The sequence below is a fragment of the Arthrobacter sp. B1I2 genome, assembly GCF_030816485.1.
Lineage (GTDB): Bacteria > Actinomycetota > Actinomycetes > Actinomycetales > Micrococcaceae > Arthrobacter.
In genome coordinates this window covers 229,525-287,195 of record NZ_JAUSYC010000002.1, presented here as the reverse complement: position 1 = coordinate 287,195, position 57,671 = coordinate 229,525, and the positions used below count along the sequence as shown (strand labels likewise).

General features: G+C 60.3%; 53 protein-coding genes and 1 pseudogene (1 of these 54 running past the window's edge). 40 read left to right on the top strand and 14 right to left on the bottom strand.

Going from position 1 to position 57,671, the window contains the following annotated elements; translation table 11 throughout:
- Window positions 1-54: 54 nt before the first annotated feature.
- From QFZ57_RS21215 to QFZ57_RS21185, 7 genes are all read left to right on the top strand, one after another.
- Window positions 55-981 carry an ABC transporter substrate-binding protein gene (locus QFZ57_RS21215; RefSeq protein ID WP_306901890.1) on the top strand — a complete coding sequence of 309 codons (927 nt, stop codon included), beginning with the start codon at window positions 55-57 and terminating at the stop codon, window positions 979-981.
- 142 nt (window positions 982-1,123) lie between these two features.
- Window positions 1,124-2,158, top strand: a complete 1,035-nt coding sequence (locus tag QFZ57_RS21210) for an amino acid ABC transporter permease (protein ID WP_306901889.1) — start codon at window positions 1,124-1,126, stop codon at window positions 2,156-2,158.
- Between the two features lie 2 nt (window positions 2,159-2,160).
- A complete protein-coding gene (locus QFZ57_RS21205) occupies window positions 2,161-2,925 on the top strand; it encodes an amino acid ABC transporter ATP-binding protein (RefSeq protein WP_306901888.1) in 765 nt (254 codons plus the stop codon).
- 10 nt (window positions 2,926-2,935) lie between these two features.
- Window positions 2,936-3,832 carry an SDR family NAD(P)-dependent oxidoreductase gene (locus QFZ57_RS21200; protein WP_306901887.1) on the top strand — a complete coding sequence of 299 codons (897 nt, stop codon included), beginning with the start codon at window positions 2,936-2,938 and terminating at the stop codon, window positions 3,830-3,832.
- 151 nt (window positions 3,833-3,983) lie between these two features.
- Window positions 3,984-4,397 (top strand): nuclear transport factor 2 family protein, encoded by a 414-nt coding sequence (locus QFZ57_RS21195; RefSeq protein WP_306901886.1) that lies wholly within the window; start codon window positions 3,984-3,986, stop codon window positions 4,395-4,397.
- A gap of 20 nt (window positions 4,398-4,417) precedes the next feature.
- Window positions 4,418-5,392, top strand: coding sequence for an NAD-dependent epimerase/dehydratase family protein (locus QFZ57_RS21190; RefSeq protein ID WP_306901885.1), 975 nt, complete (start codon window positions 4,418-4,420; stop codon window positions 5,390-5,392).
- A gap of 42 nt (window positions 5,393-5,434) precedes the next feature.
- Window positions 5,435-5,560 (top strand): hypothetical protein, encoded by a 126-nt coding sequence (locus tag QFZ57_RS21185; RefSeq protein ID WP_306901884.1) that lies wholly within the window; start codon window positions 5,435-5,437, stop codon window positions 5,558-5,560.
- Between the two features lie 373 nt (window positions 5,561-5,933).
- Here QFZ57_RS21185 and QFZ57_RS21180 read toward each other — a convergent pair whose 3' ends face one another.
- Both QFZ57_RS21180 and QFZ57_RS21175 read right to left on the bottom strand, forming a co-directional pair.
- Window positions 5,934-7,121, bottom strand: a complete 1,188-nt coding sequence (locus QFZ57_RS21180) for an MFS transporter (protein ID WP_306901883.1) — start codon at window positions 7,119-7,121, stop codon at window positions 5,934-5,936.
- 21 nt (window positions 7,122-7,142) lie between these two features.
- Window positions 7,143-8,390 carry a CoA transferase gene (locus tag QFZ57_RS21175; RefSeq protein WP_306901882.1) on the bottom strand — a complete coding sequence of 416 codons (1,248 nt, stop codon included), beginning with the start codon at window positions 8,388-8,390 and terminating at the stop codon, window positions 7,143-7,145.
- A gap of 141 nt (window positions 8,391-8,531) precedes the next feature.
- Between QFZ57_RS21175 and QFZ57_RS21170 the strand changes: the two genes are divergently transcribed.
- The 12 genes from QFZ57_RS21170 to QFZ57_RS21115 all read left to right on the top strand — a co-directional run bounded on the left by QFZ57_RS21170 (window position 8,532) and on the right by QFZ57_RS21115 (window position 20,631).
- Window positions 8,532-9,266, top strand: a complete 735-nt coding sequence (locus tag QFZ57_RS21170) for a GntR family transcriptional regulator (protein ID WP_306901881.1) — start codon at window positions 8,532-8,534, stop codon at window positions 9,264-9,266.
- Between the two features lie 33 nt (window positions 9,267-9,299).
- The gene (locus QFZ57_RS21165; protein WP_306901880.1) at window positions 9,300-10,175 is read left to right on the top strand and encodes an HpcH/HpaI aldolase/citrate lyase family protein; all 876 of its coding nucleotides are present in this window, start codon (window positions 9,300-9,302) and stop codon (window positions 10,173-10,175) included.
- Window positions 10,172-11,413, top strand: a complete 1,242-nt coding sequence (locus tag QFZ57_RS21160) for a CaiB/BaiF CoA transferase family protein (RefSeq protein ID WP_306901879.1) — start codon at window positions 10,172-10,174, stop codon at window positions 11,411-11,413. Before QFZ57_RS21165 ends, QFZ57_RS21160 begins: the two co-directional genes overlap by 4 nt.
- A 36-nt stretch (window positions 11,414-11,449) precedes the next feature.
- Window positions 11,450-13,099, top strand: a complete 1,650-nt coding sequence (locus QFZ57_RS21155) for an amidase (protein WP_306901877.1) — start codon at window positions 11,450-11,452, stop codon at window positions 13,097-13,099.
- Window positions 13,077-13,622: a MaoC family dehydratase gene (locus QFZ57_RS21150; RefSeq protein ID WP_306901876.1), complete on the top strand. Its 546-nt coding sequence runs from the start codon at window positions 13,077-13,079 to the stop codon at window positions 13,620-13,622. Before QFZ57_RS21155 ends, QFZ57_RS21150 begins: the two co-directional genes overlap by 23 nt.
- Before the next feature lie 108 nt (window positions 13,623-13,730).
- On the top strand, window positions 13,731-14,660 hold the full coding sequence (locus tag QFZ57_RS21145) for a polysaccharide deacetylase family protein (RefSeq protein WP_306901875.1): 930 nt from the start codon (window positions 13,731-13,733) through the stop codon (window positions 14,658-14,660).
- Window positions 14,661-14,744: 84 nt separating this feature from the next.
- Window positions 14,745-15,689: an ABC transporter permease gene (locus tag QFZ57_RS21140; RefSeq protein WP_306901874.1), complete on the top strand. Its 945-nt coding sequence runs from the start codon at window positions 14,745-14,747 to the stop codon at window positions 15,687-15,689.
- Between the two features lie 80 nt (window positions 15,690-15,769).
- The gene (locus tag QFZ57_RS21135; RefSeq protein WP_306901872.1) at window positions 15,770-16,948 is read left to right on the top strand and encodes a sugar ABC transporter substrate-binding protein; all 1,179 of its coding nucleotides are present in this window, start codon (window positions 15,770-15,772) and stop codon (window positions 16,946-16,948) included.
- 66 nt (window positions 16,949-17,014) lie between these two features.
- On the top strand, window positions 17,015-18,547 hold the full coding sequence (locus QFZ57_RS21130; protein ID WP_306901870.1) for a sugar ABC transporter ATP-binding protein: 1,533 nt from the start codon (window positions 17,015-17,017) through the stop codon (window positions 18,545-18,547).
- Window positions 18,544-19,368 carry an HpcH/HpaI aldolase/citrate lyase family protein gene (locus tag QFZ57_RS21125; protein ID WP_306901869.1) on the top strand — a complete coding sequence of 275 codons (825 nt, stop codon included), beginning with the start codon at window positions 18,544-18,546 and terminating at the stop codon, window positions 19,366-19,368. Before QFZ57_RS21130 ends, QFZ57_RS21125 begins: the two co-directional genes overlap by 4 nt.
- A complete protein-coding gene (locus QFZ57_RS21120) occupies window positions 19,365-20,183 on the top strand; it encodes a mesaconyl-C4 CoA hydratase (protein WP_306901867.1) in 819 nt (272 codons plus the stop codon). The genes QFZ57_RS21125 and QFZ57_RS21120 overlap by 4 nt, the downstream gene beginning before the upstream one ends.
- Before the next feature lie 229 nt (window positions 20,184-20,412).
- Window positions 20,413-20,631, top strand: coding sequence for a hypothetical protein (locus tag QFZ57_RS21115; protein WP_306901866.1), 219 nt, complete (start codon window positions 20,413-20,415; stop codon window positions 20,629-20,631).
- A gap of 431 nt (window positions 20,632-21,062) precedes the next feature.
- Here the strand turns inward: QFZ57_RS21115 and QFZ57_RS21110 are convergent, their stop codons facing one another.
- From QFZ57_RS21110 to QFZ57_RS21085, 6 genes are all read right to left on the bottom strand, one after another.
- Window positions 21,063-21,485, bottom strand: coding sequence for a FadR/GntR family transcriptional regulator (locus QFZ57_RS21110; RefSeq protein WP_306901865.1), 423 nt, complete (start codon window positions 21,483-21,485; stop codon window positions 21,063-21,065).
- The gene (locus QFZ57_RS21105) at window positions 21,418-21,759 is read right to left on the bottom strand and encodes a FadR/GntR family transcriptional regulator (RefSeq protein WP_306901913.1); all 342 of its coding nucleotides are present in this window, start codon (window positions 21,757-21,759) and stop codon (window positions 21,418-21,420) included. Before QFZ57_RS21105 ends, QFZ57_RS21110 begins: the two co-directional genes overlap by 68 nt.
- Window positions 21,760-21,965: 206 nt before the next feature.
- The gene (locus QFZ57_RS21100; RefSeq protein ID WP_306901864.1) at window positions 21,966-22,712 is read right to left on the bottom strand and encodes an SDR family NAD(P)-dependent oxidoreductase; all 747 of its coding nucleotides are present in this window, start codon (window positions 22,710-22,712) and stop codon (window positions 21,966-21,968) included.
- Window positions 22,709-23,494, bottom strand: coding sequence for an SDR family NAD(P)-dependent oxidoreductase (locus QFZ57_RS21095; protein WP_306901863.1), 786 nt, complete (start codon window positions 23,492-23,494; stop codon window positions 22,709-22,711). The genes QFZ57_RS21100 and QFZ57_RS21095 overlap by 4 nt, the downstream gene beginning before the upstream one ends.
- 118 nt (window positions 23,495-23,612) lie before the next feature.
- Window positions 23,613-24,641, bottom strand: coding sequence for a zinc-binding dehydrogenase (locus tag QFZ57_RS21090; protein ID WP_306901862.1), 1,029 nt, complete (start codon window positions 24,639-24,641; stop codon window positions 23,613-23,615).
- A 276-nt stretch (window positions 24,642-24,917) separates the two neighbouring features.
- Window positions 24,918-26,258: a purine-cytosine permease family protein gene (locus QFZ57_RS21085; protein WP_306901861.1), complete on the bottom strand. Its 1,341-nt coding sequence runs from the start codon at window positions 26,256-26,258 to the stop codon at window positions 24,918-24,920.
- Between the two features lie 644 nt (window positions 26,259-26,902).
- Here QFZ57_RS21085 and QFZ57_RS21080 point away from each other — a divergent pair.
- The 8 genes from QFZ57_RS21080 (at window position 26,903) to QFZ57_RS21045 (ending at window position 34,827) form a co-directional block, all read left to right on the top strand.
- Window positions 26,903-28,381, top strand: coding sequence for a sugar ABC transporter ATP-binding protein (locus tag QFZ57_RS21080; protein ID WP_306901860.1), 1,479 nt, complete (start codon window positions 26,903-26,905; stop codon window positions 28,379-28,381).
- Entirely contained in the window at window positions 28,381-29,403 is a 1,023-nt protein-coding gene (locus QFZ57_RS21075) for an ABC transporter permease (protein WP_306901859.1), read from the top strand. Before QFZ57_RS21080 ends, QFZ57_RS21075 begins: the two co-directional genes overlap by 1 nt.
- Window positions 29,400-30,422: an ABC transporter permease gene (locus tag QFZ57_RS21070; protein WP_306901858.1), complete on the top strand. Its 1,023-nt coding sequence runs from the start codon at window positions 29,400-29,402 to the stop codon at window positions 30,420-30,422. The genes QFZ57_RS21075 and QFZ57_RS21070 overlap by 4 nt, the downstream gene beginning before the upstream one ends.
- Before the next feature lie 191 nt (window positions 30,423-30,613).
- Complete coding sequence (locus QFZ57_RS21065) at window positions 30,614-31,819, top strand: sugar ABC transporter substrate-binding protein (protein WP_306901857.1); 1,206 nt, start codon at window positions 30,614-30,616, stop codon at window positions 31,817-31,819.
- A gap of 287 nt (window positions 31,820-32,106) precedes the next feature.
- Entirely contained in the window at window positions 32,107-32,535 is a 429-nt protein-coding gene (locus QFZ57_RS21060; protein WP_306901856.1) for a universal stress protein, read from the top strand.
- A gap of 48 nt (window positions 32,536-32,583) precedes the next feature.
- Window positions 32,584-32,862 carry a hypothetical protein gene (locus QFZ57_RS21055; protein WP_306901855.1) on the top strand — a complete coding sequence of 93 codons (279 nt, stop codon included), beginning with the start codon at window positions 32,584-32,586 and terminating at the stop codon, window positions 32,860-32,862.
- Window positions 32,863-33,722: 860 nt separating this feature from the next.
- Window positions 33,723-34,415: a membrane protein YczE gene (gene yczE, locus QFZ57_RS21050; RefSeq protein ID WP_441296751.1), complete on the top strand. Its 693-nt coding sequence runs from the start codon at window positions 33,723-33,725 to the stop codon at window positions 34,413-34,415.
- A 124-nt stretch (window positions 34,416-34,539) separates the two neighbouring features.
- The gene (locus QFZ57_RS21045) at window positions 34,540-34,827 is read left to right on the top strand and encodes a hypothetical protein (RefSeq protein ID WP_306901853.1); all 288 of its coding nucleotides are present in this window, start codon (window positions 34,540-34,542) and stop codon (window positions 34,825-34,827) included.
- Window positions 34,828-35,017: 190 nt separating this feature from the next.
- Here the strand turns inward: QFZ57_RS21045 and QFZ57_RS21040 are convergent.
- The 6 genes and pseudogenes from QFZ57_RS21040 to QFZ57_RS21015 all read right to left on the bottom strand — a co-directional run bounded on the left by QFZ57_RS21040 (window position 35,018) and on the right by QFZ57_RS21015 (window position 40,559).
- Window positions 35,018-35,583: pseudogene (locus QFZ57_RS21040) on the bottom strand (recombinase family protein).
- Window positions 35,584-35,676: 93 nt separating this feature from the next.
- Window positions 35,677-36,225, bottom strand: a complete 549-nt coding sequence (locus QFZ57_RS21035) for a DUF6036 family nucleotidyltransferase (protein WP_306901852.1) — start codon at window positions 36,223-36,225, stop codon at window positions 35,677-35,679.
- Window positions 36,222-36,836 carry a helix-turn-helix transcriptional regulator gene (locus QFZ57_RS21030; protein WP_306901851.1) on the bottom strand — a complete coding sequence of 205 codons (615 nt, stop codon included), beginning with the start codon at window positions 36,834-36,836 and terminating at the stop codon, window positions 36,222-36,224. The genes QFZ57_RS21035 and QFZ57_RS21030 overlap by 4 nt, the downstream gene beginning before the upstream one ends.
- Before the next feature lie 112 nt (window positions 36,837-36,948).
- Window positions 36,949-38,082, bottom strand: a complete 1,134-nt coding sequence (locus QFZ57_RS21025; RefSeq protein WP_306901849.1) for a tyrosine-type recombinase/integrase — start codon at window positions 38,080-38,082, stop codon at window positions 36,949-36,951.
- Between the two features lie 823 nt (window positions 38,083-38,905).
- Window positions 38,906-39,934, bottom strand: coding sequence for a LacI family DNA-binding transcriptional regulator (locus tag QFZ57_RS21020; protein ID WP_306901848.1), 1,029 nt, complete (start codon window positions 39,932-39,934; stop codon window positions 38,906-38,908).
- Between the two features lie 40 nt (window positions 39,935-39,974).
- Window positions 39,975-40,559 (bottom strand): DUF624 domain-containing protein, encoded by a 585-nt coding sequence (locus QFZ57_RS21015; protein WP_306901847.1) that lies wholly within the window; start codon window positions 40,557-40,559, stop codon window positions 39,975-39,977.
- Window positions 40,560-40,760: 201 nt separating this feature from the next.
- On the opposite strand from QFZ57_RS21015, the gene QFZ57_RS21010 reads away from it, so the two are divergent.
- The 13 genes from QFZ57_RS21010 to QFZ57_RS20950 all read left to right on the top strand — a co-directional run.
- A complete protein-coding gene (locus QFZ57_RS21010) occupies window positions 40,761-42,038 on the top strand; it encodes an extracellular solute-binding protein (protein ID WP_306901846.1) in 1,278 nt (425 codons plus the stop codon).
- A complete protein-coding gene (locus QFZ57_RS21005) occupies window positions 42,035-42,991 on the top strand; it encodes a carbohydrate ABC transporter permease (RefSeq protein WP_306901845.1) in 957 nt (318 codons plus the stop codon). The genes QFZ57_RS21010 and QFZ57_RS21005 overlap by 4 nt, the downstream gene beginning before the upstream one ends.
- Entirely contained in the window at window positions 42,984-43,853 is an 870-nt protein-coding gene (locus tag QFZ57_RS21000; protein WP_306901844.1) for a carbohydrate ABC transporter permease, read from the top strand. The genes QFZ57_RS21005 and QFZ57_RS21000 overlap by 8 nt, the downstream gene beginning before the upstream one ends.
- A gap of 23 nt (window positions 43,854-43,876) precedes the next feature.
- Complete coding sequence (locus QFZ57_RS20995; protein WP_306901843.1) at window positions 43,877-44,725, top strand: sugar phosphate isomerase/epimerase family protein; 849 nt, start codon at window positions 43,877-43,879, stop codon at window positions 44,723-44,725.
- Between the two features lie 65 nt (window positions 44,726-44,790).
- Entirely contained in the window at window positions 44,791-45,771 is a 981-nt protein-coding gene (locus tag QFZ57_RS20990) for a hydroxyacid dehydrogenase (protein WP_306901842.1), read from the top strand.
- A 2-nt stretch (window positions 45,772-45,773) separates the two neighbouring features.
- A complete protein-coding gene (locus QFZ57_RS20985) occupies window positions 45,774-47,870 on the top strand; it encodes a glycoside hydrolase family 36 protein (protein WP_306901841.1) in 2,097 nt (698 codons plus the stop codon).
- A gap of 105 nt (window positions 47,871-47,975) precedes the next feature.
- Entirely contained in the window at window positions 47,976-49,277 is a 1,302-nt protein-coding gene (gene manA / locus QFZ57_RS20980; protein ID WP_306901840.1) for a mannose-6-phosphate isomerase, class I, read from the top strand.
- 1 nt (window position 49,278) lies between these two features.
- On the top strand, window positions 49,279-50,235 hold the full coding sequence (locus QFZ57_RS20975; protein ID WP_306901839.1) for an N-acetylglucosamine kinase: 957 nt from the start codon (window positions 49,279-49,281) through the stop codon (window positions 50,233-50,235).
- Window positions 50,236-50,307: 72 nt separating this feature from the next.
- Complete coding sequence (locus QFZ57_RS20970; protein WP_306901838.1) at window positions 50,308-52,239, top strand: glycoside hydrolase family 127 protein; 1,932 nt, start codon at window positions 50,308-50,310, stop codon at window positions 52,237-52,239.
- Window positions 52,240-52,390: 151 nt separating this feature from the next.
- A complete protein-coding gene (locus tag QFZ57_RS20965; protein WP_306901837.1) occupies window positions 52,391-53,404 on the top strand; it encodes an ABC transporter permease in 1,014 nt (337 codons plus the stop codon).
- Window positions 53,401-54,339, top strand: a complete 939-nt coding sequence (locus QFZ57_RS20960; RefSeq protein ID WP_306901836.1) for a carbohydrate ABC transporter permease — start codon at window positions 53,401-53,403, stop codon at window positions 54,337-54,339. The genes QFZ57_RS20965 and QFZ57_RS20960 overlap by 4 nt, the downstream gene beginning before the upstream one ends.
- Window positions 54,340-54,382: 43 nt before the next feature.
- The gene (locus QFZ57_RS20955) at window positions 54,383-56,011 is read left to right on the top strand and encodes a hypothetical protein (RefSeq protein WP_306901835.1); all 1,629 of its coding nucleotides are present in this window, start codon (window positions 54,383-54,385) and stop codon (window positions 56,009-56,011) included.
- Between the two features lie 135 nt (window positions 56,012-56,146).
- Window positions 56,147-57,671: the beginning of a hypothetical protein gene (locus QFZ57_RS20950; protein WP_306901834.1), read on the top strand. The gene runs 2,429 nt beyond the window's last position; only the first 1,525 of its 3,954 coding nucleotides appear in the window; it begins with the start codon at window positions 56,147-56,149; the stop codon falls past the right edge of the window.

Genomic DNA, 57,671 nt, shown 5'->3' with positions numbered 1-57,671 from the left:
CGCATGGCCGGCCAGGTAAAGAAGGGAATAACTATGAAGAGGCGACCTAGGCTCTTGTTCGTCACCGTGATGGTTGCGGCCTCCGCCATGCTTGCTGCCTGCGGTTCGTCCGCAGGGAGTCTGCCCCCTGCCTCAAGCTCGACCAGCGGCCCCGACGAGGGGAAGTTCGCCAATCTGCTTCCTCAGGAGCTGCGAGACAAGGGCACACTGAACATTGCAATGCCGAACTACCCCGCCGCCGTTATCAAGACCGGTCCGGAAGAACCGACGGGTTTCGAAGTGGACTTGGCGAAGAAGCTCGGATCCCTCCTCGGCATGAAGGTCAAACTGGAGGTTCCTCAGTTCGACACCATCATTCCAGGGCTTCAGTCGGGGCGATACGACCTCGCGATGGGCCTCATCGGCATCAACCCCACGCGTCAGAAGCAATTGGCTTTCGTTTCCACAACCAATGCTCCCGACGGGTTCCTTGCCCGCAAGGGAAGCGGCCTAAGCATCAATAGCTTGAAGGATGCCTGTGGGCACTCCGTAGCGTCGGTAACAGGGTCCCAAGAGGCGAATGCACTCCAGTCTGTTGAAGCGGAGTGCGCAGCGGCAGGCAACCCGATAACTGTCAGCCTGTTTCAGGACACCGGACAGACTCAGCTCGCCTTGCAGTCTTCACGCGTCGATCTGGTCCTCAGCGGGACCAGCCCGCTTGTATACGTGATTAGGCAGTTCCCCGACAAGTTCGAACTCGCCGGGACGCTGCCGGCGGACGTCATCCCGAGCCTCTGCGGCATCGCAATCCCGCCCCAGCCATCCTGGCAACAGGAGGCGGAAGCGCTGCAGACCGCCGTCAACTATCTGCTGGACAGCGGCTGGCAGAAGCAGAGCCTTCAGCAGTGGCAGTTTGACGTTGGTCTTATCGAAAAGTCAGATATTTATCCGTTCACTGGTTCCAGTGCGAGCGGGACTGACAGCGCCAGCCCTGCCCCTTAGCCGAATATGCCGGGGGTACCGGCTCGTCCGAGCGATACCCGCGCCGTCGCGAATGGAGGAACTGACCTTCAAGCGCCCAGCGAAAACTGATCTTAGCTCTACTGAGCGAGGCCTCTACCTCGCTAAACCAAGGAATCATGCCATGAGCAATACGGACCCATCCCTTGTCTCGTCCCACGTGCCTACTGCGCTAACTGCGGGAGGCCCGGAAGCAACGATGCGGGATTCTGAATCATCAACGCCAACCGACGCTGCCAGCGACGTGCGTCTGCCGCACAGGCAGCATCCTGGGTGGTGGCTGGCCATCATTGCCGTTTTGGGATTGGCCGCGGCTGGCGTGAATGTCGCAGCCACAAACCCCAACATGCAGTGGGATGTATTTGCCCGCTACTTCTTCTCGGGAGCCATCCTGCAGGGCTTGGGTATGACCCTCTGGCTGACACTCATCGCCATGGTCGCGGGGACAGCAATCGGCGTTATCACCGCCGTGATGCGGCAATCTCCGGTCAAGGTGCTCGCATCCGCAGCCTGGCTCTACACCTGGTTCTTCCGGGGCACTCCGCTTTTGGTCCAGATCATCTTCTGGTACAACCTCGCCATCCTGTTTCCCACGCTCGAACTCGGAATACCCTTCACCGGGCTAACGCTTTGGAGCGGAGCAACGAACTCCCTTATAACGCCCTTCGTTGCGGCATCGCTCGCACTGTCGCTGAACGAGGGAGCCTACATGGCGGAAATTGTTCGCGGAGGCCTCCAATCTGTCGACCAGGGGCAGGAGGAGGCCGCGACGGCACTTGGCATGACTCGCATGAAAATGCTGCGTCGCATCGTCATTCCGCAGGCCATGCGCGTAATCGTTCCACCGTTCGGCAATGAAGTAATCAGCATGCTGAAGTCATCGTCGCTGGTGAGCGTGATCGCGATGGCCGAGCTCCTCTACAGCGCGCAGCTCATTTATCAACAGTCTTACGAAACAATCCCGCTGCTCATGGTGGCAAGCCTCTGGTACCTGGTACTGGTCACGGTGTTGAGCGCCATACAGTACTACGTCGAGCGTCGCTTCTCACGCGGGTCAAAGCGCGCGCTGCCACCAACGCCCGCACAGAGGCTCACGACGTGGGTCCGAAACACTTCGCTGGCGGGACGACGCGCCGGCGCACTTGGAAGAGGTGTGTAAGCATGTCAGAAGTCCTTCTTGAGGCAACAAATATCCATAAGTCCTTCGGCAGCTTGCAGGTGCTGAAAGGCGTGAGTCTGCAGGTGCAACGCGGAGGTGTGACGTGCATTATCGGCCCGTCAGGTTCCGGGAAAAGCACATTCCTCCGTAGCCTGAACCACCTTGAATCGATTGACACCGGAACCGTGCACGTCGACGGCGAGCTTATAGGGTTTCGCCGCAACGGGTCGAAGTTCACAACACTTCCGGAGAAGACACTGGCCAAGCAGCGCGCCCGCATCGGAATGGTATTCCAGTCCTTTAACCTGTTCCCTCACATGACAGTTCTGGAAAACGTCATCGAGGCACCGTGCCAGGTCCTCGGGATGTCGCGAAAGGACGCCATCGCCGTAGCCGAGCCACTGCTGGTCCGGGTGAGCCTGGCAGACAAGATGAAAGCATATCCGCGGCAGCTTTCCGGCGGACAGCAGCAGCGGGTGGCAATCGCTCGTGCCCTTGCCATGCGACCGAAGGTCATGTTGTTTGATGAGCCAACATCAGCGCTGGACCCCGAGCTTGTCGGAGAGGTTCTCGACGTCATGCGCGACCTGGCCGACGAGGGGCTGACGATGATCGTTGTCACGCACGAAATCGGCTTCGCCCGCGAAGTCGCGGACACTTTGGTTTTCATGGACAACGGATGCATCGTCGAGCAGGGAAACCCGAAAGAGGTCCTGTCCCGGCCTCAGCACCCACGCACAAAGGACTTCCTTTCCAGGGTTCTTTAGCACCGGACCGATGCCGGCTCGCACCACGGATCACCAAAATGACGAACCATGGCTTCCCAGAAGTCCCGGGTCCACGGAGGAAAATGACTTGGCCAGATTGAAAGGCAAAATCGCACTTGTTTCGGGTGGCTCATCCGGTCTAGGACGGGCAATCGCTCTGAGATTCGGTCAGGAGGGAGCGACCGTCATAGTGAGCGACCAACGGGAACAGCCGATATGGGCCTCGGGCTCTCCTCCGCCTGGGGACGCCCTGCCCACGGCTGATGCGATCCGAGCAACGGGAGGCACTGCGGACTTCGTCGAGTGCGACGTAACTGATGTAGACGCCGTTGATGCTGTACTCGGTGATGCTGGAGGCATCACCGGCCGCGTAGACATCGTCGTCAATGCCGCCGCCATGTTCAACCGGCTTCCCATCGCCGACACCACTGACGAGGACTGGGAACAGCTGATAGGAGTGAATCTGACCGGCTCGTTTTACCTTTGCCGGGCGACAATCAGGCAGTTCCTCAAGCAAGACCTGGTGAACGAAGTCCGTGGGCGGCTCATCAATCTTTCCTCGCAACATGGAATTGTTGCCCCTCCAGGCAACTTTAGCTATGCCGTTTCAAAGGCCGGGGTAGCACAAATGACGCGCCAACTCGCCCTGGACTACGCAACCGAGGGAATTTTGGTCAATGCCGTCGCCCCAGGGTTCGTCGTCACAGGATCCCACGAAGGGGGACCGGAATACCTGGAAAACGGCCAGGAGGCGCCCGCCTACGCGCTGGGCTCCAGCCGCACTCCATACCCTCGGCTGGGCCGCCCGGATGACATCGCCGGGGCTGCGCTATATCTCGCGTCCGATGATTGCACATTCATGTCCGGGCACAACATGCTCGTCGATGGGGGTTGGACCATCTGGTGATTCCGCTCCCAATTGAGGTTAGCCGGGGCGGATCGGCTAGTAGCTAGCAGGCGTTTTGTCACACCAAGAGCATCCGGTGGTTCCACCGCTGCCGCGCCTACGAAATGTCAATAAATTCAGCATCATTGCTCAATAGAAGTGGAAAGTCTTAATGAAGAACTCAGAAACGAAGCTCAATGCCGAGCAGCTTGCTGCCGTCGCTCACAGCTATTTCGCTGCTGCCGACGCTCGGGACCTCGATGCCGTGTTTGCGCATTTCGACCCGAATATCGTCCACCGCACTCTGGGCCAGCCTGGCGAGTTGGATCACCGGCTTTCCCGCGGCATCGAGGAGCTACGGCCGGGCTGGGAGGACTATTTCGCCCGTGGAGTCGAAACCCACGAGATCATAAATCTTGTCGTCGACGAGGGTTCCAGCAAAGTCAGCACCGAGCAGGTTATTTGGGATGTCCGTGGTGATGGTCCGGTTCCCGTGCAGTACAACTGCAACTTTTTCGACATTGGACCGGACGGAAGGATTACTAGGATGGTCGTCTGGATGTCACGACACGAGTCCCAGAAGTAGAAAGGTCAGGTGACTTGTGCATGACAACCATAGTCTTTGGGGCAGCCGGCTTCGTCGGAGTCAACATCGTTCGTCAGCTTCTGCTTGACGGCGAAGAGGTCATCATGGCCGATGTTTTCGAACCAGACAAACTCGTGTGGGACTTCCTGCCCAATCAGGGTCAGGGCGCCAAGTTCGTTTTCGTCGACACACGTAACCGTACTCAGGTTCGGGATGCGGTTGGCGCGCTGGACATTGACCGTGCAGTTATCGCGGCCGCTCTGACGCCGTTGACCCTTGATACCGAACGGGACCGCTTCCTGGAGGCCGTCGACGTCAATCTTGTCGGCACCGTCAACGCTCTTGACGCCGTTCGCGCAGCGGGAGTCGGCCGTATCGTCTTCATTTCCAGCGAGACCGTTTACGGCCATCATGACGAAATGACACCGGTAACCGAAGACATCTCACGGGGAAAATCGTTTTCTCTGTACGACATAACGAAATACGCAGGAGAGGCGCTCTGTCTTCGGTACGCAGAGATTCATGGCCTGGATCTGGTGTCGGCGCGCCTTTGCGCTCCCTATGGGCCGATGGAGCGGGACAATGGCTCACGGCCAGTCACATCGTTGCCCGCTCTGCTCGTGCGGGAAGCACGCGAGGGGCGTCCACTTCGGCTTCCCGCACAGGAAATCCCTGACAGGGCGCACGTATTTGACGTGGCGGCAGCGGTATCGGCGTTGCTCTTCGCGCAGGAGCTTTCGCACCGCACTTACAACGTTGGTGCCGGGCGTCCCGTTACGGGCGACGATATAGCGGCAGCGGTCCAGAAGATCTACGGCGAACGTCCGGTTGAGCGACTCCCGGTCGATCCACAGTCGCGGTTACTCCACGGTGTGCTGGTGACAGATCGGCTAGAGGCGGACACCGGCTGGCGTCCGCAGTTCGACATCGACTCCGGCGTCGCACAATATGCTGACTGGGTAGAGGCTTGCCAGCATCGCATAAACCGCCCCTAGACCTGATTTTGAGCCCTTCCTGCGCTACAGACAAGGACGTGGATGGAACCCGCAATTGTGGGCCAACAGCTGAAAGACATGCTGACCGAACTGAGCCTTGAGGAAAAGGTTCGGCTTTTGACCGGCCGTGATTTTTGGACAACCTGGCCCATGGAGAAGAACGCATGACCGTATAGGAGTTTCGCTCGGCTCCGACAACTACATTCCCGGAGTTCACCCGACCGTTCCTTCCACAGTCGCCTCGTAGCTCCCGGCCTGCTTGGCCTGAGCAATGCCCTCTATCGGGCGCAAACTCCACGCGGCCTTGTCCCTGAAGACCCTCGTGAACCTGGTTCGTTGAGCTGGCCTGCCTCGTTCTGGGCGGTGTGCTCGCGCGCCCACCTGATTCGCCAGTCTACTGGCAGGTCACAAAGCGGACCTGGCAGCACTCGTGTCCCCACGCTTTTGGATCGAGCAGTCAGTCGAAAAGTGTGCATAGTGGGGTTCACACGTCAACACATTCGAACCCCTCCCCACGCCAACCTTCAGCGCGCCCGGTAATTTACCCGGGCCTTGTAGCAGGAGCGATGATTGTGGCGAGGACAGCGCATAATCCAATGCCAGCCAGTGCAAGCCAAGCCACCTGCTGACCGAAACCTGTCATTATGGTCCCGACGACAAGAGGGCCTACAGCGTTGCCGGCGAAAGCGCCAACTTGAACGATGCCCGTTCCGGCAGCCGTGGCTTCCTTGGCTGCTCGGGCAACGACCAAGTGTGAGAGCCCGGACCACCCCCAACCGATACCTACGGCCAGCAAAAACCCCAAGACGTACGGCAAGGTACCGGGGACTGCCATCAACAAGAGCCCGATGACCGCTGCGCCGAGCGTTAGACCCATGGTGCCAAGTCCACCTCCTATGCCACGGTCCGCTGCGATTCCGAGGAATATCCGGGTCAGCCCTGCAAGGATGCTGCCAGCACCCAAGAGCAGGCCAGCGCTGTCCGTGGCGATGCCGCGCTCATTGGCTCCCACGACTGCAAATACGGGCAACGTGTTAGCCGCGGTTGCAGCAAAGAACGCTGCCAAGGCCACCACGACAAAGTGCCTGCGCAATTCAAGAGTCAGTGATGCTTCGGCTGCGCGTTCACGTGCCGCCGTCTCCTGTGGCAGTTTGATGAGTAGAAGCATAAGGAACAGCCCAGCAATGGTGGCCGCGAGCATAAAGGCGCCCCTCCACCCGGTCAGAGGCTCGAGGATGGGCAGGGAAAGGCCGGCGATCATGCCAGCGGCGGGTATGGCCGCCTGTTTCGCCCCCAATCCCATTCCGATCCGTGACCCTGGCAGTCCCCTAGCGATGATCGCGTTGGTCGCCGGGTGGCCGAGACCATTGGCCGCGCCCCCCAGAACCGCCCAAGCTGCAATCCATTGCCAATGCCCCGCTGACATGCCGATACCGGCCAAGGAGGTGGCGGCAAGGGCCATGCTGAAGATGGGCATTCTCCCGGCCGAAGCAATGCGCGTGAAAGCAGACACAGTCAGTGAAGTCGCTGCCGATGAAACCCAGAAGCCGGCTACGGCCACGCTCACGGCGGCGGCTGGGAAGCTCACCTCACGTCCTATATCGGTCGCAAGGGCTCCAACTAGGTAAATGGGCAGATTGGACAGAACCGTTATGCCAATTGCAGCCAATAACCAAGTGGCCGAGCGGCCTTTCAACGCCTGCCCCAGTTGGTGACCCTGGGTGGCCACCGTGCATGGTCGGCTAGCATGCTAAGCCTCGTGCGGTCGTAGTGCGGGTCCGTCGGCAGACATTTCCTGCTCACGGGCAAGCTCGCGGATCCGGGCAGTGTCCTGGCCCAACCTAGGGGCGGGCAGGGGCGGGGACCCAGGGCTCACCGAAAAGGCCAATGGCGAGGAGGGTGTTAGATAGGACCCCGTGCCGGGATGCTGAACACGGGCAAATATCGGATTGTCTTCAGAGCACCAGGGGTCTTCTCCAACCAATTGTCCGAAGTCCTGGTAAACACCAAAAAGGACCCCGTTCTCCCTGAATGCTTGGACGATGCCGATCAATGGCCTGGCGGCGAACCAAGGTTCCAACACGGCCTCAAGCGCGCGGCGCGAGTGCCATCGCCCGCGGTCATGTGCGACCTCTTGGCCCATCGCCTGCCCGGCGAGCGTCAGTTCATGCTCGAGGCCTGTAGCTGCTGTGAGTGACTTCCATTGCCTATCGGTTAGTGCCGCCACCATGACTCTACGGTCATCGGCAGTTACGAAATCCTTGCCAAAGGTCCCGTATATTTCGTTGCCCAGGGGAGGGCGCACGTGGCCGTTGATTTGGACGTCGGCCACGTAGCCCAGGTTGGCAACCGTTGCCAACATCACGTCCGTCAACGACAAGCGGACTTCTTGTCCTTCGCCAGTGCGTTCGCGGTGCTGAAGGGCTGCCAAAAGACCAGTGCACAAGTAAAGGCCCGCGGCCACATCCCAGGCTGGAAGCACATGATTTATGGGCTCGTCTGAGGGGCCTGTTGCGCAGGGAAAACCACTGGAGGGATTGACAGTGAAGTCAACTGCCGGGGCACCGTCCGGTTGCCCGACGAGACGAATGCAGATCAAGTCCTCCCGCATCCGCTTCAGGTTGGACCATGCCAACCATCCCCTGTCAGGGAGGTTGGTGAGAACGATGCCGGCCCTCTCGACGAGCGCTTGGGCCACGCGCTGGTCTTCCTGATCTTTGAGGTTGAGCTCGACGCTTTGCTTGCCCTTGTTCAACCCTGCCCAGTACAGACTGCGTCCATCATCGTCCACTGGCATCCGGAACTGATCGGGTCCGCCACCGGGCGGATCTATCCGGGTGACACTTGCGCCGAGTTGCGCCAGTGTCATTCCGGCCAGCGGTGCAGCGACGAACGCGGAAAACTCTGCTATTTCCACTCCCGCCAAGGGGCCCACCCCTGGGACTGTTGCATTGGCGGCAGGAGTCTTGTCCCTGACGTCCGAAATCTTGGCGACCATGTTGCACCTTTCGTGTTTTCAAGGCCAGGAAATTTGGCCTGAAGTGAAGACAATTTCGAGGGGCTTGCGGATGTGGCGACCCTCACGTAATCTGATTTCGGATAATGGATCCAAAAAACACTATACCGCTATACTGAAGGAGTGAGCAGCCTTGACACTAGAACTCTTGTAGATCGCATCGCCGACGCATTGCGTCTGGAGGTGATGACAGGGCAGCTCGAACCTGGCAGCCGCGTCCGTCAGGAGGACGTAGCCAGCAGGCTGGGCGTTAGCCGGACTCCTCTGAGGGAAGCGCTGAGGCGCTTGCAAGCCGAGGGGTGGTTTGAAAGCCACGCCCGACAAGGGATTGTTGTAGCCGGCGTCTCTGTGGAGGAAGTCGCCGCATTGGGGACGGCACGGCTGGCTCTCGAACCGGTGGCCGCCCGTATCGCGGCCGCCACCCACAGTGAAGAAGCAGCCAACCGGCTCAGGACCCTGGTGCTGGAACGACACTCGAAAGATGTGTATCTCCACCCCACCGATTTCCAACAGCTGAACACCGACTACCATCTCGAAATTTATGGGGCGGGACCAGAATGGCCTGCCACCGAACTGACGAAACTGACAGTGAGCGTATGGGAGAAGTTTTCCCGCTACCGCTTCAGCTACGGGAGAGATGAGCAGCACGTACTGCTCTCATCCGAAGAACACCAGGACATCGCGCGTCTGTGGCTGGCACGGGACGCCGAAGGAACTGAAAAAGCGATGGCAGGACACATCCTGTCATCGATCACCAACCAGATTTACTCAATCGCACCCGATTACGAACCAACCGGGCCGCTGCGCGCTATCTGCGAACGCTACGGACTGGCAGACCAACTTACTCGAAGGCCGTAGATAGTCCTGCGGCCGACCTAGAAAGGCCGCACTGTGACTGTACTCAGGTCCCTTCTCTTCTGCCCGGCAACCGAACCAGAGAAGGTTCGAAAGATCCCCAAATACGGTGCTGACGCCGCAGCCATCGACCTCGAGGACGCGGTCAGCGACGACCAGAAGACCTACGCTCGGGAAGTCGCCTACGACCTCGTATCATCCGAGTTGTTTGCGACCAACAACGTGTATGTCCGCGTCAACAGCATGGGCACCGACCGGACGCTCGACGACGTTGCCGCGGTCGTCCACCCGAACCTCAACGGGATTGTCTTGCCCAAGACTGACGACCCCGAGTCAGTAGCGGCGGTCGACGAAGCCCTGACCAAGGCCGAGGCGCAGGCAGGCATCGACCAAGGAAGCATCAAGATCCTGCCTCTTATTGAAACCGGGATGGGTGTCCACCGCGCCGTCGACATTTTTAGCGCCTCCCACCGGGTCGAAGCAGGTATCTTCGGCTTCGTGGACTACATGCTCGACGTCGGAATCAACATGATCGACCACACTCCCGACGCCCAGGAGCTGCTGTACGCTCGGAGCTCTCTCGTCAACGCCAGCCGGGTCGCCGGCATTACGCCTCCCCTTGACGGTCCGTTCCTCGGTATCAAGAGCCCCGAGGCTTTCCTGGCGCAGTGCCGTCAGGCACGAACCCTGGGTTACCGGGGCAAAATGCTGATTCACCCCACCCAGGTCAAACTGTCCCACCAGGGCTTTGCGCCCTCTCCCGAGGAGGTCGCCCAGGCGGAAAACATCGTGCATGCTTTCGCCGAGGGCGAGAACCGGGGCGTCGCAGCCCTCATGGTCGATGGCAGGCTCGTGGACTACCCGATTGTCTACCGCGCCCAGAACATCATCAAGGCAGCGCAAGAACAGTGAAGACGACAACCTCACAGACACTGACACCCAACGAAGGCGCGGCCCGCCCAGGGGCGCTTTCGGGCATACGCGTCATCGACGCGGCTACGCTCGTCGCCGGCCCCCTGGCTGCCACATACCTGGCGGAATACGGCGCCGAAGTCATTAAGGTTGAACAACCCGGCAGCGGCGACCCGATCCGGCAATGGGGTGCGCGTAAAGACGACGTCAACCTCATGTCGAAAAGCCTCGGCAGGAACAAACGCACTGCCTCCTTGAACCTCCGGGATCCGGAAGGGCAGGAACTCTTCAGGAAGCTCGCCTCTCAGGCTGATGTCGTCATCCTCAACACCCGGCCCTCGACGCTCAAGAAGTGGGGGATCGGGTGGGAAGAACTCCACGCGGTCAATGACCAACTGATTGTCATGCACGTCACCGGATATGGTGCAGGCGGCCCCCTGAGCGATCGGCCGGGGTTCGGCACAATCGGTGAGGCCATGAGCGGGTTTGCCTTCGTCACCGGGGAAGCCGATGGGCCTCCCACGCTGCCGGGATTCATGCTGGCCGACTGCGTTGCCGGCGTCAATGGCGCTTTCGCCATCCTTGCCGCCATCAGGGCGCGCGAACTAACCGGTAAAGGTCAGCTGATCGATCTCAGCCTCGTAGAGCCCTTGGCGCGTTTCGTTGAACAGGCAACTATGGTCTTCGACCAGCTGGGAGAGATCCAGACCCGCGTAGGCAACAAGTGGAACATCTCCGTGCCACGCAACACCTACCAGACGCGGGACGGGCGCTGGATCGCCCTGTCCGGCAGTGCCCAGACGATTGCGCTTCGTGTCTACGATGCCATCGGGCGTCCTGAACTGAAGGAGGACCCGGAGTTCGCGGACCCGGTCCGGCGTCTGGCCAACCGTGACACGGTGGATAATCTCGTGGCCTCCTGGGTATTGGAGCGCGATTTGGAGACCGTGTTGGGGGCATTCGAAGCCGCTGGCGTCGCCGCCGGGCCGGTTTACGATGCCGCGCAAATCATGGCAGACCCCCACTTTATCGCCCGTAAAACGTTTGTTTCGGTCAAGGACGATGAACTGGAAAAGCCACTGACGGTCCAGGCCCCCGTTGCGCGGCTTTCCGAAACACCCGGAGAGGTGTTCCACCTCGGACGGGCTGTGGGGGCTGACAACGACTACGTGTACAAGTCCCTGCTGGGCCTTTCAAACACGGAAGTCGAGCACCTCAAAACCGGCAACATCATTTGAGGATGCGGGTCAGTGATGCAGGCGATGGAGGACGACATGTCAACGGAAACTACCCCTTCGGTCTGGACGGACGAAGCGCTCCGCAGCGTTTCGTCGGCCTTGGGACTAAAAAGTGAGGGACGTTTGCCGTTATGGCGGGAGGCTCTCGCACAGGAGTCCAGGCTGCTTGCACAACTGGCCAAGGCCCCGTTGCCTGAGATTTCGGCCGTGTCCGAGGTCTCAGGCCCTCCGCCCGTTATCCATCCACGGACCGAAGAACACCTCTCCAGCGTTCAGGAACACGCACCCGGAGCCCTCCGAGAAAAGGTTGAAATGAGCCTGAGGGAGGCAGAAAGGCAGAAAGAACTCAACGCTTTCACGTCGTTGCTTCCAGACCAGGCGCGGACTGCGGCGATAGACGTGGAAGGCCGCCTAAACCGAGGAGAGCAACTGCCATTGGCGGGTTGGACGTTTGCAGTGAAGGACCTCACTGTGGTCAAGGGTTACGCCACTACCGGCGGCACACGCGCGCTTCGACGGTCTCCAAGCAAGGAAGATGCTGTTGCGGTCAACCGACTGCGCGAGGCAGGCGGGCTCCTGATAGGGATGACGAACCTGCACGCTCTTGCCTATGGCGCTTTGAGCACCAGCAGCGACGCCGGCCGCGTCGGAAATCCGCGTGCGGCCGGCCGTCTGGCCGGTGGATCCAGCGGCGGCTCAGCAGCGGCCGTTGCCGCCGGAATTGTGGATTTGGCCTTGGGAACGGACACCGGAGGATCAATCCGCGTCCCGGCCGCCCTGTGCGGTGTCGTGGGCCTGAAACCAACTCAGGGCCGTATTCCAAGCCACGACACCTACCCGCTGGCGCCGAGCCTTGACCACGTCGGCCCGATTACCCGGACTGTGCGGGAAGCTGCAGCGGCCTTGGAGGTGCTGTCTACTGAACCGTTCAAAGCCTCCGAAACGGCTTGGACGTCACTGAAGGGCGTGGTCGTCGGCATCCCCCGCCAGTTCGTTTTGGACGACCTGGCTCATGAGGTGCGGCAGGCCATGGATCAAGCCATCGCAGCGGTGCGGGATCTGGGTGGAACATGCGTGTCCGTTGACCTGCCGTCATTGGAGTACGCAGCAGCGGCCCAACTCGTCACGATCTCTTCGGAGGCTTTCGCTTCAAACTATGAGCTCATTTCCCAACGGCCGGAGGAACTTCCTTCTGATGTCCGACTACGCCTTGAGCTTGGTGCCTTCAGGCTTGCTTCGGATTACGTCCGCGCACAGCACATACGGGCTTGGATGCGTCAGCAAATGAGCGGCGCGCTCGACGACTGTCACGTGCTCATTTGGCCAACAGTTGCTGTTACCGCGCCGGCACATGACGCCGCAAGCGTCAGGCTCGGGAAGCACGAAGTGCCGGTTCAATCTGCCATGACCCGCTTGGCCGTACCGTACAACCTCACCGGGTTCCCTGCGGTTTCGCTTCCTTGGGGCTCTGACAGCCACGGTGCAGGAATAGGCATCCAGCTCGGTGCTGCCCCAATGCAGGAGCGGATACTCCTCGGCGCAGCCAACGCCTTGGAAAGTCATCGCAAGGCCATGGATACCGGTGGAGGGTCCCGGACGGGCGCAGCAAACCCGGCCCCAAATGCCGACAACAAACGTTCGAAATCAGAGAAAGGAGAGGCACATGCAGTTCGGCCGCAGTTATGAGGAGTTCACAGTCGGCGAGACCTACGCCCACTGGCCAGGCAAGACAATCACTGAGTACGACGACCACTTGTTTTGCCTGCTCACCATGAACCATCACCCGTTACACATCAATGCGCACTACGCCGGGGAGACAACCGACTTCGGCCAGAACGTAGTAGTGGGCAACTACGTTTACTCGCTGCTTCTCGGCATGTCAGTACCGGACATCTCAGGCAAAGCCATTGCCAACCTTGAAATTGAGTCCCTTCGCCACGTGGCACCAACGTTCCATGGAGACACCCTCTATGGCGAAACCACGGTTCTGGATAAGCGGGAATCGAAGAGCAAGAACGACCGTGGTGTAGTTCACGTTGAGACCATCGGTTACAAACAGGATGGCCAGATTGTCTGCATCTTTAGACGCAAAGTGATGGTCCCCAAAGAGAGTTACTTGGAAACCAGAGGCGGGGAGCAGCCCGCTCGTCCCGTTCCACGTCCTGACAAAAACTGGTCCGGACGTCCGCAGGCCAGCGTCAGCGCCTGACTATTCCACTACGCGCCTGGGGCGGCTGATCATGCCGGCCGCGCAGGCATCCCTTCAGAAATCCCCTGCCGCCACGGCGTGCAGCTTAGCCCAAGATAGAGGCTCGAAATGGCAGAATTCCGCATCCATGATGTCCCAGGCCCGCGACGGGACATGATCGGCTACGGCCGGAACACCCCGAAAGTCTTCTGGCCGGACGGGGCCCGTGTCGCAGTCAGCTTCGTCCTGAACTGGGAGGAAGGCTCCGAATACTCCTTCGCCCACGGGGATGGACGTAATGAAGGCTTGGGAGAATTTCCCTACAATATCGATCCGCAATACCGTGACCTGTGCACTGAATCGGTCTACGAATACGGCAGCCGAGCGGGCATCTGGCGCCTGCAGCGTCTCTTTGACTCCTACGACGTCAAGACAACCTTTTACGCCGCTGCTGTAGCCTTCCAAACCAATCCAGAAGTCGCCCAGTGGCTCAAGGAAGCCGGACACGAACCGTGCAGCCATGGATATCGTTGGGAAGAGCACTGGCTCTTGGACCGTGAAGAGGAACGCGACCGCATCGCGTCCGCCATCAAAGTGATTGAGGAGACTACGGGACAGCGGCCTCAAGGCTGGTATTGCCGTTATGGAGCAAGCGTCAACACCCGCGAACTCCTCGTCGAAGAAGGTGGCTTCCGCTACGACTCCGACGCCTACAACGATGACCTGCCCTACTTCACAGAAGTAAAGGGCAAGCAGCACCTCATCGTGCCCTACTCCCTCGTCTACAACGACGTCCAGTTCGCCCTTGGCAATTCAGGCAGCCCCAATGAATGGTTCAACCTTCTGAAGTCAGGTTTCGATTACCTGTGGGACGAAGGCGCGACCCACCCCAAGATGATGTCCATTGGGCTGCACCCGCGCTGGATCGGCCAGGCCGGTCGCACCGCCGCGCTGCGTGACTTCATCGACTACGTCCAAAACAAGGGCGACGCCTGGATTGCGCGACGCATCGATATTGCAGACCACTGGTGGGCAAATCACGACCAGTTCACCCGATAAGCAGGACAAAAGACAATGACAGCAGTAGAGCAAACCACGGCTGATCCGACCCTCGCAGGTCATTCCCGACCCAGATGGAGCGGCATGTCAGCGGGCCTGAACCGCTACGCGCTGGTTCTCATATGGGTTCTTCTCGCACTTGCCCTGGCGGTAGCCGTGCCCGACAAGTTCTTGCAGCCGATCACCTTCTACACCATTTTCGGAACGCAATCAGTACTTGTCGTCCTGACTTTGGCACTGTTGATGCCCTTGGCCGTTGGAGACTTTGACTTGAGCGTCGCCAACACCATGGGTATGGGTGCAACCCTGATGGTCGTCCTAAACGGCGACAAATACGGGCTCCCTTTGCCTGTTGCTCTAGTGATCACACTCATCGTCGGACTGGCCATTGGTTGGGTAAACGCCCTCCTGGTCGTCAAGGTCGGTGTTAACGCAATCGTTGCAACGCTCGGAATGGGAACACTTCTGCTGGGTCTGGCCAACTGGCTCAGCGACTCGATCATTCAGACGGGCATCGACCGGGTGATGTCCAAAGCGGTCAACGACCGGTTTATCGGGCTTCCATTGTCGTTCTGGTACGGGATCGTGCTCGCAGCGGCCCTATGGTACGTCCTTGCCTTCCGCCCCTTGGGGCGCCGAATCCGCTTTGTCGGGGAAAATCCCGACATGGCACGGCTCACCGGTGTCAGGGTCGAACGGTTGAGGTCCATGGCCTTCGTGGGCTCCTCACTCATGTCCACGCTTGCAGGAATCCTGCTGGCCGGCCAACTGGGCGCCTTCCAGGCCAGCTCCGCAACGTCCTACCTGCTGCCGACCTTCGCCGCAGCCTTCCTGGGCACCACTGTCGTCAATCCCGGACGCTTCAACCCATGGGGATGCATCATTGCCATCTACTTCCTAATCACCGGCGTCACGGGGCTGAACCTCCTCGGACTTACCGGATGGGTCCAGGACGCCTTCTACGGGGGCGCGCTGATTGTTGCCGTCACCCTGTCCACGATCGTTCGAAAGAGAATCCGGCGTCCCTGACCGGCCGCCGACAGGCCCACGCATATTCACATCACATTTCCCCACAACACCCCCCATTCAAATAGCATTTGGAGTTCCCCATGACCTCAAAAGTTCCGCTTCGTGCGGCCTTTGCCAGTCTTGCCGCGGCGTCGCTGCTTGCTCTGGCAGCCTGCAGCTCCGGCGACGCAACAACTGATTCGGCCGCCAACGGACCGGCCTCCGCCGCCGCAGCCGATGTTGACCTGGCAGGTGCGCAGAAGCAACTCGATCAGTATTCCCAACCCTTCACTTGGCAGAGCCCCGGCGCGGCGTTTGACGCCTCCGCAGCCAAGGGCAAACGCGTCGTCTACATTCCCGTTGACAACTCCATCCCATTTTTCGCGCCTATCAGCAACCAGATGAAGGAAGCGTTCGCCAGCGTGGGCGTCGATTTCGACGTTTGTGATGGTAAAGGCAACCCCGGTCAGTGGGCCACCTGCATCGACGACGCCGTCGGACGCCAGGCTGGCGCCATCATCATCGACTCGTTCACAACTTCCAGTGTTCAGGCCTCCCTCGACAAGGCCCGCGCAGCAGGGGTTAAGATCATCGATGGCAACAACGGTGATCCAGGAACGGTGCCCCCTGCCGCAGATGCACGGGTCAGCTTCCCCTACAGCCTGGCTGGCCGTTTGGTGTCGGACTGGATCGTCGCCGATTCGGGTGGCAAGGCCAATGTTTTGATCATCCAGTCGCCCGAATCAGGCAACGTGCCTGATGTGGTCGGCAAGGGCTACAAGGCTGAGCTTACGGCCAAGTGCCCGACCACCTGCAAGGTGAAAGTTGTCGACGTTTCGTTTGCCGACTGGGCTACACGCCTGCAGAGCACGGTCCAGTCACAGCTCGCAGCAGACCCATCCATCAATTACGTTATTCCGATCTACGACGGCATGAGCACGTACGTTGTCCCTGGCATCCAGGCCGCCGGTGCAACGGGCAAGGTGAAAGTAGCCACTTTCAACTCCAACCTTGATCCGATGAAAAAGATGGCCTCCGGCGGAGCTGTGTCCGTGGACGTGGGCAGCAGCCAGGCATACGAAGGATGGGCGTACGCAGACCAGGCCCTTCGCCTGATGACCGGTCAGCAGCCCCTTGACGACCAGCTCGTCCCCGTCCGGGTTTTCACGACACAGAACGTCGACAAGCTGCAGTTGACGCGCGAAGCCGAGCTTTCCGGGGAATGGTTCGGCGACTCCTCATACAAGAACGAATACAAGAAGCTCTGGCGCGTCGGATGACCTAAGGGGAGGGCGCCCGTAAACGCTCCTCCCCTCCGACAGCCTTCCCTCTAAATGGAGAATGTAATGAGCACAATTGCGGCAGAGTCCGCTGTCACACACCCCGTCTTGTCCGTCAGGAACTTGAGCAAGTCATTCAATGGCCGTACGGTCCTGAAGGACGTATCACTCGACGTTACCCGGGGGCAGATCGTCGGACTGTTGGGTCAGAACGGGTGCGGCAAGTCAACGATGATCAAGGTCATCGCCGGCTACCATGAGCCTGACCCCGGAGCGGAAATCCTGATCAATGGCGAACCCTTCGACGCTAAATCCAAATCTGCCGGAAGCTTGGCATTCGTCCACCAGAACCTGGGGCTCTTCGACCAAGGAACCGTTCTGGAAAACATTATGGCTAACCGTTGGGCCAGGGAAAGTGGCCACATCCGATGGGGTAGCGCAAGAGCCTCAGCCCGCCGGCTACTCAAGGACTTCAACCTCAATGTGGACCTAGACACCAAGGTTCAGGAACTCTCTGCTGGGGAAAAGGCCGTTCTCGCGATCGCCCGTGCAGTAGGGGAACTCGAAGGAAGCGAAACAGGCCTTCTCGTGCTCGACGAGCCCACGCCCTATCTGGCACGACAGGAAGTAGCGCAACTCTTCATCGCAATGCGCTCAGCCGCGCAGCGCGGCAACGCGATTCTTTTCGTCAGCCACCGACTTGACGAAATTTCCGAGGTCACAGACAGAGTTGTGGTGCTGCGCGACGGGTTGCTGGTTGGCCACGGAGAAACCAGCGCATTAGACGAAGATGCCCTCGTCGAACTCATCGTCGGGCGAAAGATCACTGATTATTACCCGGATAGCCTCCCGGAACCCAGCGGTGAACCAGTCGTCCACGTCAAAAACCTGGATCTGGGTCGAGGAGCGGTCCTCGACTTCAAAGTCCGGCGTTCAGAAGTAGTTGGAATAACAGGGTTGCTTGGGAGCGGCTTTGAGGACGTCCCTTACGCCCTCGCCGGACTCCGAAACACGGCCACCGGCGAGATGAGCGTGGGCGCGAAAAACCTGAACATCTCCAACCTTGACCCGAGAGCAGCGATCGAAAACGGACTTGCTCTGGTCCCAGCGGACAGGGCACGCCTAGGCGTAGCGGCCCAGCTCACCGTTCGCGAAAACATGAGTCTTCCATGGCTTCCCTCCCTTACTAAGGGTGCGCGGATCGACCAGCGTCAGGAGAGGGCGCGAGTCAACTCCCTTCTCAACGATTTTGATGTCCGCCCCCGCGACAGCGAAGCACTCATAGGCTCCCTTTCGGGCGGCAACGCTCAAAAAACCGTGCTGGCCCGTTGGATTGCCATGTCGCCCCAGCTTCTCCTCCTTCATGAGCCAACTCAAGGTGTCGACGTCGGGGCGAGGCAGCAGATCTTCTCGGCAATTCAGGAAGCAGTCAGTGCAGGCATGTCGGTGCTCTACGCGTCCCTGGAATACGAAGACTTGGCCCATATGTGCGACCGGGTACTTGTATTCCGCGACGGCAGGATCATCGCTGAAGTAAAAGGCCCAGAACTTACAGAGGAACGGCTCGCTGACTTGAGCCTTCGAACGGAGACAACATGATCACTACCACTGTCAACGCCGGAGCAGCGCGCTCCTGGCTTTTCGTGCCGGCAACGCGTCCGGACCGGTTCCCCAAAGCCGCGAGCAGCGGAACTGACTTCATCATCATCGATCTTGGCGATGCCGTGGCACCAGAAGACAAAGCCGACGCACGCGCCAACGCCACCAAGTGGCTTTCGGACGAAGGGCACGGCCACACGACCGCGGTCAGGATCAACGACGTCACCAGCGATAACTACCAACACGACGTCGAAGCCCTGGCGGGCCTGCCCGGTCTTCAGGCCGTCATCCTCCCCATGGCCAGCGACGTCGCAGTGCTCGAAGACTTACACCGCCGGCTGGGCCCTGACGTTGCCCTGATACCACAGGTGGAAACAGCAGCCGGAATCTTCCGCGCTACCGAATTGGCTTCCGCCCCCGGCGTTGTGCGCCTGGCCTTCGGACATCTGGACTTCGCAGTGGACATCGACGCCGCACCGGCACCCGAAGCCATGGCCTACGCGCGGTCAACACTTGTCCTTGCCTCCCGGGTCGCAGGAATCGCCGGCCCGATTGACAGCGTTACGACAGACCTTGACAACGACGAGGCAGCCCGCATGGATGCCTCACAGGCGCGCGCCGTCGGATTCACTGGAAAACTGTGCATCCACCCCCGACAGGTTGCAGGCGTCAACGAGGCCATGAGTCCAAGCGCCGCAGACATTGAGTGGGCTCAGCAAATCCTGGCCGCCAGCACCGGAGGAGCTGTACGGGTGAACGGGCAAATGGTCGACGCCCCTGTCGTGGCCCGTGCCGAACGCATCATCGCGAGGGCACAATGAGCCCACCCGCAGATGACCAAGAGCTGGTAACCGAGCTGATCACGCCACAACCCGCCATAGCATTAGCGAATCTGATCGGCGCCGACATACCGCATGGCAGCCTCCCGCCGCTCTGGAACTGGGTCTACCTCCTCGCCAGGCGGCCGCATGCTGACCTGGGCCCCGACGGGCACCCCACCTCCGGCGTCCCGGCGCCCCCCGGACCCGGTCAGCGGCGCATGTTCGCCGGGGGACGCGTCACCACATACGGAAATCTCATCTTCGGTGAAGAAGCGACCCGCCTGACCCGGGTACTGACGACGACAAACAAGGTAGGGAAATCAGGACCTCTGACCTTCGTGACTGTCCGCAACGAGATCACCCAAAACGGGGAGGTCCGCATTGTGGAGGACAACGACATCGTCTATCGCGGGGAGAGCACGGGAGCCCATACAAGACCGGCCGCTGCGGAGATCCCTGAACGGGAAGCACGTCTCGACCTCAGCATGGACGAAGCGCTTCTGTTCCGATTCTCTGCCCTCACATACAACGCCCACCGCATCCATTACGACCACAATTGGGCGGCCCACGAGGGCTACCCGGGTTTAGTTGTGCACGGACCATTGCAGGCACTCCTTATGGGCGAGCTGTTCCGACGGTCAGGCACAAGCCTGACCGGACAGACTTTCGCCTACCGGCTCGTCGCTCCGATGATAGGCGTGCAGAGGCTCAGCGTTGTCGCGGCGCAGGACGGACTACTCAAAGGCGGTGCCAGTGTCTACAACGCCCGGGGCGGCGAAACGGCGAACGGCTCACTTGAGCCGCTGGCAACGTAAAAGGCCCGTTATCTGCGGCCACTCCCAAGGCCAGGCGCACCTGACCGGCTAGCCACACCTCGACAAGGCAACCGGCTGATCCAGTCACTGCACATGCCTGACGGAGGTTCGGAAGGGGCGCAACTTTTGTCATTCGCGAGAGCCTCCGGCACCGGCAAGCTCATACTCGCAACAAGCACCCCGATGGCCGGGGGCCGGTGCCGGATCAGTGTAACAGAAGGGATGTCCAGTGGCCTACCACCCTCATGAAGACTGGAAACCCCTGGTTGGCCAGTGGGTGCAAATAAGGGTTAGCGGAGGCCTCGTCGACCAAGGCACTATCGATGACGTCACCCAAGACAACGACGTACTTTGGCTCCAGGCAGGATGGGGCCAGAACCGACGGCTCTTCCTCCGCAATGACAGGGTCGAGGTCTGGATCAACTACAAGTGGGAATCGAACGGTTAACGAAAAGACATGGGCCAGCCCCGGCAATCAGCAAGCTCCCGCACTGATTGTTTGAGGGGCCAGAAGTTGCCAAGAACGGTTAGGGCGGCGATCGGCCCTGCCGTGATGTCTCGCTCGGCCATCGATGTGAAGACGCCACAGACACCGCCGGGTCACCAGGAGCGGCCGGGCCGGTGCCTTCGTACGGCTGAGCTCGAGTGCGCGGTCGTTAAGCAACGCAGTCAAGGGCCTGACATGTTGGGCCACCTGCCTCTGGCGATAACTTGCGCAACGGGCAAAATTGACACGGCAGGACGCCCTGCAATCTGTGAACGCGCATCCCCTCACGTCACCAGGTCAATCTCAAGTGTCTTGGCATTGCCTGTGGGGCAGTCCGTCTTCCAGCTGTGTGACAGCCCAGTCACACACGCTTCGTCTGCTACGCAAGTTCGTTAGTACGGCGATCGTAGTTCATTCCCGCGTTCAGAAATTCGTGCGTGGTTGTAGTAGTTGTCGATGTGCTCAGCCACCAGATTTGCAGCGCTTCCGTGTTGGCCGCGAAGGAACGCGTCGAGAATCAGCTCGTGCTCCTTTTGAAGCCTGATCCGCACGTCTTCCCAATCGTCAGTCATCGACGCGCACAGCGTTGTGTAGCCTCGGATCGAATCATGGAGGGATGACATCAACGCGTCGACCACTACGTTGTCCGCGGCCTTGACGAGAGCCCGGTGAAATTTGGCATCCAGGTCGAGATACGCCTGTGGTTCAATTTCGAACGGCATCCTTTGGAGAATATTCGCCGCGTCTTCAAGGGCTGGAGAATCTGGTCTTGAATGGGTAGCGGACCAGGTCTCCAAAAGCTTCCGTGTTTCCACAATGCCGACAACCGGCAGGTGGGCTGTCGCGACGTGAAGGCGCAGCGCGGCCGTTAATGCTCCCAGCGGGATCAGCCGTCACCACGGTACCTGCGTCAGGACCGGATCCGACTCCCGCCCTGACTATGCCCATGGCTTCGAGAATCCGTATGGCTTCACGGACAGACGTTCTGGACACGTTCAGGATGTCCGCTAACGTCCGCTCAGGCAGTAGCCGGTCACCGATTCCTACCACGCCCGCTAAGAACTGGCGCTCTATCCATCTCAAGACCATGCTGTGGGCGCGGACGTCGTCGTTCATGTCCTGCTACCCCTCTCCCGATCGGTTCAAGAATGGTGTTCTGGATGTGCGCCCCACAAACGACACCGGTAAATTTCGCTTGCGGGAGCCCGGGATGCCTGCTTGGTGTTTGGTCTGGACTAGGGAACGGTGAAGGCCTCGACGGAAGCATCCCGTCGAGGCCCTCTGCGCTCAAAATGTCAAGGCATAACGTCTCCTGAGTTGGGACCCAGTGTCTGACCTACATAAAGATTTCCTCCCGGCGAACTCGCCAGCAATACAGCTGTCGGGGCAACTTCTTCCGGGCGACCGAAGCGGCCCAGCGGCAGTTCGGCGCGTTTGGCTGCGATCCAGTCTTCGCCCAAGTCATTCAGGAGCGGTGTCTCAATCGGACCCGGAGCGATGGCATTCACCAAGACTCCGGCGCCCGCGACTTCCAGGGCCAACGACTTGGTGAAGCCAATAACGCCAGCCTTTGCCGCGGCGTAGTGCGACACCGCGCTGCCGCCCTTGATGGCGAGTTGGGAAGCTATGTTGATGACACGTCCATGGCCCCTATCGAGCATTCCTGGTACCACGCTTTGACATACCAGGAAAACGCTCGTTAGATCGATGGCCAGCATCTGCTCCCACTGAGCAAACGGCATGTCTACCATAGGTGACTCGCTGACGATTCCCGCGGCATTGACGAGAATATCGATGCTGCCCAGCTTGTCCTCGGCCACCCGGACTGCCGAAGCAACCTCCTCACGAACCGCTACATCGGCGGTGACAAACCCTACTGCGCCAATAGACTCCGATGCTGCCTGTGCAGTTGCGGAATCACGATCGAGGATGACGACGTCCGCCCCTTCGTGGATGAACGCCGTAGCAATGGCCCGACCAATGCCGCTGGCACCGCCGGTCACCAAAGCTTTCTGCCCCTGCAAGGTCTGTATTCTGCTCACTCGCGCATCCCAACGATAAGGCCACCGTCCACGACGAGTTCCTGCCCCGTGACATACCGGGCGTCCTGTGAGTTAAGGAACCAAATAACGTCGGCAACTTCGTCAGCGGTACCGACCCGGCCAAGCGGAACGGTCGCTGCCGCCTGCCGCAGGCCTTCAGGCCCAAGGGAGTTCGTGGGGTCAGAGGATTGAGGGGTCTCAATGATCCCGGGGATGACTGAGTTCACCCGGATACCGCGGGGCGCAAGCTCCACCGCCAGACTCCTGCAAAGACCGATAAGACCGGACTTTGCAGCGGCGTAGTGCGCGTGTTCGCCCCAACCGTAAACACCTCCGGCAATGGAGGAGACAGCAACCATTGAAGCGCCCGAAGTGAGATACGGGGCGCAGGAACGGAACAGACGGAGCGCGCCCGTGAGATCTACGGAGAGCATCTCATCCCAGGCGTGATCAGTAAGTTCGGCAAGGGCTGCGCGGCGAAGAATTCCCGCATTCGCCACCACGTGGTCTATCCGCCCGAACTCGTCCAATGCGGTCTGCGCCAACGCATCGACCTGTCGACTGCTGCGCACGTCGACTTCCACAATGAGTCCCTCGCCCCCGGCTTCTTCGATGAGCGCTAGCGTCCCCTTCGGGTCATGAGGATCCCCCGGGAAAGTCCCGATGACGGTTCGGAAGCCCTCCTTGGCGTAGCGCTGGGCAACTGCACGACCGATACCGCTGGCAGCTCCGGTAATGACTACGACGGGACTGCCGCTGGCGACTTTGTCTTGCTCTGGCATGGATTATTTCCTCATAAATAATTGGTTCGTTGAAAAGGCTCAAGATCCCGCTTACCCGACCGTTGTATGTGTCGTGGTGTTGCGCGGCCGGGGCTGCTGGCCCCGGCCGCGCTGGGGGTTAGGGGGTGAGGACGACTTTGCCGTAGGCGGCGCGGTCATCGAGGAGTCGGTGGGCTTGTGCTGCCTGTTCGAGGGGGAGGGTGTTTCCGACGATGGGGTGCAGGCGTCCCTGGGCGACGAGGTCGAGGACTTTGCGGAGTTCGCCGTGGCTTGCGCGGCAGCAGCCCAGGATGGTGCGTTCGGTGCGGAACAGTTCGATGAGGTCGAGGTTGACGACTTCGCCGGCGTGGCCGCCGCAGACGGTGATGCGTCCCTGCTTGGCGACGGAGGCGAAGGTGTCCTCGAAGATCTTGCCGCCGACGTGTTCGAAGGCGACGTCCACGCCGCGGCCGTTGGTCAGTTCCATGACGCGTTCGGTGAGGTTTTCGGTGGTGTAGTTGATCACTTCATCGGCACCGTTCTCGCGGGCGCGTTCGAGTTTTTCCGCGGAGCCGGCGGTTGCGATGACGCGGGCGCCGGTCATTTTGGCGATCTGGACTCCTGCGGTGCCGACGCCGCTGCCGGCGGCGGAGATGAGGACCGTTTCGCCGGGCTGGAGTTTGGCGCGGGTGATCAGGCAGTGCCAGGCCGTGCCGTAGGTGAGCTGGACGGCTGCGGCTGTTTCCCATTCGGTGCCTTCGGGCAGGCGGACCAGGTCGCGGGTGTTGGCCAGTGCCAGCTGGGCGTAGCCGCCGGCGCGCTGTACGCCGTACATCTGCAGGCGGACGCAGTGGGTCTGCTCGCCCGCTTCGCAGGCCGGGCATTCGCGGCAGGCTACCTGGTACAGGGGAGTGACATGGTCCCCTACGCTCCAGCCTTCGGTGTCGGAGCCCAGGGAGACGATTTCGCCGGCGAATTCCATGCCCAGGATGTGGGGTGAGGGGTGGTCGAGGCGGGACAGTCCGGCGCGGATGTCCAGGTCGAAGTGGTTCACGCCAACGGCGCCTACGCGGATGACTGCCTGGCCGGGGCCTGCAACAGGGTCCGGCAGGTCCATCATCTGCAGTGTGTCCGGATCACCGAATTCAGTGAATGCCATTGCTTTCATAACAAGTTTTCCTTCCAGGTCCCCACGAGGTAGTGAGGGAGATTTGTTGGCTGTGTGGCCTTAGGCAAGGGGACCACTCCCTGAAAACTTGGTGCCTGCGTGGAGCCGGAACCGTTGCGGGTGAATCGGCGCGGGTGCGCTTCCTGATCGGGTGCATTTCGTGGATCCCGCATTTTTGGATCGATCAGTCCAAAAAGTTTTGCATAGTGGGCTTTCACACGTCAACACGTTTCGAAGAACCCCTCCCCGCGCCAACATTCGGCGACGGGTAAGCCCTTAACGTGTCAACACTTCTTCGGCGTGTTCGGGTATGGACAGTTGTTCCAAGGGTTTGCGGTAGAACCGGCCCTTAGTCGCGGCCATGATCGGGATGTAGATGAGAGGGCACACGGCCATTGTCACCACAGAAGCCAGATACAGAGGGTAGGCACCGAAAATGCCTGCGCCGCCGACGATGATTCCGATGGACATGGCGACCAGGCCCGCCGGGTTCCAGCTGCGGACCTTCCCCTCTTCGTATTCGATATTGGCACTCGGAGCAAGCCGCAAGAGTTTGCGGCATACGAGGTAGTCCGCTAGCAGGATTACGATCCAGGCGTTGGTCATGATGCCCGTGAGTGCAAGAAATGTCTCCGTGTACTGGAGGATGTTGATGGGGTAGAGGACAACGCCGACGGCGATTAGTCCAACCATCCACCACTGCCTGCCAATCTTTCGGCGACCCAGGGCGTCGGCAGCATTGGAAAAGGCGAGCGATCCGGAGTAGAGGTTGATCACGTTGATCCGCACCTGGGTTATTACCGTGAAGATCACGCCAAGAAGCCCCATGAAGAGAGCGAAATACAGGCCTGGGTCTATGGCTGCCAGCTCGGGATTGGCCCTTCCAGCGAAGGCTGGAAGCATCGTGAATGAGATGAAGGCTCCCGCCAGCATGACCACGGCGATCATGAGCAGTTCGACAAACATCAGCAGGGCAGTTCCGCGGTACCGGACGGACGTTTTTACGAACCGTCCGTAGTCGGTGGCCGTCAGGCCCTGAAAGACGATCTGTCCGTTCATGAGGCCAAGCGCCTGCAGTAGTGCAGTTTCACTGACAGGGCCTGCGTGCCACTCGCCCGGGCCGGTTAGGACATACCCATTGGCGAGCATGAACATGCCGATAACAAACAGGATCAGGAAGATTGGCATCCCGAAGCGCTGCAGGATGTTCATCGAGTGCATGCCCCGCCAGGAGAAGTAGAGCGCCACGAGGGCGATGCCGGCGAAGATGAGGGTTGCCTCCATTGAATCTACCGGGATGCCGGCGAACTCGGTGAGTGCGTGAGAGACGATGCTTCCCTCGAAAATGAAGTAAAAAATGTAATTGACGCCATAAACGATGGAAGCCACCGCGGATCCTTTGACACCGAACCCCAGGCCTCTGCTGAGCAGCGGCAGCGAAAGACCCTCTTTGCTGGCGATGCGCATGATGAGCCCGCCGATGAGGGCGGCGCCTACAACCATGTAAGCGACGGGAACCAGGACCATCGGCCATCCGACCAGGAACGCCAACTGGCCCCCGAAGGAGAACCAGAACATGGCCGTGACATTTCCACTCAGTATGAGAAGGATTGCCATGCGGGGCCAGCGCATATTTGCCGGAACCCTGCTTGTTGCATAGCTCTCGACCTGCTCATCCAAGCTTGCCTCAGGCCCTCGAAAGTACTTACGAAAATCCAAACCGCACCCCTCTGTCCCACCTCTCGGATATTGGATCCAAAAGTCACTCCTGCAGCTAGGGTACGTGAGGTAGGACACATGGGCAACCGGCTCCGGTTTTGTGGCAAAGGTTTTACAAGTCGGCAACGCCCCCTGGAACGCTTCCGCACCTGCTTGAGCACGTGGTGCACCATCACGACGTGGCGGCGGCTATATCCGGCGTTGCTCGTTCCGTAGAAGCTTTCCCACTGCAGTCATCAGTCAGCAGCAGGAGAGCTCGAGAGTCTTCCCGCACCGCACTCTTGTAGATGTGGCGCTTCTCACGTATATTCTCCTTGGATATTGGATCCAGAAACGCTGATTTGGGTTCAATAAGCACAAGGAAACACAGCTTTGAAGCTGCAAAGAGGATAGCCCCGCGAAAGTTTTCCCGGTGGCGCACTAAGAGGAACGAAGACCGCAGGCCCGGGGCCTGATGGGCGGGTGCTCAAGAAACCAACCTGATGCTTGGCATGCCCAGGGGATCATCACAATTCAAAGAGGGAGTCTGGGCGATGTCATTTGTGTCAATCGTCAACGTCGAAAAGCGGTTTGGCCCGACTGTGGCACTCGCTGGCGTGAGTATGGAGCTTGAACGCGGCGCGGTCCATGGGCTTTTGGGCGAAAACGGTGCTGGGAAGTCGACGCTGATGAAGGTCCTCTCTGGGTTTGTTCGGCCCGATGGGGGCAGCCTTTCGGTCGATGGAGTGGAGGTGCCGTCCGGCGATCCGGATGCTGCTCGTTCGGCTGGTCTCGCGATGGCGTTTCAGGAGTTGAGCTCGCCGCCGAACGTTACCGTCGGGCAGAAGCTGTGCCTCCCGCTTCTACCGCGGGCGTGGTCTGGCCTGGTCTCCGAACGTGCCACTGCAGCGCGTGCCGCGGCGCACCTGAAGGAGTGGGATCTGGAAGATATCGATCCACGCACACGGATTAGCGACTTGAGCTTGGCGCAACGTCAGCAAGTCGAGATCGTCAATGCTTTATCCTCATCCCCAAAGCTTTTGATCCTGGACGAGCCGACGGGCGCACTATCTGATCCGGAGTGGCTATTCCGCCAGATCCGACGCGTCACCGCGGACGGGACAGCGGTGATTTACATTACCCACAAGCTGGCCGAAATCAAGGAAATATGTGACCACGGCACTGTGCTGCGAAATGGCCGCGTTGTGGGGGCCTTTGACCGCGGCGATGTTCACCCTGATGAGTTGATCCGGTTAATGATCGGAAGGTCCTTGTCTCAAGCGTTTCCCGGCAAGGCGGATCCTCAGCAAACGCGCGAACCGGTGCTGGTGGTGGACAACCTCGCGGTAGCTCCTGCATTGAAAGACGCCACACTTGCCGTCCGTCGGGGGGAAATTGTTGGCGTATCGGCCCTTGAAGGCCAAGGTCAACGGGAATTGTTCTACTCGCTCGCCGGGCTTCTACCTGTAGCAGCTGGATCGGCCAATTGGCACGCGGCCTCAAACACCACGTCGCCCAAGGGGAACCGCGCGTCATTGGTCCCTGAGGAAAGAAAGTCAGAGGGACTCTTTATGGACATGTCTACAGCTTTCAACCTTAGCGTCGCAAGCGCTGGGTCCTTGGGAAAGTTCGGACTGATAAAACGTGCCAAAGAACGTGGTTACGCACGGGAGTCGGCGGACAAGGTCAACATTAAGAAGGAGTTACTGGACCTCCCTATTTCCGCGCTGTCCGGGGGCAACCAGCAAAAGGTTGTATTCGCTCGGGCGATCTTGGCAAATCCCGACTGTCTGCTTCTTTTTGATCCCACGCGCGGTGTCGATGCTGCGACCAAGGTGGAGATCTATCACATGGCTCGGGCCTTTGCAGAGCAGGGCAAGGCTGTGTTGGTCTATTCGACCGAGATCCCGGAGTTGACCGGTCTTTGCGACCGCGTCTACTCGATGTACGCCGGCCGCATCAACGATGAGCACGTCGGCCCCGACATTGACGAGGAAGCAATCATGGCTAGCGCACTCGGACACTCGACGGCGGTGGCGTGATGGGCGCTTATTCCTTCGCTCGCAGCCGCGTCCATTACGGGATCTGGATTTCCGGCATACTGTTCTTCACGCTCTATCTGATGCTCACGGTGGTTTCACCCGCATCCAGGACGTCATTCGCCATAACAGGGTTCCTCGTCATCATGACGCCGCTCGCCTTAGCTGCCGTCGGCGTGACCTTGGTAATGATCACCGGAGGATTCGATCTTTCGGTAGCCGGAGTCATCAGCGTAGCCAATGTCCTGGCAGCTACCCAGATGCAGAAGTCACCCGAGCACGTGTGGCTTATTGCTGCTGCAATTGTTCTTGGTGGGCTGGTAGTCGGTGCATTAAACGGCATGATGGTAGCGTTGGCCGGCCTACAGTCGCTCGGCGCTACGCTCGCATCATTCATCATATTGAGCGGCGTTGCAATCGTCTTGATGCCGGGCCCGGGAGGTTCCGTTCCGGCTGAATTCTCCTCATTCCTGACCACCGAAATTGGTTTCGTCCCGACAGCGCTCATTGTGGTCTTGGTGATCAGCCTGCTGTGGATTGCGTTTAGCAAATCACGCACCGGAATCGCGGCACTGTCCATTGGCGCAGACCGGTCCGCAACGGGGATGTCAGGCGTCCATGTGCCCACCGCCGAGATCATCTGCTATGCGTTGGCGGGTGGGGTATATGCGATGGCCGGTCTCTACCTCGCTGCTGTAACAGCGACAGGTGATCCCAACGCTGGGCGACCCTTTCTCCTTACAGCGTTTGCGGCCATGGCGTTGGGACTAGTGAGCTTCAGTGGTGGAGCTGGTAGCGCTATCGGTGCCATTTTCGGCGCAGGCACACTCATCATCATCCAAAGGCTGCTCTTCGCTCTAGGAATCTCTGATTTCTGGGTGGGTGCCATCCAGGGCGCCGTCATCCTGGCCGCCCTCTCAGCGCCTGCCGCTGCTCGGTATGTCATGGCAAGCCGGCGACAACGCCGTTCATCTGCACGCAATGACGATGCCAACCTCGCCACCAATCAGGAGTCGCTGCTGTGAAAACATCGGAACAAAGCGGTGTTTCTACCGCGCCTGCCAGTGCCGGAACTCATGCTGAGGTGTTCGTTGCGGCGTCCCTCCAGCGGCTGCGCGCGCTCCCGCCGGGCACCATTGCCGTCTGGTCTCTTGCCGTACTTGCCTTTCCAGCCTCGCGATTGGTTAGTGAGAGCTTCCCGTCCACCACACTGTTGCGCAATGTATTGATCCTCGCCCTTTTTCTCGTGCTGGTCGCATTTGGACAAGGTCTAATTATCCTCTCGGGAGGTGTGGATCTGTCCGTGCCCTCATCCGTGGCACTCGGGGCTTTCGCAACTGGCTACTTCACATCGCACGGGCTCCCGACGCTTGTGGCAGTGGCGGCAGCCATCGCGCTGGCAAGCTTGGTGGGTCTAATAAATGGGGTAACTATTTCCCGCAGTGGTTTCCCGCCGTTTATCGTCACTCTCTCGATCGGCTCGATCGTCGCCTCTGGGCTCCTTGGGTTTAGTGCCGGAAATCCGGGCCAGACTTCACCAGCGGAGCTATCGGCGCTGTTCGCCATCGATGCGACTATCCTCGGCGTTCCGATCGCAGCCTGGATCTTGGTGGCGACTCTCATCATCTGCTACACGGTTCAGAGCGGTTCGGCGCTCGGGCGACGGACATATGCGATTGGTAACTCGGCCCGAGCAGCGGAGATAGCCGGTATACCTGTCGCCCGCTCCCTTCAGCTGGTTTATTGCATCGCCGGAGCCGCCTTCGGCCTTGCCGGTGTGCTGCTGCTTGGCTACGGCTCAGGGGCGGACCTGAATATCGGTGCTCCGTGGTTGCTTCCCAGCATTGCTGCAGTGGTCGTCGGCGGGTCATCCATCAAAGGCGGGAGCGGAAGCTTTGTGGGAACGGTTGGAGGGGCGTTCCTGCTGACTATTCTCGGCATCTGCATCAGCGCCGCCGGCCTGAGCGAGGGATACAAGCAAGTTCTTTACGGTGGCGTCGTGCTCGTCGCCCTGTTGAGCGGATTGCGCCGGGTATCACGATGAGGGGACAACGGAGTACCGGATATTTCTGAAACTCAGGGGGCGCCGAAGCGGCGGACTGCCCAGCACCGGCTCATCGATTCCCATGGGGAGTTCCCCTCCATGCCAGCAACTACGTGCTGACTTATTCATCTACTAGTAAGGAATGACGAATCATGTTCCACAGAACAGGTGTCCGACGTGTAGTCGGACTAATGGCGGCTGTCGTCAGCGCGATCACGCTGGCCGGCTGCGCTTCGAGTGGTGAATCGGCTTCAGGCAAGCCGAAAATTTATGTGGCAATGGCCCACAGCGGAACGAACTGGCCGACAGAGGCTGCGAACATTGCCATGGCGATTGCAACGTCGCCAGAGGTTGCAGCCAAATACGAAGCCAGGAAGGTTATTTCCGGCTCAGACGTGCAGAAGCAAATCTCCGACTACCAGTCAATGATTGCAGAGGGTGCCAAACTGATCGTAAGTTTCCCCATTTCACCAACCGCACTTGATCCGGTGATCAAGCAGGGGTGCGACAGGGGAGTCGTGTTCGTTATGTTCGACTCTGCTGTTAACGCCCCCTGTGCTTGGAATGTTGAATATCTAACCGCCCCTCCTGCTGCACAACCTGACAAGCCGTTCTTCGGCGCACAAAGCGCCCAGGCGCTCGTTGACCTCCTCAAAGGCGAGGGGAAAATCTTCATGAACCGAGGCATTGCAGGTGTGTCCACTGACAACGTGAACAGCGACGCTGCGAAGGCGGTATTCGCCAAGTACCCCGGCATTGAGGTAGTTGCGGAGTATTACGGCAAATGGGATGCGTCGGTCGCCCAGCAGGAGACCTCGAAGGCACTTGCTGCTCACCCTGACGTTGACGGGGTCTGGTCCCAGGACGGCGACGCCGGTGTGGTGAAGGCATTGAAGGCTGCTGGAAAGACTATTCCGGTCACCGGTGAAAACTCAAACTATTTCCGGGCCGCCATCGGTGAGGGGTGGCCGGGAATCTCCGCCGGTTCCCCTCCAGCTCAGGCCGGTGTCGCAATGAAAATTGGACTGAAGATCCTCGCCGAGGGGCCGGAATCAGTAGACCGCAACATTGAAATGCCGATGCCCTGGGTCACCAATGAAACAGCCAAAGAGTGCGCCGGCAACGTAATCGAGGACGGATGTAACTACTTCAAGTCAGTCGACGATGCACTCATGACCGAGGTATTCGAACCGACACTTCTTCCGGAGATCACGCTGGATTCGGCTAAGTCCGGCAAACCGGTAGAAAAGCTCACACAGTTGCCCGACATGACGAAATACGTTCAGCCCCCTCAGCGGCGTATCTACTCCCGTGGGAAATGCGACGAAGGCTGGAAGCCTGGACCGGTGATGACCGGACAAACCCCGGTGGGCCTTCCGGGTTGCATCGAGGAATAGTCAGAACATGCCGCAACTGCTGGTGTCAGGTGTCAACATCAAAGCTGGGAGACGACCTGACACCAGCAGTTGCCTTTCGGTCCTCAATGCCTCAGGCCGCGAAACGGACGGACGAGGGGCTTTGGCAGTGCGATTACGGGTCCTAACCATCCAGCCAGCGGCGTGGGTCCGCATTTCCCATATTCAGCGCGCTCTCATCCAGCTGTCCCTTGCAGCAGGAAACCACCGATCGGCTCACTGGAGCGATGAGAACAGAAAATCCCAGGGAACCAAGCAAAGGAGCACAAATGAGTGAAGTGATCATTGTCGGGGTTGACGAAAGCAAGACAGCAAAAAAAGCAGCCGAGTGCGCCCGCGATCTTGCAGCAGCCCTGAACGCACCACTCCATGTGGTTTCGGCCTTCGACACTGACCGGACCGAAGTGGTCGGCAGCGGCAGCGAAAGGTTCACCGTGACCTCTTTTGATGCGGCCGAACACGTGGCACGTACTGTAGCGGAATCCCTCGGCAGTAACGTCCAAGTGACCTACTCTGCAGCCCGAGGCCGGGCTGCAGATGCCATCATCAAGGAAGCCCTGCGCCTGGACGCCCGCATCATCGTAGTCGGAAACCGTAGAATGCAGGGTATCGGGCGCGTCCTGGGCAGCGTGGCCAACAGCGTGGCGCACAGCGCGCCCTGCGACGTTTACATTGCAAACACATACGACGTTGACTAGCTGACTTTTGTGCCCGATTCTGGTGCCGCCAAAACCATGAGAAACGCCATGACTGCTGCTGAGTACGAACACTCCCACCTCTTTGACCCATCAAGCTTGGCCAAGTTCCACTTGATAACCGGGTGGCACTGGCGGCCGATGACACGAGTGAGCGCGACGTACACCGGTGAGGCTACCGACAAAATGGCCGCTACGACCGGTTTGCCCAGGGTGGGATTCGGGCTCCTCATTACCGAAGGTATCTACACCGACACCACCTTCAGCCAGGGCAACCTCTACCAGCCGGGGCTAGCGCTGCCGGAACCACTGCCTCTTGAAAGAAGGTAACCAACAGGGTCCATGCCAGCGGCGCCAAGATGTTCGCCCAGCTGATGCACGCCGGTCCGCAGTATGAAGGCAGTCGATATGAGTCAATTCTCATCGGCCCATCTGCCGTTCGCGCAAAGGGCGAACAACTCGAGATGTACCTGGGGAGTGGTCCGTACCGGATGCCTACGTAAATGACGTACGAGCAAATCACCGAGACCGTAAAAGGATTTGCGCAGGCAGCGCTGCGGGCTCGGGAAGCACGACGCAATCGCTGGCAGCCCTAGCCAAGAAGTTCGGGCAGGTGGCCATTATCGCCAACGGCAATCTTGATGACCCCTCAGACGCCACGGAACTGATCGGGACCGGAACGGCGGACGTCGTCGCCGTAGGCAAGCCGGCCCCGGCGAACCGGGCTGGCCGAAGAAGGTTTCGAGCGCGAGCGGCTGGAAGGCGACATCGACAAGTCGGTGTTCGGCCCCATCGCCAACGTCAAGGACTGGGAGCTCGAACTCTAAGCCTGCTGGCCTTAACGAAAACTTCACAGCAGTAAGAGCGCCCGTACCAGTTCCGAGCAGCCTGACAAGGTGGTTTCCCAGCCCTTCGGCCCACACGTACCGCTCGCTCACTGGGTGGGTCACGCCTATACCTTGTAAATAGGTACACCCAGCCTTACAATAATTTGGATATTGGATCCAAAATGACTGCGTCTCATGGCTATCGTATTGTGCGCGAGCGAAGGGTTCCGGTGCGATAAGCGGTCCTGCAGAAATTGTCGCTATGCCTTGTTAGTTGAGATCCAAACAATCGATTACCCCATCCCAGACCGGGCGGTTCGCTCGGGGCTAACCGTCCAAAACAACGGCCCATCGGAGTTTGAAGTGCCCCGTCCCATACGACGTTTCCTAACAACCCAGCATATAGCGGCCCGTCTCGTGCGCCTCTACCTAGGCCTGCTCGGATGCGGCCTGGCTATAGGCCTGAGCTTGCGTTCCGGTTTGGGCGTGTCACCCTGGGACGTTCTCGCCCAGGGGATCGCGCGTTCCTCTGGAACAAGCTTTGGCACTGCCACGATTCTCATAAGCATCGTGGTTTTACTGCTTTGGATTCCTTTGGGGCAGAAGCCAGGAGTGGGAACGATCTCGAATGCCTTGCTGGTTGGCTGCTTTGTCGACCTGTCGCTGGTTGTAGTTCCTGCGACGGATGCACAGTCTCTGTGGGGTCCCTTCGTGCAGGCAGTCCTTCTCCTTGCTGGAACGATATTGTTCCCCTTTGCATCCGCCCTTTACATCGGCGCGAATTTGAAGCCAGGTCCCCGTGATGGGCTTATGACCGGACTAGTGGCGCGCACAGGTCGGCGCATCTGGACGGTGCGAACGCTGCTAGAAGTTTCTGTAACCGCGTTAGGGTGGCTGCTGGGCGGCACACCAGGTATCGGCACCGTTATTTTTGCTGTGTCTGTAGGCCCCCTCATCCAGCTGGCACTACGGCTGTTCTCAGTCAATATCGGCCAACGCGAGGACAACATGAGCGAACACCTGCTTGTGGCACAAGTACCCCCGGCTAAGAGCTAATGAAATCGATTTGCCGCTGCCGTCCGGTACCGACCCAGGGCGTGAATGCGGCCTCTCCCCCCAGCCGCTTTCAACTGGCATGAACGGGTATTCAGGAGCCGGGAATAGCCCCTCGGCTTGCCGCATGACAGCAAGCAACCTTTCGGCAAGGAATGAGAAAGAGCAAATGATTCAAGCCCCCAGCACGATCCTTCGCGTAACGACGACGGATGCCTCCCGGATCGACGATCTTCTGAACTCGGCTGTCGGCAGAATCATCCCCGACGCCCTTGCGCAGAACCATGGCATCAGAGTGACCCGAATCGGGCCAGGAGAATACACTGTTGAAACCGCCGCGGATATTGCTTGCGGTTACACCGTCTATGAGGACTGTATGAACACCGTTTTAGTGAACGACCGAGGCTTGGGCTAGCCGCCCGCCGAGCTCGACGACCAGGCTCGGTAGTAAGTAACAGCAACCCAGGCCGGGGAAACACCGAATTCGTCATGGGATGGAAGTTTTAGCAGCTACTTCTACTCGCGTCCTTTAAGCGCCGATAACGTACCTTCTGTAAAGCTAGCGAGCCGCTTTGCCAGCATCGTGCATCCCTGAAGAGAGACCGTCATTCCAGTCGGGCGTGGCGCAGGTACTGGTATACGGTTTCCCTGCTGATCCCGTATTCGCGGGCAAGGGCGACTTTTGGTATCCCGGTGCCTGCGCGCTCGACCATCCCTGCGGCCCGTTCCGGCGAGAGTGTCTTTTTTCGTCCTTTGCAGGCTCCGCGCTGCTTGGCCAGGGCAATGCCTTCCCGCTGGCGCTCCCTGATTAGTGACCGTTCGAACTCCGCGAAAGCACCCATGACGGACAGCATCAGGTTGGCCATGGGGGAGTCCTCGCCCGTGAAGAGCAGGTTCTCTTTCACGAATTCGACGCCCACGCCTTTGCGGGTGAGGCTTTGGACGAGAGCTCGATGGTCATCAAGGTTCCGGGCGAGCCGGTCCATGCTGTGCACGACCACGGTGTCGCCATCGCGGGCGAAGCGCAGCAGTTCGGCGAGTTGGGTCTGGCGGTGTCCTTCCCGGAGGCTTTGTCCGTAAACACCCGGTCAAGAACCTGGCCTTCGAGCTGGCGTTTCTCGTTCTGGTCCAGCGTGCTCACCCGCACGTACCCGATTCGCTGACCAACCATTTAGCCTCCCACCCTCAACACGTCAGGTTGAGTTTCAGGGCACACTCAGTACGGCGTCAATAGGTCGGCGGGAATGTTGCCCTGAGGGCCATGTCAGCGGAACGAGTCCAGGGCCTCGCGGGCGACCAGAAGCAGGTCATCGCGGTTGCTGAGCTGCATTGAATCCTCGCCGTACAACTCGATCGCTACGTTGACGGCCGCCTCTGCGGTCTTGATGTCCAGCGCCCTGCAGAGCACGGCAATATCGGGAATATCCCGGTCCCTGCCGGCTGCGAGTTTCATGGCGAGCAGAAATCTCGGTGAGGCGACGCGCAGCATGAGGTTGTCGGCAATGGCAACCTCCGCTGCCTCAAAGTCCTCGCCGTCGGGTATGTAGGCGCGGGCGGCGTTGTTCAGCCACCGAGGATCCAGGCCGAGCTCGGCAGCCATGTCCGTGGCGAGCTCCTGCACCGTCTGCTCCGGCTTGTACACAGCGTCGATGTCGGTTGTGGAGCGTCGGGAGTCGAACTCCACAGCGATAGCAGCGCCGCCGACAAGATAGATATCAGCTGCGGCGCCCCTTGCTTGGAGCCGACGGGAGAGCTCGATCAGAAGCTCCCGTATGTCATCCGGTCCAAGGGCTGCCCGTCGGGCCGGTGTCATGCTGCGGCCAGGTTGGCTGGATCGAACGCGATGTTTGCCTCTGAGAATTCAACGGGGGTCCGTTCCGCCATGCGTAGCTTCCATGCAGGGGAAACGTGCTTGCGGGGGGTGGCGTACCATTTTGACTCCAGCGGCGGCGTGCTCGTCCATGCGGGCTCTTTCAGACTGTGCTGGTGGCACTTGTACGCGAAGGTCCTGGCCAGCAAGGTATCCCAGCGCTTGCGACCGGTGGACGGGGGCCGGGCACGAAGGAAGCGCCGGCGCCCGGAGGGATCCAGATCGTCAAAGTAACTGGCCGCCATGGAAAGCACCCGCATGGCGAAGTCCGGATCGCCGTTGCGCAGCTCCCGCTTGATCTCACGGGCTGCCGATTCGGCAGTCCAGTAGAGTTCCGGCTCTGCAGGGGTCTCCGTGATGCTGAGTCCAGCGCCAAGTTGTGCAAGGACCTTAAGGGCCGTGCTGATGGAGACATTTCTGCCCTGCTCAAGATCGATGATGGTGGACCGGCTGATTCCGATATTGCGGGCAAGCGTCTCCTGGGACAGTCCCGCATGGTGGCGGTGCCGTTTCACCTTCTCACCAAGCTCCCGAGCGTCCTGAATTGCCTTCACCTGTTACACCTCCTGTCACTTATATCCATCATAGTGTGCGAGTGGAAGCTTTAGGATGGGGCGGGAAGGCAGACCGAATCGGAACTGCAAGCGAGGTGCTGTCGCTGCTGTTCTATGAATGGATTCCTTGAATGGACCTTTCGGTAGCGTCTGCGCCGTCTTGAAGGGCCTGCGGCATGAGGTGCCCGTACACCTGCTCCGTTGTTTGGACTGATGCATGACCGAGCCGACGTGAAATCGCGAAGAGAGACATAACGCCGTCCTGGATAAGCCATGACGCATGAGTGTGTCGAAGGTCGTGAATACGCGGCGTCTTAGCCAATCCGCGGGCTTGGGCTGTGTGGATGGCCGGCACCCAGTGATGTTGCCAGAATGGTTTGTGAGAGATCCGCCCGCCGTCGGTCGTCGTGAACAGGAGATCGCTACCCGGCCGGCCTGCCACGATGGGAATCAGCAACTCCACCAGGGCCGGGTTAAGGCCGATGGTTCGTCTGCCCGCTGCGGTCTTGGTTGGCCCGACGTAATAACGGGAATGCCCGTCGCGCTTCCACGCCTTGTTCACCCGTGCAGTGGCCGGGCGGGAGCGCAGATCGATGTCGATGACCCTCATTGCGGTTGCTTCACCGAACCTCGTTCCAGTCATGACCAGGAACTGAATGAACGTCCTGTAGTGCTCATCAATGCCCTCAAGGAGGAGACTGAACTCTTCGTGGGTGAGGAACATGGCGTCGTCGTCTGCCCGCTCAATTGTTGGCAGAGTGACGCCGCGGCAGGGGTTGCGGGACACGTATCCGAGGAGCAAGGCGGTGTTCATCGCCGCCGAGAGCAACCCGTGCATATTGTGCATGCTTTTGGGCGCGGCACCTTTGGCGCTCAGGTGCTTGAGCCATTGCATGGTGTCGCGGTAACCGAACTCGTCGACCGGTATGGTGCCAATCGACTCCCGAATGTGCAGGTCGAGTATCCGCTGGTAGGTTCCGATCGCGCCGGGCGAGGGGCGGACGAGCAGGTCGATATGTTCCTGAACTACGTCCGCGACCGTGGGAACATCAGGGTTCCCCGGCCTGGCGTCCGGCAGGACATGCGCCAGGATCTGGCCGTTGTCGTTAAGGTGACGCGCGAGGCTGGTCGCTTCCTGCTCCGACCGCAGAGTCAACCGACGCTGCCGACGGGTCCCAGGGTCCCGCCAACGCACCGAAAACGCCGTAGTTCCATCCCAGCGCGGGCGGGGGACAATGCTGGCCACGACCACAGGCTACGCCCGATGTCACTCACAGTCAGCTAATAGCCCCGATATGATGGCCTATGCCCACGAAACGTCCCGGCCCTAGCGACGACCGTATCCCTTCAGGGCAAATTTCCGGCCGGGAGCAACGGGATGCTGCAGACTCAAGCAGCCGGTGTTCTAGAAGCCCGCGCCGTCAAGAGATTGAAGAGGGTCTCAATTTCGTTTTGGACCACGACGCTGAACTTCTGAACCGCTTGGCGGATGCTTGACCTGCTCCTGGCACGGCTACGCCCCTTGAATGAACGCCGAGAATAGCGGATCCGATCGAGATTCTCCATTATCGCCCAGCCGGGGAATCGCCAGCGCAAGGTCATCGGGCACGGCGAATCAGTGCCGTTGATGCTGGCCGTCAATTCAGCGTTACTGCTCCGGCCCTAAGGCCCTCATGCTCTTCTCACTCGTGACGGTATCTGCCGCAGTCGTGGCTGTCTGACGTCAGTGTCAGAATAAGGCGACAATTCATTTCACTGACAGTGGCTCATGATGTGCTCAGATCACACCCTGACAGCCACGGGGAAGGCACTAGGGGCGGGGAAGCTTGCGAATCATTGAAAATGTCCTATAAAACCCGACTTTGATGAGGACCACTCCGGGCAGGGGTAGCTAATTCACATGCCGTGACTGAATCAAGGCGCCGGAGTACGAGTTGAAGTTCAGCGCATCGACCAAGTCCTCCCTTGTCAGGGGGTTTATCCGTCAGGCTGGGGTGTGCCCTAACTGTGCGGATTCCATGTTTGGGGCCAGGTTCTTTGGATCTTCCGGGTTCAGCTGAGGACTACTGTCAAAGGCCCCGGCGACCCGGCGCCGCAGTGGATTCTCTTTCGAGAAGTTGGGGTCGGGCGGAAGAGTCGGAAATTTCCTCTTGCCCTGACAGTTGCTGCTGGAGCAAACCGAATGCTCTAACGCCCAGGTCTTTGAAGTCCGGCGACACGGTGCTGAGGGCGGGCCATGTGAACTCACTGAAGGGCTGGTTATCCCAGCCGATGATGGATACCTCGCTCGGGACCGCGACTCCCTTTTCCTTGAGTGCGCGGAGCGCGGCGAGAGCTAGCCCGTCGTTGGAGCAGAAGACAGCCGTTATTCCGGGGTCCGCTGCGATCCGAAGTCCTTGCTCATAGCCGGATCTTGGGGCGCGGGAGGCTTCAAGTACTGCGGGTGGTTCGATGCCGGCGTCAGTGAGCGCGTCATGCCATCCTTGGTAGCGCCCGGAGAACTGGGTCAGGGGGTAGAGGCCTAGGTGGTGGACAGTAGAGTGTCCTAGGTTGAGCAGGTGTTGGGTGGCCTCACGGCCGGCTGCGTACTCATCAATGAATGCGTAGGGGAAGCCTGGCTGGCCTGAGGAGAATCCGGATGCAGCGACGGTGGGTATGTTTTTGGGAAGTTGTTTGAGCACTTCTGCGCCTGATGGGTCAAAGTCCAGGACGATGATTCCTGCAAGCTGTTGTTGAAGGGCGATTTCGAGCGCGGCCTTCACATCCGAGTCCTCGGAGGATTTTACTGCCGATATCACCACGGAGTAGCCAGCTCCTTGGGCTACCTCCTCGATGCCAGCAAGGGTGTTGGCATACCCGAAGGTGGAGGTGGTTGCCGCGAAGATGGCTATCATCGATCGCTCGCCGCTCCTGAGGGCCCTCGCGAGTGAACTGGGTCGATAGTTCAGTTCTTCGACTGCGGCCAGAACTCTCTGCCGACGCTCCTCGCTGACCGGGATGTTTCCCGTCAAAACTCGCGAGACTGTTGGTACGGAGACACCCGCAAGGCGGGCGACGTCGGCGATCACCGGCTGTCGGGAATCTTTCGTAATTCTCATGTCAGTCCTCGTAGTTCCGATTCAAGCTTCAAGGGGAAGGTTATCCCGTAGCGTCATTGCTGTTGTCCATTTGTTTGCGGACCAGAAGCCACGCAAGGAAGGCAGGGACTAATCCACTGCCCAGGGGAATCAACGTCGGCAGGCGGAGGGCAAGAAGCAGCCAGGTGCTCAAGACAACCACGCACCCGGCAAGGGGCAGTGGGCTAGCCAGTACCAAGGCCCGGGTCGATCCCATCAGTTCCGGGCGGGTGGCGTCATCCTTAGCAACCATAGACGCTGCCAGCAACGCCACGTACGCCGCGGCCCCGATGCCGCAAATAGGGATGATCACGCACAGGGCCAGCAGGCCGGGAGCTCCTGGTGTTGCCAGCCAGAAGAGTATGGAGAAGACGGCTGCTGCCATGGCTACCGGCACGGCCAAACCCAGGTATCCAATACGCGGCCAGGCCCACGAAAACTCCCGGAAAAAGGAGCGGGCCACTCCGGGGCGTTCCTCGATGACGGTTTTGCGCAGCGCCCGCTGCAAGGCGATGGCTGCAGGAACCATGGTGAAAAGTGGAAGACTGACGAGCAGGAACAGGACCTGCAGCAGGAGGGTGTCCCCGACAGTTTCCAAGCCAGCCATGACTGCTGCACTTCGGGGCCTGCGCCTTTGCTGTTCCATAACTTCCATTCACTGTCTGCAGCATCGTTGCTGGGGGAGCGGAGCCGTTTCCCGTCTCATCATCCTATGAATCTACGGCTGTGACTTGCGCCTCTGATATCGATATCATACACTCATTGCAGCGCCATCCAACGCCGGGTGGCTACATCAGGAGGATTTGATATGGCACGTCGACGTGCAGGATTTCTCGCGCTGGCAGTCGCCGGCACCCTTGCCCTTGGAGCCTGTGGCTCTGGCGGTACATCTACTGCCCCCGCTTCCAATCCCGCGGAAGTAACAGGGACTCTCCGGGTACTGGTTCCCAGCTACCCAGCCAGCAACGAAGGTAAAGCCGAGCTCGAAAAGGTAGTGGCATCCTTCAAGACGAAGTACCCGCAGGTAACTGTCGAACCTGACTTTGCCACTTTCGACACCCTCAACCAGAAGATCTCCACCTCCATTGCTGGAGGCCAGGGATACGACGTGCTGGTAACCGGAATCGGCTGGGTGCCTCCGTTTGCCGCCAAGAACGTTTTTGAAGACCTCTCAACGTTTGGCGCCACCGCTGAATCGCTCGGAGAATCGACGAATCCGGCCCTCGTTCCGGCCTCGGAATACAAGGGCAAGGTCTATGCCGTTCCGTTGATCGCCGGGCCCAAGCCTTTGGCACTGCGGAAATCGCTCTTCGAGAAGGCAGGGCTTGATCCGTCGAAGCCGCCGACAACCATGGCCGAAATCAAGACCGCTGCCGAGAAGCTCACCGTCAAGGATGGCGCAGGGAACATCACCCAGGCAGGCTTTGACTTCTGGGCCGCACCGGGCGGGTACCGTCAGGACTTCGTCGCTCTGCTCGGTTCATTGGGCAAGCCCCTCTACAACACCGACGGTGGGGCTGAATTCGCCGGTTCCGAGGGCGTTCAGACCCTTGAATGGATGAAGTCTATGGTGAATAACGTGCAGAAGTACGGTGCACAGAACGCGGCAAAGTCCCCGCTGGTCAACACGGGCGAAGCTGCCATGGGCTTCACCGGCGGATACATTGACTGCTCGGACAAGGGCGTAGGCCAGGCCGTCTGTGACGACCTCGTCTACTTCAACCTCGAGGACAAGGAAGGCTCCATGTTCACCGGCGGGCAGCTTGCCTCCGTCGGTAAGAGCAGCAAGCTCAAGGCAGCGGCCTGGGATTTCATCCAGGAGCTCAGCAAGCCGGAAGCTGAAGCGGGCATTGCTACCCTGAACTTCGCCGTCCCGGCAGGCAAGGACGCCGCGGACTCGGCTGTCGTGAAGTCCAACCCGGCGAGCACGTTCGTAGCCGCGAACCTGGCCGACGCCAAGTTTGAGGGCGGAGCTGCCAACTGGCTCGATCTTCGGGGAACGTTCGGAACAAGCCTTGATGACGCCCTGCTCGGCAAGAAAACTGCAGAGGAAACGCTCAAGGCCCTGGAGCAGCAATCAAAGTGAGCACTCTTAAGGACACCAAACCAGCGGTGCGCGCGGCGGGGGCGGCTAACACCCGCGCCGCGCGCCCTGCGGGGCGGAAGTCACGACTCACCCGTCAGCAGTCCCGCGCTGGCTGGTTGTTCCTGGCACCAGCCCTGCTGCATTCAACATTCTTTCTCGCCGTACCAGCCCTCGCGGCAATCTTCCTGAGTTTCACGAACTACGATTTCTCCGGCGCCTGGCAGATGATCGGCACTGAGAACTACGTGGAGCTGTTCCAGGACACCCGGTTCCAAGCGGCGTTCCGCAACACCATCCTCTACACTCTCGCCGTGGTTCCCCTGTCCATGGGGTTGGCTTTGATCATCGCGTTGGGCCTGAACCAAAAGATCCGCGGTCTGGGGTTCTTCAGGACGGTCTATTACCTGCCCGTCGTGACCGCAACCGTGGCTGTCGCCTCGGTGTGGCTGTGGATTTACCACCCGGGCGCAGGCCTTGCCAACGCTGTTGGTAGCCTCTTCGGACTCACGCGGTCCGAGTGGTTGAATGACCCCGCCACAGCCCTGCCCGCCTTGATCGCCGTCGGCGTGTGGCAAGGACTTGGTGCCAAGATGATCGTCTATCTGGCCGCCCTGCAGGGCGTGTCCAAGGAACTGCTGGAGGCCGCAAACCTGGATGGCGCCAATCGCTGGCAGGTTTTCCGGAACGTGATCTGGCCGGCTTTGGGACCCGCCCATTACTTCGTGTTGATCACCGCCATCGTGCAGACCTTCCAGGTCTTCGACCTCGTCTTCGTTATGACCAAGGGTGGTCCGGTCAATTCCACGACCGTGCTGACCTTCGACATCTACAACAACGCCTTCGAAGGCCTCCGGCTGGGCTATGCCTCGGCCGAAACGGTCATCATGCTCATACTCGTCGCTGCCTTCATCTACCTGGGTGGTCGTTCGCAAAGGAAGAACCAGGATGGTTAAGACGAAACTAACCCCGGGGCGCGTGGTCCTCTACGTTGTGCTCTCACTGGGCAGTTTGCTCATGGTCGGCCCGTTCATCTGGATGATCCTCACCGCGCTCAAATCAACCGGCGAGGTCGGAACGTTCACCTGGCTGCCCAGAGAGTTCCACTGGTCCAACTTTGTGGAGGCAATGGACGCAGCACCGTTCCTCCGGTACTTCTGGAACAGCCTGGTGCTCACGGTCGGGCAGACAGCCCTGACCCTGGTCTTTTGCACCATGGCCGGATATGCCCTGGCAAAAGCTCCGATCCGCGGCGCGAAGGGAATCCTGAACTATTTCATCGCCCTGATGATGGTTCCCTTCCAGATCATTCTGGTGCCGATGTTCCTCCTGGTGAAGTCCATCCCGCTCTTCGGTGGAAACGACATCCTTGGGATGGGCGGGACTGGCTGGCTCAACACCTGGTGGGCGCTGATCATCCCTTTGGCGATCGCACCGCTCTACACCTTCCTGGCGCGCCAGTTCTACGTCACGCTTCCTTCCGAGCTGGCGGATGCGGCGCGTGTGGACGGCCTCGGCGAATTCGGGATCTTCTTCCGCATCATGACGCCCCTGGTGAAACCCGCTCTGGTCACCATCGGCGTCTTCCAGATAGAAGCGGCGTGGAACAGCTTCCTGTGGCCCCTCATCGTCACCAACTCCGATGAGCTCCGGCCCCTGCAGGTAGGGCTTGCGATCTTCTCGCAGGATCCGCTCAACGTGCAGTGGCCCTACCTCATGGCCGGCGCCACGCTTGCCACGCTGCCCATGATCATCCTGTTCATCTTTGCCCAGAAGCGCTTCGTAGAGGGCATGGCCAGCGCAGGCCTCAAGGGCTGACCCTTCCAAACAAGAGGAACAACATGATCACGCCGTCAGCCTCAACGCTGGGCGCACCCGGGATACCCCTGGACGTCGTCCTCGCCTGGCTGCAACAACACCGCATCCCGGGCATTGAACTGCGGCTCGCTGCAGGGGAAATCGCCGACCCACACATGGGAACACAGGCCCGGGACGACCTCCGGCACCAGATTGAAGCAGCAGAAGTGCAGGTAACCGCCATCGCGAGCTACGTGAAGGTGGCGGCTCCCGGGCCCGATGAAGCCGTCCTCGCCGAGCTCACCCAGGCAATCGCCTTCGCCAGGGACCTCGGGGCACCGATGGTCCGCGTATTCCCCGGAGCAGATACCGGACCTGCCGCCTTCACCGACGTCCCGCCCCTGGTGGAATCCCGTGAAGAGGTGGATGGACGGGCGGCAAGCAGGCTCAGTGCCGTCACCTCATACGCCACGGACCTCGGCGTCCTGCCGGTGCTGGAGACTCACGATTCGCATCCCTCAGGCAAGGACATCGCCGGGATCCTCCACCGCGTGGATGGACCAGTGGGGGTGGTATGGGATGTACTGCATCCTTGGCGTGTCGGCGAACAGCTGGAAGAGACGTGGAAAACCCTCGCGCCCTGGCTGTCGGCCGGTCACGGCTGCGTCCAGATCAAGGACGCCGACATGCCGGCCAGCAGCACACCGCTGCCCATCGGCAAGGGTTCCTTGCCTACCGAGGAGTTTGGCCAGCTGCTGGTTCGCCACGGTTACTGCGGCCCGGTCACCCTCGAGTGGGAAAAAGCCTGGTATCCGCAGGCGGCTCCACTGGACGCCGCACTCGGGTCCGTCCGGACATGGCTCGACAGACATTGGGATGAGGACATCAATTGAATGCAGCACTGCACAGCACCGCCGTGCCAAAAACGCCTCGGTTCAGGCCCAAAGTTGCCTTGGCGATGCAGGACGCTGACCTGCGGGACGCCCTGTTTTCCAAACGTCTCCGCAGCCGGCTCGAGTCAATCTGCGATTGCGACTTCAGCTTGGTCATTCAGGACTTTGAAACGACTCCCGATGAGGCCCTTGAAGACGTTGATGTTCTCCTCACCGGCTGGTTTTCGCCCCGAATCGACGCAACGGTTCTTGCCCGAATGCCCCGCCTCCGGCTCATCGCCCATGCAGGTGGAAGCGTCAAGGGCCATGTCATGCCTGAATGCTGGGAACGCGGTGTCACAGTGACAACGGCTGCCGAGGCAAATGCCTTGCCGGTTGCCGAATTCACCCTTGGCCTCATCCTCCTGGCGGGAAAGTCAACGATCGCTGCCAGCCACCTCTACACGCAGCGCCAAACCAAAATTGACCGGGAGCTGGAATTTCCGGACACCGGCAACTACGAGCGGGCCATCGGGATCGTGGGAGCGTCCACCATCGGAAGGCTGGTCCTCGAACGTCTCCGGCCTTTTGATTTCGATGTCACCGTGTACGACCCCACCATCAGCGACGCCGAAGCACTGCGGCTGGGCGCCCGCCGGGTAAGCCTGGATGAACTCATGAGCTGCAGCGACATCGTGTCCCTGCATGCGCCGGTTCTGCCAGAAACCCTTAACATGATCGGCCCTGCCCAGCTTGCCGCTATGAAGGACGGCTCGACACTGATCAACACCGCCCGGGGGGAACTTGTGGACCACAACGCACTGACCGGTGAGTTGGAATCAGGCCGGCTGAATGCTTTCCTGGACGTCACCAGCCCGGAACCCTTGCCCGCGGGCCATCCGTTGTACACCCTTCCCAACGTACTTCTGACACCCCATATAGCCGGTTCGATGGGCACCGAACTGCACCGGCTGGCGGCCTACGCAATCGACGAAATCGAACGCTACGCCGCAGCGGCACCCCAGCGGTTCCCTGTCGGCCTGAGCGACCTGATGAGGATGGCATAACGATGGAAAGCAGCTTCATTTCATGGTCAAACGGCACCCTGCACTTGGCGCTTCGTGCCGGCAAGGAAAGCCCTGTCGGCATCGCCTATCTGCACCCGGCCGAGGCCGCCTCGTCACCGCTGGCGTCCGGCCCTGCCCTGGTGGAAATCCTCACCGTAGAGGAGGGAAGAGCCAGAACCAGCCAACGGTACGCCGAATCCACCGTCGGTGCACGCCTCAGGTACGTCAGCCACACCGCCGCATCGGAGGGCAGCTGGAACATCCTCACAGTGCTCCAGCGCGACACGGAAACCGGACTGGAAGCAGAGACTGTCCTCCGCGCGGCCAACGGCGCAAGCACCGTACAGGCCGTGACGACCGTCCGCAACAACGGACGCAAACCCGTCGCGCTTCAGGCCGTCACCACCCTGGCCCTCCCACTCCTGGCCGGACACCGGGCCGCCGAGGCCACAACTTTGCAGCTCGCCTCGGCCACCTCCCAGTGGCTGGGCGAAAACCAATGGACCCTGGAGGACCTGCGCGGGTCCCTGCCTGACCTGAACCTGGGCCTTCACGAACAGGACCAGCGCGGGCATCTGCTTCGCGCCTCGACCTCATCCTGGTCCACCGGGGGGCCTTTGCCCACCGCGGCCCTGGTTGACGCCGACGACCAGTGGTGCTGGATGTGGCAGGTCGAACACAACGGGGGATGGGCCTGGGAACTGAGTGAGACCCGCGACGCCCTCGACCTTGCCCTGCTCGGCCCCACAGATGATCAACACAACTGGCTCCATTCCTTGGAGCCCGGCGACCAATTCACTACCGTCCCAGCCGCCCTGGCGGTCAGCCGGGACGGCTTGCATGGGGCGGTTGCCCAGATGACCGCACACCGCCGGGCCTTGCGGGGCCACATTTTTTCGGACCGGCCGCCCGTGATTTACAACGACTTCATGAACACCCTGATGGGGGATCCGAGCACCGGCAAACTCCTCCCGCTGGTCACAGCCGCTGCTGAAGCCGGTGCGGACATCTTCTGCATCGACGCAGGCTGGTACGACGACACAACCGATTGGTGGGACGCGGTAGGGGAATGGCAACCCTCAACTGCACGGTTCCCCAACGGACTGTCCGAGGTCACCGACGCCATCAGCTCCGCAGGCATGGGGGTCGGGCTCTGGCTTGAGCCGGAAGTGGTGGGCGTCCGAAGCGCCATGGCCGCCTCCCTCCCCGAAGAAGCCTTCCTTCAGCGCCGAGGTGTCCGGGTAGTAGAACACGGCCGGTACCACCTCGACTTCCGCCACCCCGCAGCAAGAGCCCACCTTGATGAGACGGTGGACCGGCTCGTGGCCGACTTCAACACGGTGTATTTCAAGCTCGACTACAACATCACCGCCGGTACCGGAACTGACCTCGGCGCCGGCTCCTCCGGCGCGGGCCTGCTCGGACATAACCGGGCCTACCTTGACTGGCTGGACGCCATCAAAGCCCGCCATCCCCACGTCACTATCGAAAACTGCGCCTCCGGTGCGATGCGCCAGGACTACGCACTCCTGGCACGCCTTGACCTTCAGTCGACCTCGGACCAGCAGGACCCGCTGCTGTATCCGCCCATCGCCGCGAACGCCTTCCTCAGCGTCCTCCCCGAGCAGGCAGCCAACTGGGCCTACCCACAACCCGGAATGGACGATGAGGAAATACGGTTCACCATGGCAACGGGGATGCTCGGCCGGATGTGCCTCTCGGGCTTCCTCGACAAAATGACAACCGGCCAGCTGGCGTTAGTCCGCGAAGCCGTCTCCGTGCACAAGGAAATACTGCCGGAGATCCAAGCGTCCACGGCGTTCTATCCGTCAGGAATACCCCGGTGGAATGACCAGTGGTTATCCGTGGGACTCCGGGCTTCCGAAAGGGACCTGGTGACGGTCTGGCAGCGCGATCATGCACAGAACGAACTGACCCTGCACCTGCCCCGGTGGGCCGGACAGGAAGTCACCATCAACTGGCTGGGATCCGGCCAAGGCTTCGAGACGAAGTGGGACCCATCCGGGTACTTATTCCTAACCGCCACCACGCCCATTGGACGTCTCTCCGCAAGGACCTTCACCGTACAGGCCGCATAGGGCCCACCCCCTCGGTCACGCCTGAGCGGATAAAACCCAATGAGTGACGACTTCCTCCCACCGCTTACCCCTCTGAGCATGCGGTTCCTGATTTTGAGAAGAGCTATGTACACACTGAACAACAGCATCAGGGATTACGCATGGGGATCAAAGACCCTCATCGCCGATTTCCTTGGCCATCCACCGTCAGGCGCCCCGGAGGCGGAGATGTGGATCGGCGCCCATCCAGGTGCGCCGTCAGAGGCAATACTGGACCGCGGTCATATACGGCTGGATAAGTTGATAGAAGCTGATCCGGAAGGCCTGCTGGGGCCGGACAGCCACGCGGCCTTCGGGAGCACATTGCCGTTCCTGATGAAGGTGCTGGCCGCTGAATCTCCACTCTCGCTGCAGGTGCACCCGACCCGGGAACAGGCCGCAGCCGGGTTCGCAGCCGAAGAGGCCCTCGGCCTCCCGAAAGAAGCCCAAACACGCAACTACAAGGACCCCAACCACAAGCCCGAAATGATTCTGGCCCTCACGGACTTCGAGGCCTTGTGCGGGTTCCGCCCCGCATCGGAGACCAAAGCGATTTTCGACGCGCTCGTGACCCTGTTCAGGGAGACAGGGGCCGAAATCCCCGAGGTCCTGCAGGAGGCCACCTCCACGCTTGCCGGCGCCGACGACCCATCTGCTATCCGACAAACCTTCACCGGACTGATCAGGGGCGGCGATGAAGTCTCCTGCGCGGTTGACGCCGTGGCGGCGCTGCTGGGCTCGACGATTCCCGAGGGTCCGTATACCGCGGCTTTGAAAACGGCACTGGACCTTAGTGAAGCGTATCCAAGGGACCCGGGGGTTTTGATATCCCTGATGTTGAACAGGGTTTCCCTTCGCCCAGGCGAAGCGGTCTACCTGCCCGCCGGGAATATTCACGCCTATCTACACGGCTTGGGCATCGAAGTCATGGCTTCCTCCGATAACGTGCTGCGCGGCGGACTAACCGCCAAGCACATTGACGTTGACGAACTGTTGAGAACAGTTGACTTCACGCCCCTGCCCGTTCCAAGACTCGCCGCGGCTTCTCCCGCAGAAGGACAGCGGATCTGGCAGCCTCCCTTCGACGAGTTCCAATTGCAGCGGATCGAACTGGAGCCCGGAGCCCCAAACATCGATCTTCCAGCAGGGCTTCCGGCGCTTGTCCTAGTGGCCTCCGGCAGTGGAGTGCTAGAGACCAGCCTGCAGACATTGGAGCTGGGGAAAGGCGACAGCGCCTTTGCCGGAGCCCATGAAAGCCCTGTTAGGTTGCGGGCAGGCAGCACGGAACCACTGGTTGCCTTCGTCGCCACCACAGGGATCCAGGAAGCGATGCCCCATCGACGGCCCGCCCACCCTATGACCAAAGCCGTAACGACACCTCAGGCATGACATGACCAACTCAGCGAACTCCCTATCCACCACCGATGGGATGATCCCTACGGCCAGCGGCGCAACGGGCGCCTTGATCGGCCTGGATATCGGAGGGACCAAGACTCACGGCGTACGGTTCGAAAATGGTGTGCCTGTCGCCGACAGTATCGCCGGCAGTGCCAACGTCCAGAACGTCAGCCGGGAAGCTGCCCACGCACACCTCGCAGAGCTTTTCGCGGACATTGGCTACGGAAACGTTGAACAGGTATACGCCGGCGCCGGCGGAATCGACACGGACGCCGATGCCGAAGCCCTAAAAGCCCTCATTGCCCCCTTCGCGCCGAAAGCGCTGACCACCGTCGTCCACGACTCCCGACTGCTGCTCGCAGCAGGCTGTGTCAGCAGCGGAGTTGCCGTCATCGCCGGGACAGGGTCAGCGGCCTGGGGACGTAATCCACGCGGAGTCGAGGCACGGGCAGGGGGATGGGGATACCTGCTGGGAGACGAGGGAAGCGGATACTGGCTCGGCCGGGAAGCCGTCCGCCACAGCCTGCGCAGAATGAACCAAGGCTACGAAGCGGATGCCCTCACCCAGAGTCTCTTAGCCGCGTGCGATCTGGATCATCCCAATCAACTGATCGCCCTGTTCCATTCGGCGGGCACAGGACGCCGGTACTGGGCACAGCAGGCACGTCTGATAGTAGACGCCGCTGACGCCGGACACCTTCCCAGCCAGAAGATGCTTGACCGTGCCGGACAGGATCTCGCTGACATGACAACGCAAACACTGTTCCAACTGGGCATCACCGGACCAGTCGTTCTGGGCGGAGGCCTTGGCATGCACGTACCAAGGCTCCAATCAGCCTTCCGTGAAGCCCTGGCCAAGGACGGAATAACCGATGTCCGCCCAGTTACTCAAGCCCCTGTCTTCGGTGTCACCCAACTCGTCGCCGAACACCTGGCGCGGTTGGCCTAGCAACACCGTCATTTCCCACTCCCCAACCACTGTTAAATTGAGTCCGCCGCGTTGAAGCGGCATGGAGGTCCTATGCAATCCGTTCACGTCACCGCAACAGAAACATTCCCGGTCGCCCCCTCGACGGGTGTTCTTTCGCCATTGCCCTTGCCGACCGTATCGCTGTCGGGCGGCTTTTGGGGGGAACGCCAAGAACTGAACCGTGCCGCCATCATTCCCCATGGCATCTCCTGGGTCACCCGGCTTGACTGGTTGGGCAACCTGGAGAAAGCGGCTGGGAAGGAAAAGTACGAGCACCGAGGACGGGAATTCGCCGACTCGGAAATTTATAAGCTGATCGAAGCCATGTCCTGGGAACATGCCCGCTCCGGCGCAACCGAACTGGACGAGGTCCTGGACGCGTTCATCGATAAGCTGGCCGAAGCCCAGGACCCTGACGGCTACCTCCACACATTGTTTGGCAGGCCCTGGCAGCAGCCCCGCTACTCGGATTTCAAGTGGGGCCATGAACTGTACTGCTTCGGCCATCTTATTCAGGCCGCAGTAGCCAACCACCGTGCCACCGGGGCGACAAAACTGCTGGACGTGGCCCGAAAACTGGCCGACCACGTCTGCACCATGTTCGGCCCCGATGGGCTGGATAAAGTGTGCGGGCACGCTGAAATCGAGGTCGCCCTCGTGGAGCTGTTCCGGGTCACGGACGAACAGCGCTACCTGGACCAGGCCAAAACCTTCATCGAGCGCCGAGGTACCGGAACGCTGCCCCTGTTTGAATTCGGCCAGGCCTATTGGCAGGACGACATGCCCGTCCGCGCGGCCACCGTCCTGCGAGGCCATGCCGTCCGTGCCCTGTACCTCGCGGCCGGAGCCGTCGACGTAGCCGTTGAAACCAACGACACCGAACTCCTCGATGCCCTGAAGCTCCAGTGGAAAAACACCGTCGCCGCCCGCACCTACATCACGGGCGGGATGGGCTCGCACCACATGGACGAGGCGTACGGGGAAGACTTCGTGCTCCCGCCGGACCGCTCGTACTGCGAAACATGCGCAGGCGTCGCCTCCATCATGTTTAGCTGGCGCCTGCTGCTGGCAACCGGCGACCCGCAATATGCGGACCTGATCGAGCGGACCCTGTTCAACATCGTGGCAACTTCCCCCTCCGCCGACGGCAAGTCCTTTTTCTACGCCAACACCCTGCACCAGCGCTCCACGGCGGGGGAAGCACCACTGAACGAGGACGGCGTCTGTATCCGCGGAGGCTCCAGCGGCCGTGAAGCATGGTTCGAAGTGTCCTGCTGCCCGCCCAACGTCGCCCGGACCCTGGCAAGCCTCAGCTCCTACGTCGCAACCACTGACACTGCCGGTGTGCAAATCCACCAGTACGCGGCAGGACGCATCCGCGCCGAACTGGGCCCCGGCACCCTGGTCCTGGATGTGGACACCGACTACCCAACGACCGGTAGCATCAAGATCACCGTGGTCGAAGCGCCAGATTCGCCCGTCAGCATCAGCCTGCGGGTTCCCGGCTGGGCAACGGGAGCGACGATGGACGCCGGCGAAGGCGCGCAGCCCTCCGCTCCGGGCACAGCCACAATCACCCAAGCTTTCCTGCCAGGGCAGGACATCACTCTGAACCTGCCTATGAAGCCCAGGTTCTCCTGGCCCGATGACCGCATCGACGCTGTCCGCGGCTGCGTGGCCATCGAACGCGGCCCCGAGGTCTTCGCCCTGGAATCCGTCGACCTCCCCTCCGATTGGGAACTGTCGGACGCACAAATCGACACGACGGCAGGCATCGGCGAAAAGGACGGCACCGTCACCGTACAACTGGCGTCACTGCAGCGGGAGACATCAAACCGCTCATGGCCCTTCGCAGGCGAGTATCACACGCCTGCTGGAGCCACGTGCGGGGTGGCACTGGTCCCTTACCATTCCTGGGCCGAACGCGGCAGCTCGACCATGCGGATATGGATCCCGGTACACACCCCGGGAACTGCTTACTAACCCTTAAGGCAGGCCGGTGTGACTTGAACAACACACCGGCCTGCTTTACGGTAGTTGATGATATCGATTTCACCGGGGTTTCTTCTTAGATGCGGCAGGGCCGCGTCCCCCAATTCAGCAAGGTTCGTCTCCAACCAAGGCGTCAGGAACTATGTCCAACATCGAAACGACCTCCTTGGCTGATCCGGCGCATACGCAGGATCAGCAGACCGGGCCAGGTCCACAGCGCGAGGCTCGTGGCCCCGCCAGGAATAAGAGCACGTTCAGGGCGCGGCTTCGCACCGACTGGCCTCTGCTGCTGCTCGCCGCGCCGGGCATCCTGCTGATCCTGGCTTTCCATTACGTGCCGCTCCTCGGGAACGTCACCGCCTTCAAGGACTACCAGCCGTTCATTGGCATCTGGGACAGCCCGTGGGTGGGATTCGAGAACTTCAAGGTTCTCTTCAACGGCGACGCGGCGTTCATGAGGGCATTGGGTAACACGCTCATCATCCTGTTGCTTCAGGTAGTGCTGGTTTTCCCCGCACCTATCGCCCTGGCTCTGCTCCTGAACAGCCTCATATCCAATCGGGTCAAGCAATGGGTCCAGAGCATCCTCTACCTGCCGCACTTCATGTCTTGGGTCATCGTCGTGGCCATATTCCAGCAGATGCTCGGCGGGGGCGGATTACTGAATTCCATGCTCCGCTCGGCGGACATGGCCACAGTATCGATCATCGGCAACCCGGACCTCTTCAAGGCCCTGATCACATCCCAGGTGATCTGGAAGGACACCGGGTGGGCCACTATCCTCTTCCTGGCGGCGCTGGCTGGAATCGACCAGTCCCTGCACGAAGCCGCCGCAGTGGACGGGGCCTCTCCCAGGCGGCGGATCTGGCACGTCACCCTTCCCGGTCTGCGCGGCCTGATCATCCTGTTGCTGATCCTCCGTCTGGGCGATGCACTCACTGTCGGATTCGAGCAGATCATCCTCCAACAGCAACACGTCGGGCTGGAAGTTTCGGAGGTGCTGGATACCTACGTCTTCAACAACGGCGTCATCGGTGGCGCGTGGGGTGTCAGCACCGCAGTAGGACTGGTCAAGGGAATCGTCGGCCTGGCCCTGGTCCTCGGAGCCAACAAAATCGCGCACATGTTCGGCGAAAGGGGCGTATACCAATCATGACCATTTCCACTCTCAGCAAGCGCAAGACCTCGGCACGGGCGCGGCGCCTTGCCGGTACCGAGCGTCCGATGTGGATGGGCAGGCCCAGCCCGGCCGTGCAAGCCCTGAAGGCTATTGTCCTGACCGCCGCATGCGTGCTGGTGATTCTGCCTTTTGTCGCGGTGATTTCCACAAGCCTGTCCGATGAGGAGACGGTCCGGCAGGCCGGCGGGTTCGTCCTGTGGACTACCGAGCCAACTTTTGCCGCGTACCAGCAAATATTCTCCGGCGGGGTTGTCACCCGCTCAGTGCTGGTCAGCACCGGCGTGACCCTGGTCGGCACACTCATCAGCATCGTAACGACCGTGGCCCTCGCATACGGGTTGGCCCGGCCCAAGACCTTGGGCGCGAAACCGCTGCTGATGACGGTCCTCTTTACCCTTCTCTTCGCTCCGGGACTGATTCCGTCCTACCTGATGGTGAAAGAACTCGGGCTGATTGATTCCTACTGGGCACTGATCCTTCCGGTCTGCGTCAACGCCTTCAATGTGATCGTCGTGCGGTCCTTTTTTATGGACATCCCACAGGAACTTATCGACAGCGCACGGATTGACGGCGCTTCGGAGTTCACCATCCTTAACAAGATCATTCTGCCGTTGTCCCGTGCTGTGATCGCCGTGGTCTCCCTCTTCTATGCGGTGGGCTACTGGAATGCCTTCTTCAACGCCGTCCTCTACCTCAACGACAACTCCAAATGGCCTCTACAGCTCGTTCTGCGCACCTTCGTAGTCCAGGGCCAGACCTACCAGCAGTCCTTGGACGGCTCCATACCGCCTCCACAGGCAGCCCTGCAGATGGCAATCCTTGTGGTCTCCATCGTGCCCATCCTGATCGTTTACCCCTTCCTGCAAAAACACTTCGCCAAAGGCATGCTCACCGGAGCAGTCAAGGGCTGACCCCCGCTACGAAGCCCGCATCACTTTTCAAAGGAGAAATGACATGACCGTACTCAAACCATCCCGACGGGGATTCCTCAGCGCAGCCGTCCTGCTGGGAGGAGCAGTTGGAACCGGGCTTCTCTCCGGCTGCGGTGGTGGTTCCTCCACCGGAAACACTGCCGCCAACACCAAAGTAGCCCTCCCGGCATACATTCCCTCTTCCCTGGTTGAGGCGGATCTGCCCGGCAAGGGCGCAGCGATCCAGGCCGGATTTTTCAAGTACCCCCTGGATGATCTGAAGAGGACCGTGGACGCGGCGCCGGGCAACGGCACTAGCCTCAGCTTTCTCACCCTGACCTTTGGGGCGGTCGGAACCGCGAAAGAGCAGAACAAATACTGGCAATTCATGAACAAGGAGCTGAACGCGGACCTGGACGTCCAGACCACTCTGGCTGACTCGTACCTGCAGAAAGTCCAGACCGTTGTCGCCGGCGGCCAAATACCCGACATGGTCACCTTCGGCAGTAACTATCCGATCCCGCAGACGCCTGCCCTGCTGAAATCCAAATTCACCGAGATCACATCGCACGTTTCGGGCGATGCCATCAAGGACTACCCGAACCTGGCCAACATTCCCACCGAGGCGTGGCAGGCAACTGTTTTCAACGGTGGCATCTACGGTGTTCCGTGCCCGCGGCCCACCGGTGGTGCTCCCATTCTTGCCTACACAGACAGCTTCGCAGCGGCAGGTGTAACGACAGCACCCCACGACCTCGAGGAGCTCCGTGAGGCTCTGAAAGCCGTGACTGACCCCGGAAAGTCTCTCTGGGGAGTGTCAAATCCCTTCTCCGCCGCGTATTACGGGCGCCTGGGCAACGGGTCTCCAAACAACTGGCGGGAAGAGGGCGGGAAGTTCACCCACGAGATCGAAACCGAACAGTTCGAAGCGGCGTTGGCATGGGCCGCCCAGGTCAAACAGGACGGATCGATACATCCCGACGGGATCACCGTGGAGGACGGCAACCGGCTCTTTGCCGCCCGCAACGTGGCCACCACTCTTGGCAGCGCCACCGGCTGGCCCGGCGTGTACGCTGCAGCGGTCAAAGCGGGCACCAAGGTTGCGCCCTGGGTGGCCCCGGCCGCTAAAGGAAAGTCAGCCGTACTTCACGCCGGCAGCCCGTACGGGTTTTTCACCGCATTCGCAAAGACCGACGACGCCGAGCGCATCAAAGAAATGCTTCGAATCGCCAACTACATGGCTTCACCGTTCGGCAGCCAGGAACACCTCAACGTCACCTACGGCGTCAAGGACCTCCACTGGACCGACAAAAACGGTGTTATCACCCCCACGGATCTGGCAAAGGCCGAAAAAGGCATCAGCTTCAGCTACCTCAGTAATGCACCCATACCGCAGTTCAACCCCGGCTTCGAGGACGGCACCAAGCTCATCCACGAATTCCAGACCAAGACTGAACCCATGCTGATCAATGACCCCAGCCTTGTCCTCTTCTCCGACACCTGGAGCAACAAGAAAGCACAGCTGAACACGCTGATCACTACCGCCATCAATGACGTGGTGCTGGGCCGCAAGCCCGTGACGGCGATCAAATCCGAACTGGTCCCGGCATGGAAGGCAGCCGGGGGAGACCAGGCACGCAAGGAATTCGAGGAAGCCCTGGCCGCAGGATAGACCCTTTATTTCAGGTTATGTCCGGCCCGCGGGAACGGTCTCGGTGAAGGCCATTCCCGCACGCCCGGCCACCATTCGGCGACTCGGGCCAGCACCTATCAGTCCAAACCGCACTATCAGTCCCGAAAGGACCCCATGTCATCCGCCATCGGCCTGAATGCCCAAGCGCAGGACACCGGACGAGCCCACCCCGACTACTGGCTCGATTTCGTGGACTTCGGCCGCGAAGAATCCGAGGCCGAGCACGCGCTCAACAGTGAGGCGAGCATCGTCATCACGGATGACATGGGTGTTGAGACCCCGGCGCTCCCCACGGGTGCTGACACGATACTCATCGGACAGCCCGGTGAGCCAGGCAGGATAGTACTGCCCCTTCAACCGGCGGCGACCAGGCTCGCAGACCTGCGCTTCACCGTGAAGGTCGACCCGCTCCAGCAGAACTACCTTACGGTCAAGTTCTGGGGCGAGGACTCATCGGCCTACAAGACCTTGATCCTTGTTAACGGCGAGCAGGCAGCTTACCGAACCGTCGGGGACTACGAACCAATCAACGTCGGAACACGGGGCGGTCTGCCCGGCCGGTTCTTCCATTCGACCGCCGCGCTTCCGCTGGCTTCAACCACCGGGCAGCAGGTCGTCGAAATCACTCTCAGGACATACGTCCTGTCTTACCGGACCCTCGCGGGAGAGACCGGATTTGAAAAGGCCACCAATATTTCACGGCGGTTTTTCTCCGCCGGTACACACACCGTCGCTGCGCTGTCCCCCTCAACCCTGCTGGCCGGACCGCACTCCTCAGCAGACGATGCACCGCAGCCCTCCTACGTCAAGCCAAAACGAGCGCCGCTTGAGCAGGAAACCGCCATGGTCCGCGGTTTCCGCCGGTGGCAAAAGGATCACTTCAACGCGCTGGAAGCCCGCTTTGATCGGGGTGAGCCGCTGGCCATCAGCAGGTACGACGACGACCTTCGCTTTTACGCCGAAGCGCTCCTGCTGGAATGGTCGCCCGCCACAACCAAGGAGCATAAACGGCAGGGGCTGCGGCGCATCTTTGCAACCATCGACCACTACACCCGTGAGTACTACGGAAACGTCCTCCTGCTCGGAACGGGGGGACACCAATCAGACTGGGGCGGCTACTACGCGGCCCTCGGCGAGGCGCTGTACATCGTCGAGAACCTGATTGCTGACAAGGATGTGTACGGTTCCGGAGAGTTCGAATCTTTTCTGGCGGAGCCATTTTCCACCGGCAGCACAGAGGGCAGAACCTCACTTGCGGACACCGGCTGGGACGGCGGCCCGCTGACCCGGAAGGCGGCATGGGAACGCGTCCTGAAAGCAAACTTTGACTTCGCCCGCTCCCGGCTCAGCTACATCTACAACCAGGTGATGTACACCTACGAAGGTGCCTGGAAAGCGCACGAAGGACTTCGCGTCATCGGCTCGCCCTTCTACCAGGGGAAGGAACGCAGCCACCGCATCGTCCGCGAGTTCCTGGGGACAGCGCCGTTCCTCGGCGAGGAAGTCCTGATCGGACCCGACGGCCGCGAACTCGAGGTGCATCACTCGCTTTTTCATCACGACGGCAACGCCGAATACACCGAAGACTACGCCCAGATCATCATGAAGGGCCTGGCCCAAAGCAAACTCACCGGCGACG

What these genes read in the sequence shown, in the direction of transcription:
- QFZ57_RS21210 (WP_306901889.1), top strand. Translation starts at nt 1,124, where the DNA reads ATGAGCAATACGGACCCATCCCTTGTCTCGTCCCACGTGCCTACTGCG.
- QFZ57_RS21205 (WP_306901888.1), top strand. Translation starts at nt 2,161, where the DNA reads ATGTCAGAAGTCCTTCTTGAGGCAACAAATATCCATAAGTCCTTCGGC.
- QFZ57_RS21200 (WP_306901887.1), top strand. Translation starts at nt 2,936, where the DNA reads ATGCCGGCTCGCACCACGGATCACCAAAATGACGAACCATGGCTTCCC.
- QFZ57_RS21195 (WP_306901886.1), top strand. Translation starts at nt 3,984, where the DNA reads ATGAAGAACTCAGAAACGAAGCTCAATGCCGAGCAGCTTGCTGCCGTC.
- QFZ57_RS21190 (WP_306901885.1), top strand. Translation starts at nt 4,418, where the DNA reads ATGACAACCATAGTCTTTGGGGCAGCCGGCTTCGTCGGAGTCAACATC.
- QFZ57_RS21185 (WP_306901884.1), top strand. Translation starts at nt 5,435, where the DNA reads ATGGAACCCGCAATTGTGGGCCAACAGCTGAAAGACATGCTGACCGAA.
- QFZ57_RS21175 (WP_306901882.1), bottom strand. Translation starts at nt 8,390, where the DNA reads ATGGTCGCCAAGATTTCGGACGTCAGGGACAAGACTCCTGCCGCCAAT.
- QFZ57_RS21155 (WP_306901877.1), top strand. Translation starts at nt 11,450, where the DNA reads ATGTCAACGGAAACTACCCCTTCGGTCTGGACGGACGAAGCGCTCCGC.
- QFZ57_RS21150 (WP_306901876.1), top strand. Translation starts at nt 13,077, where the DNA reads ATGCAGTTCGGCCGCAGTTATGAGGAGTTCACAGTCGGCGAGACCTAC.
- QFZ57_RS21145 (WP_306901875.1), top strand. Translation starts at nt 13,731, where the DNA reads ATGGCAGAATTCCGCATCCATGATGTCCCAGGCCCGCGACGGGACATG.
- QFZ57_RS21140 (WP_306901874.1), top strand. Translation starts at nt 14,745, where the DNA reads ATGTCAGCGGGCCTGAACCGCTACGCGCTGGTTCTCATATGGGTTCTT.
- QFZ57_RS21135 (WP_306901872.1), top strand. Translation starts at nt 15,770, where the DNA reads ATGACCTCAAAAGTTCCGCTTCGTGCGGCCTTTGCCAGTCTTGCCGCG.
- QFZ57_RS21130 (WP_306901870.1), top strand. Translation starts at nt 17,015, where the DNA reads ATGAGCACAATTGCGGCAGAGTCCGCTGTCACACACCCCGTCTTGTCC.
- QFZ57_RS21125 (WP_306901869.1), top strand. Translation starts at nt 18,544, where the DNA reads ATGATCACTACCACTGTCAACGCCGGAGCAGCGCGCTCCTGGCTTTTC.
- QFZ57_RS21120 (WP_306901867.1), top strand. Translation starts at nt 19,365, where the DNA reads ATGAGCCCACCCGCAGATGACCAAGAGCTGGTAACCGAGCTGATCACG.
- QFZ57_RS21105 (WP_306901913.1), bottom strand. Translation starts at nt 21,759, where the DNA reads ATGGTCTTGAGATGGATAGAGCGCCAGTTCTTAGCGGGCGTGGTAGGA.
- QFZ57_RS21095 (WP_306901863.1), bottom strand. Translation starts at nt 23,494, where the DNA reads ATGCCAGAGCAAGACAAAGTCGCCAGCGGCAGTCCCGTCGTAGTCATT.
- QFZ57_RS21090 (WP_306901862.1), bottom strand. Translation starts at nt 24,641, where the DNA reads ATGAAAGCAATGGCATTCACTGAATTCGGTGATCCGGACACACTGCAG.
- QFZ57_RS21085 (WP_306901861.1), bottom strand. Translation starts at nt 26,258, where the DNA reads ATGGCAATCCTTCTCATACTGAGTGGAAATGTCACGGCCATGTTCTGG.
- QFZ57_RS21075 (WP_306901859.1), top strand. Translation starts at nt 28,381, where the DNA reads ATGGGCGCTTATTCCTTCGCTCGCAGCCGCGTCCATTACGGGATCTGG.
- QFZ57_RS21065 (WP_306901857.1), top strand. Translation starts at nt 30,614, where the DNA reads ATGGCGGCTGTCGTCAGCGCGATCACGCTGGCCGGCTGCGCTTCGAGT.
- QFZ57_RS21060 (WP_306901856.1), top strand. Translation starts at nt 32,107, where the DNA reads ATGAGTGAAGTGATCATTGTCGGGGTTGACGAAAGCAAGACAGCAAAA.
- QFZ57_RS21055 (WP_306901855.1), top strand. Translation starts at nt 32,584, where the DNA reads ATGACTGCTGCTGAGTACGAACACTCCCACCTCTTTGACCCATCAAGC.
- QFZ57_RS21045 (WP_306901853.1), top strand. Translation starts at nt 34,540, where the DNA reads ATGACAGCAAGCAACCTTTCGGCAAGGAATGAGAAAGAGCAAATGATT.
- QFZ57_RS21035 (WP_306901852.1), bottom strand. Translation starts at nt 36,225, where the DNA reads ATGACACCGGCCCGACGGGCAGCCCTTGGACCGGATGACATACGGGAG.
- QFZ57_RS21020 (WP_306901848.1), bottom strand. Translation starts at nt 39,934, where the DNA reads ATGAGAATTACGAAAGATTCCCGACAGCCGGTGATCGCCGACGTCGCC.
- QFZ57_RS21015 (WP_306901847.1), bottom strand. Translation starts at nt 40,559, where the DNA reads ATGGCTGGCTTGGAAACTGTCGGGGACACCCTCCTGCTGCAGGTCCTG.
- QFZ57_RS21010 (WP_306901846.1), top strand. Translation starts at nt 40,761, where the DNA reads ATGGCACGTCGACGTGCAGGATTTCTCGCGCTGGCAGTCGCCGGCACC.
- QFZ57_RS21000 (WP_306901844.1), top strand. Translation starts at nt 42,984, where the DNA reads ATGGTTAAGACGAAACTAACCCCGGGGCGCGTGGTCCTCTACGTTGTG.
- QFZ57_RS20995 (WP_306901843.1), top strand. Translation starts at nt 43,877, where the DNA reads ATGATCACGCCGTCAGCCTCAACGCTGGGCGCACCCGGGATACCCCTG.
- QFZ57_RS20990 (WP_306901842.1), top strand. Translation starts at nt 44,791, where the DNA reads ATGCAGGACGCTGACCTGCGGGACGCCCTGTTTTCCAAACGTCTCCGC.
- QFZ57_RS20985 (WP_306901841.1), top strand. Translation starts at nt 45,774, where the DNA reads ATGGAAAGCAGCTTCATTTCATGGTCAAACGGCACCCTGCACTTGGCG.
- manA (WP_306901840.1), top strand. Translation starts at nt 47,976, where the DNA reads ATGTACACACTGAACAACAGCATCAGGGATTACGCATGGGGATCAAAG.
- QFZ57_RS20975 (WP_306901839.1), top strand. Translation starts at nt 49,279, where the DNA reads ATGACCAACTCAGCGAACTCCCTATCCACCACCGATGGGATGATCCCT.
- QFZ57_RS20970 (WP_306901838.1), top strand. Translation starts at nt 50,308, where the DNA reads ATGCAATCCGTTCACGTCACCGCAACAGAAACATTCCCGGTCGCCCCC.
- QFZ57_RS20965 (WP_306901837.1), top strand. Translation starts at nt 52,391, where the DNA reads ATGTCCAACATCGAAACGACCTCCTTGGCTGATCCGGCGCATACGCAG.
- QFZ57_RS20960 (WP_306901836.1), top strand. Translation starts at nt 53,401, where the DNA reads ATGACCATTTCCACTCTCAGCAAGCGCAAGACCTCGGCACGGGCGCGG.
- QFZ57_RS20955 (WP_306901835.1), top strand. Translation starts at nt 54,383, where the DNA reads ATGACCGTACTCAAACCATCCCGACGGGGATTCCTCAGCGCAGCCGTC.